The organism is Parendozoicomonas sp. 209JJ7-1 (assembly GCF_058147085.1).
The window spans coordinates 1-56,830 of record NZ_JBYVJU010000004.1 but is presented as its reverse complement, the minus strand read 5'-3'; the positions used below and the strand labels follow the sequence as shown (position 1 = coordinate 56,830).

General features: G+C 49.8%; 56 protein-coding genes (1 of these 56 cut by a window edge). 35 read left to right on the top strand and 21 right to left on the bottom strand.

From position 1 onward, the window contains the following. A protein-coding gene (gene ppa / locus ACY2RQ_RS05335; protein WP_490111923.1) for an inorganic diphosphatase crosses the window boundary here: on the bottom strand, positions 1-357 show its 5' portion. 168 nt of this gene lie to the left of the window's left edge; the window shows 357 of its 525 coding nt (coding positions 1-357); the start codon lies at positions 355-357; its stop codon lies beyond the left edge, outside the window. 158 nt (positions 358-515) lie between these two features. Here ppa and ACY2RQ_RS05330 point away from each other — a divergent pair, with 158 nt between their 5' ends. The 6 genes from ACY2RQ_RS05330 to sctB all read left to right on the top strand — a co-directional run bounded on the left by ACY2RQ_RS05330 (position 516) and on the right by sctB (position 6,548). Next, on the top strand, positions 516-959 hold the full coding sequence (locus ACY2RQ_RS05330; RefSeq protein ID WP_490111922.1) for a CBS domain-containing protein: 444 nt from the start codon (positions 516-518) through the stop codon (positions 957-959). 123 nt (positions 960-1,082) lie between these two features. Beyond that, positions 1,083-2,501 carry a hypothetical protein gene (locus ACY2RQ_RS05325; protein WP_490111921.1) on the top strand — a complete coding sequence of 473 codons (1,419 nt, stop codon included), beginning with the start codon at positions 1,083-1,085 and terminating at the stop codon, positions 2,499-2,501. 77 nt (positions 2,502-2,578) lie between these two features. Further along, positions 2,579-3,127, top strand: a complete 549-nt coding sequence (locus ACY2RQ_RS05320) for a hypothetical protein (RefSeq protein ID WP_490111920.1) — start codon at positions 2,579-2,581, stop codon at positions 3,125-3,127. A gap of 27 nt (positions 3,128-3,154) precedes the next feature. Continuing rightward, on the top strand, positions 3,155-3,649 hold the full coding sequence (locus ACY2RQ_RS05315) for a SycD/LcrH family type III secretion system chaperone (RefSeq protein WP_490111919.1): 495 nt from the start codon (positions 3,155-3,157) through the stop codon (positions 3,647-3,649). A 5-nt stretch (positions 3,650-3,654) separates the two neighbouring features. Beyond that, a complete protein-coding gene (gene sctE / locus ACY2RQ_RS05310) occupies positions 3,655-5,412 on the top strand; it encodes a type III secretion system translocon subunit SseC family protein (RefSeq protein ID WP_490111918.1) in 1,758 nt (585 codons plus the stop codon). Between the two features lie 38 nt (positions 5,413-5,450). Continuing rightward, positions 5,451-6,548, top strand: coding sequence for a type III secretion system translocon subunit SctB (gene sctB / locus ACY2RQ_RS05305; protein WP_490111917.1), 1,098 nt, complete (start codon positions 5,451-5,453; stop codon positions 6,546-6,548). A 9-nt stretch (positions 6,549-6,557) separates the two neighbouring features. On the opposite strand, the gene ACY2RQ_RS05300 is transcribed toward sctB, so the two are convergent. After that, a complete protein-coding gene (locus ACY2RQ_RS05300; protein ID WP_490111916.1) occupies positions 6,558-6,698 on the bottom strand; it encodes a hypothetical protein in 141 nt (46 codons plus the stop codon). A gap of 18 nt (positions 6,699-6,716) precedes the next feature. On the opposite strand from ACY2RQ_RS05300, the gene ACY2RQ_RS05295 reads away from it, so the two are divergent. The 7 genes from ACY2RQ_RS05295 to ACY2RQ_RS05265 all read left to right on the top strand — a co-directional run bounded on the left by ACY2RQ_RS05295 (position 6,717) and on the right by ACY2RQ_RS05265 (position 11,032). Beyond that, entirely contained in the window at positions 6,717-7,445 is a 729-nt protein-coding gene (locus ACY2RQ_RS05295; RefSeq protein WP_490111915.1) for an HrpJ domain-containing protein, read from the top strand. Next, positions 7,438-7,764, top strand: a complete 327-nt coding sequence (locus ACY2RQ_RS05290; protein WP_490111914.1) for a TyeA family type III secretion system gatekeeper subunit — start codon at positions 7,438-7,440, stop codon at positions 7,762-7,764. Before ACY2RQ_RS05295 ends, ACY2RQ_RS05290 begins: the two co-directional genes overlap by 8 nt. A gap of 9 nt (positions 7,765-7,773) precedes the next feature. After that, positions 7,774-8,151, top strand: a complete 378-nt coding sequence (locus tag ACY2RQ_RS05285; RefSeq protein ID WP_490111913.1) for a hypothetical protein — start codon at positions 7,774-7,776, stop codon at positions 8,149-8,151. A 131-nt stretch (positions 8,152-8,282) separates the two neighbouring features. After that, positions 8,283-8,711, top strand: coding sequence for an EscF/YscF/HrpA family type III secretion system needle major subunit (locus ACY2RQ_RS05280; protein WP_490111912.1), 429 nt, complete (start codon positions 8,283-8,285; stop codon positions 8,709-8,711). An 85-nt stretch (positions 8,712-8,796) separates the two neighbouring features. Continuing rightward, positions 8,797-9,627 carry a type III secretion system inner membrane ring lipoprotein SctJ gene (gene sctJ / locus ACY2RQ_RS05275; protein ID WP_490111911.1) on the top strand — a complete coding sequence of 277 codons (831 nt, stop codon included), beginning with the start codon at positions 8,797-8,799 and terminating at the stop codon, positions 9,625-9,627. Beyond that, positions 9,627-10,283, top strand: coding sequence for a SctK family type III secretion system sorting platform protein (locus ACY2RQ_RS05270; RefSeq protein WP_490111910.1), 657 nt, complete (start codon positions 9,627-9,629; stop codon positions 10,281-10,283). Before sctJ ends, ACY2RQ_RS05270 begins: the two co-directional genes overlap by 1 nt. Then, on the top strand, positions 10,280-11,032 hold the full coding sequence (locus ACY2RQ_RS05265) for an HrpE/YscL family type III secretion apparatus protein (protein ID WP_490111909.1): 753 nt from the start codon (positions 10,280-10,282) through the stop codon (positions 11,030-11,032). Before ACY2RQ_RS05270 ends, ACY2RQ_RS05265 begins: the two co-directional genes overlap by 4 nt. Here ACY2RQ_RS05265 and sctC read toward each other — a convergent pair. Beyond that, complete coding sequence (sctC, locus tag ACY2RQ_RS05260) at positions 11,025-12,980, bottom strand: type III secretion system outer membrane ring subunit SctC (protein ID WP_490111908.1); 1,956 nt, start codon at positions 12,978-12,980, stop codon at positions 11,025-11,027. The two genes, ACY2RQ_RS05265 and sctC, sit on opposite strands and share 8 nt — an antisense overlap. Positions 12,981-13,116: 136 nt before the next feature. Here sctC and sctX point away from each other — a divergent pair, with 136 nt between their 5' ends. From sctX to sctV, 3 genes are read left to right on the top strand one after another with little or no spacing between them, the layout of a single operon-like run. Continuing rightward, positions 13,117-13,509, top strand: coding sequence for a type III secretion apparatus assembly protein SctX (gene sctX / locus ACY2RQ_RS05255; RefSeq protein WP_490111907.1), 393 nt, complete (start codon positions 13,117-13,119; stop codon positions 13,507-13,509). A gap of 3 nt (positions 13,510-13,512) precedes the next feature. Beyond that, entirely contained in the window at positions 13,513-13,866 is a 354-nt protein-coding gene (locus tag ACY2RQ_RS05250; RefSeq protein WP_490111906.1) for a tetratricopeptide repeat protein, read from the top strand. Between the two features lie 38 nt (positions 13,867-13,904). Next, a complete protein-coding gene (gene sctV, locus ACY2RQ_RS05245; protein WP_490111905.1) occupies positions 13,905-16,004 on the top strand; it encodes a type III secretion system export apparatus subunit SctV in 2,100 nt (699 codons plus the stop codon). A gap of 54 nt (positions 16,005-16,058) precedes the next feature. Here the strand turns inward: sctV and ACY2RQ_RS05240 are convergent, their stop codons facing one another. The 3 genes from ACY2RQ_RS05240 to ACY2RQ_RS05230 all read right to left on the bottom strand — a co-directional run bounded on the left by ACY2RQ_RS05240 (position 16,059) and on the right by ACY2RQ_RS05230 (position 18,906). Continuing rightward, positions 16,059-16,595 (bottom strand): GNAT family N-acetyltransferase, encoded by a 537-nt coding sequence (locus ACY2RQ_RS05240; RefSeq protein WP_490111904.1) that lies wholly within the window; start codon positions 16,593-16,595, stop codon positions 16,059-16,061. Positions 16,596-16,912: 317 nt separating this feature from the next. Continuing rightward, positions 16,913-17,248 carry a hypothetical protein gene (locus ACY2RQ_RS05235; protein WP_490111903.1) on the bottom strand — a complete coding sequence of 112 codons (336 nt, stop codon included), beginning with the start codon at positions 17,246-17,248 and terminating at the stop codon, positions 16,913-16,915. Between the two features lie 65 nt (positions 17,249-17,313). After that, positions 17,314-18,906 (bottom strand): peptide ABC transporter substrate-binding protein, encoded by a 1,593-nt coding sequence (locus ACY2RQ_RS05230; protein ID WP_490111902.1) that lies wholly within the window; start codon positions 18,904-18,906, stop codon positions 17,314-17,316. A 140-nt stretch (positions 18,907-19,046) separates the two neighbouring features. On the opposite strand from ACY2RQ_RS05230, the gene ACY2RQ_RS05225 reads away from it, so the two are divergent. The 6 genes from ACY2RQ_RS05225 to ACY2RQ_RS05200 all read left to right on the top strand — a co-directional run bounded on the left by ACY2RQ_RS05225 (position 19,047) and on the right by ACY2RQ_RS05200 (position 24,594). Continuing rightward, a complete protein-coding gene (locus tag ACY2RQ_RS05225; protein WP_490111901.1) occupies positions 19,047-19,328 on the top strand; it encodes a hypothetical protein in 282 nt (93 codons plus the stop codon). Positions 19,329-19,807: 479 nt separating this feature from the next. After that, on the top strand, positions 19,808-22,243 hold the full coding sequence (locus tag ACY2RQ_RS05220; RefSeq protein WP_490111900.1) for a DUF1631 family protein: 2,436 nt from the start codon (positions 19,808-19,810) through the stop codon (positions 22,241-22,243). Positions 22,244-22,331: 88 nt separating this feature from the next. Further along, the gene (gene ampD, locus ACY2RQ_RS05215; RefSeq protein ID WP_490111899.1) at positions 22,332-22,889 is read left to right on the top strand and encodes a 1,6-anhydro-N-acetylmuramyl-L-alanine amidase AmpD; all 558 of its coding nucleotides are present in this window, start codon (positions 22,332-22,334) and stop codon (positions 22,887-22,889) included. A 51-nt stretch (positions 22,890-22,940) separates the two neighbouring features. Next, positions 22,941-23,264 carry an Hpt domain-containing protein gene (locus ACY2RQ_RS05210; protein WP_490111898.1) on the top strand — a complete coding sequence of 108 codons (324 nt, stop codon included), beginning with the start codon at positions 22,941-22,943 and terminating at the stop codon, positions 23,262-23,264. An 83-nt stretch (positions 23,265-23,347) separates the two neighbouring features. Then, complete coding sequence (locus ACY2RQ_RS05205) at positions 23,348-23,908, top strand: sigma-70 family RNA polymerase sigma factor (protein WP_490111897.1); 561 nt, start codon at positions 23,348-23,350, stop codon at positions 23,906-23,908. Then, complete coding sequence (locus tag ACY2RQ_RS05200; protein ID WP_490111896.1) at positions 23,890-24,594, top strand: anti-sigma factor; 705 nt, start codon at positions 23,890-23,892, stop codon at positions 24,592-24,594. Before ACY2RQ_RS05205 ends, ACY2RQ_RS05200 begins: the two co-directional genes overlap by 19 nt. Before the next feature lie 7 nt (positions 24,595-24,601). Here ACY2RQ_RS05200 and amrA read toward each other — a convergent pair whose 3' ends face one another. Continuing rightward, positions 24,602-25,189 carry an AmmeMemoRadiSam system protein A gene (amrA, locus tag ACY2RQ_RS05195; RefSeq protein WP_490111895.1) on the bottom strand — a complete coding sequence of 196 codons (588 nt, stop codon included), beginning with the start codon at positions 25,187-25,189 and terminating at the stop codon, positions 24,602-24,604. Between the two features lie 2 nt (positions 25,190-25,191). Beyond that, a complete protein-coding gene (amrB, locus tag ACY2RQ_RS05190) occupies positions 25,192-25,983 on the bottom strand; it encodes an AmmeMemoRadiSam system protein B (protein ID WP_490111894.1) in 792 nt (263 codons plus the stop codon). Between the two features lie 82 nt (positions 25,984-26,065). Between amrB and amrS the strand changes: the two genes are divergently transcribed. After that, positions 26,066-27,178, top strand: coding sequence for an AmmeMemoRadiSam system radical SAM enzyme (gene amrS, locus ACY2RQ_RS05185; RefSeq protein ID WP_490111893.1), 1,113 nt, complete (start codon positions 26,066-26,068; stop codon positions 27,176-27,178). Positions 27,179-27,418: 240 nt separating this feature from the next. Here the strand turns inward: amrS and ACY2RQ_RS05180 are convergent, their stop codons facing one another. After that, positions 27,419-29,809, bottom strand: coding sequence for a Lon protease family protein (locus ACY2RQ_RS05180; RefSeq protein WP_490111892.1), 2,391 nt, complete (start codon positions 29,807-29,809; stop codon positions 27,419-27,421). A gap of 420 nt (positions 29,810-30,229) precedes the next feature. Here ACY2RQ_RS05180 and ACY2RQ_RS05175 point away from each other — a divergent pair, with 420 nt between their 5' ends. From ACY2RQ_RS05175 to ACY2RQ_RS05160, 4 genes are all read left to right on the top strand, one after another. Next, positions 30,230-31,189, top strand: a complete 960-nt coding sequence (locus tag ACY2RQ_RS05175; RefSeq protein ID WP_490111891.1) for an ABC transporter ATP-binding protein — start codon at positions 30,230-30,232, stop codon at positions 31,187-31,189. Continuing rightward, on the top strand, positions 31,189-31,923 hold the full coding sequence (locus tag ACY2RQ_RS05170) for an ABC transporter permease subunit (protein WP_490111890.1): 735 nt from the start codon (positions 31,189-31,191) through the stop codon (positions 31,921-31,923). The genes ACY2RQ_RS05175 and ACY2RQ_RS05170 overlap by 1 nt, the downstream gene beginning before the upstream one ends. A gap of 16 nt (positions 31,924-31,939) precedes the next feature. Continuing rightward, positions 31,940-33,958, top strand: coding sequence for a Gldg family protein (locus ACY2RQ_RS05165; RefSeq protein ID WP_490111889.1), 2,019 nt, complete (start codon positions 31,940-31,942; stop codon positions 33,956-33,958). 84 nt (positions 33,959-34,042) lie between these two features. Then, on the top strand, positions 34,043-35,347 hold the full coding sequence (locus ACY2RQ_RS05160; RefSeq protein WP_490111888.1) for a hypothetical protein: 1,305 nt from the start codon (positions 34,043-34,045) through the stop codon (positions 35,345-35,347). 42 nt (positions 35,348-35,389) lie between these two features. Here the strand turns inward: ACY2RQ_RS05160 and corA are convergent, their stop codons facing one another. Continuing rightward, the gene (corA, locus tag ACY2RQ_RS05155) at positions 35,390-36,349 is read right to left on the bottom strand and encodes a magnesium/cobalt transporter CorA (RefSeq protein ID WP_490111887.1); all 960 of its coding nucleotides are present in this window, start codon (positions 36,347-36,349) and stop codon (positions 35,390-35,392) included. 169 nt (positions 36,350-36,518) lie between these two features. After that, positions 36,519-38,360: a riboflavin biosynthesis intermediates N-glycosidase gene (gene ybiA / locus ACY2RQ_RS05150; RefSeq protein ID WP_490111886.1), complete on the bottom strand. Its 1,842-nt coding sequence runs from the start codon at positions 38,358-38,360 to the stop codon at positions 36,519-36,521. 146 nt (positions 38,361-38,506) lie between these two features. Here ybiA and ACY2RQ_RS05145 point away from each other — a divergent pair, with 146 nt between their 5' ends. Then, positions 38,507-39,208, top strand: a complete 702-nt coding sequence (locus ACY2RQ_RS05145; RefSeq protein WP_490111885.1) for an SET domain-containing protein-lysine N-methyltransferase — start codon at positions 38,507-38,509, stop codon at positions 39,206-39,208. 190 nt (positions 39,209-39,398) lie between these two features. Here the strand turns inward: ACY2RQ_RS05145 and ACY2RQ_RS05140 are convergent, their stop codons facing one another. The 5 genes from ACY2RQ_RS05140 to crp all read right to left on the bottom strand — a co-directional run bounded on the left by ACY2RQ_RS05140 (position 39,399) and on the right by crp (position 44,568). Next, positions 39,399-40,568, bottom strand: a complete 1,170-nt coding sequence (locus ACY2RQ_RS05140) for an aromatic amino acid transport family protein (RefSeq protein WP_490111884.1) — start codon at positions 40,566-40,568, stop codon at positions 39,399-39,401. Positions 40,569-40,589: 21 nt separating this feature from the next. Beyond that, positions 40,590-41,258 (bottom strand): SanA/YdcF family protein, encoded by a 669-nt coding sequence (locus ACY2RQ_RS05135; protein WP_490111883.1) that lies wholly within the window; start codon positions 41,256-41,258, stop codon positions 40,590-40,592. A 92-nt stretch (positions 41,259-41,350) separates the two neighbouring features. After that, the gene (locus ACY2RQ_RS05130) at positions 41,351-42,577 is read right to left on the bottom strand and encodes a hypothetical protein (RefSeq protein ID WP_490111882.1); all 1,227 of its coding nucleotides are present in this window, start codon (positions 42,575-42,577) and stop codon (positions 41,351-41,353) included. Positions 42,578-42,731: 154 nt separating this feature from the next. After that, positions 42,732-43,817, bottom strand: a complete 1,086-nt coding sequence (gene trmA, locus ACY2RQ_RS05125; protein ID WP_490111881.1) for a tRNA (uridine(54)-C5)-methyltransferase TrmA — start codon at positions 43,815-43,817, stop codon at positions 42,732-42,734. 100 nt (positions 43,818-43,917) lie between these two features. Continuing rightward, positions 43,918-44,568 (bottom strand): cAMP-activated global transcriptional regulator CRP, encoded by a 651-nt coding sequence (gene crp, locus ACY2RQ_RS05120; protein ID WP_490111880.1) that lies wholly within the window; start codon positions 44,566-44,568, stop codon positions 43,918-43,920. Positions 44,569-44,931: 363 nt separating this feature from the next. Here crp and ACY2RQ_RS05115 point away from each other — a divergent pair, with 363 nt between their 5' ends. Further along, the gene (locus ACY2RQ_RS05115) at positions 44,932-45,360 is read left to right on the top strand and encodes an OsmC family protein (protein ID WP_490111879.1); all 429 of its coding nucleotides are present in this window, start codon (positions 44,932-44,934) and stop codon (positions 45,358-45,360) included. 71 nt (positions 45,361-45,431) lie between these two features. On the opposite strand, the gene ACY2RQ_RS05110 is transcribed toward ACY2RQ_RS05115, so the two are convergent. Continuing rightward, a complete protein-coding gene (locus tag ACY2RQ_RS05110) occupies positions 45,432-45,779 on the bottom strand; it encodes a histidine triad nucleotide-binding protein (protein ID WP_490111878.1) in 348 nt (115 codons plus the stop codon). A 362-nt stretch (positions 45,780-46,141) separates the two neighbouring features. Between ACY2RQ_RS05110 and ACY2RQ_RS05105 the strand changes: the two genes are divergently transcribed. Further along, a complete protein-coding gene (locus ACY2RQ_RS05105) occupies positions 46,142-46,861 on the top strand; it encodes an isochorismatase family protein (RefSeq protein ID WP_490111877.1) in 720 nt (239 codons plus the stop codon). A gap of 112 nt (positions 46,862-46,973) precedes the next feature. Here ACY2RQ_RS05105 and hemJ read toward each other — a convergent pair whose 3' ends face one another. Together hemJ and ACY2RQ_RS05095 are read right to left on the bottom strand one after the other, a co-directional pair. After that, complete coding sequence (gene hemJ, locus ACY2RQ_RS05100) at positions 46,974-47,396, bottom strand: protoporphyrinogen oxidase HemJ (RefSeq protein ID WP_490111876.1); 423 nt, start codon at positions 47,394-47,396, stop codon at positions 46,974-46,976. 58 nt (positions 47,397-47,454) lie between these two features. After that, positions 47,455-49,206, bottom strand: coding sequence for a chloride channel protein (locus tag ACY2RQ_RS05095; protein ID WP_490111875.1), 1,752 nt, complete (start codon positions 49,204-49,206; stop codon positions 47,455-47,457). Positions 49,207-49,490: 284 nt separating this feature from the next. Between ACY2RQ_RS05095 and argC the strand changes: the two genes are divergently transcribed. From argC to erpA, 4 genes are all read left to right on the top strand, one after another. Continuing rightward, positions 49,491-50,537 (top strand): N-acetyl-gamma-glutamyl-phosphate reductase, encoded by a 1,047-nt coding sequence (gene argC / locus ACY2RQ_RS05090; protein WP_490111874.1) that lies wholly within the window; start codon positions 49,491-49,493, stop codon positions 50,535-50,537. A 46-nt stretch (positions 50,538-50,583) separates the two neighbouring features. Further along, positions 50,584-51,372: a DUF6776 family protein gene (locus ACY2RQ_RS05085; RefSeq protein WP_490111873.1), complete on the top strand. Its 789-nt coding sequence runs from the start codon at positions 50,584-50,586 to the stop codon at positions 51,370-51,372. 1 nt (position 51,373) lies between these two features. Beyond that, on the top strand, positions 51,374-51,820 hold the full coding sequence (locus ACY2RQ_RS05080) for a bactofilin family protein (RefSeq protein WP_490111872.1): 447 nt from the start codon (positions 51,374-51,376) through the stop codon (positions 51,818-51,820). Between the two features lie 119 nt (positions 51,821-51,939). Beyond that, on the top strand, positions 51,940-52,293 hold the full coding sequence (gene erpA, locus ACY2RQ_RS05075; protein WP_490112090.1) for an iron-sulfur cluster insertion protein ErpA: 354 nt from the start codon (positions 51,940-51,942) through the stop codon (positions 52,291-52,293). A 124-nt stretch (positions 52,294-52,417) separates the two neighbouring features. Here the strand turns inward: erpA and ACY2RQ_RS05070 are convergent, their stop codons facing one another. Beyond that, positions 52,418-53,548 carry an anhydro-N-acetylmuramic acid kinase gene (locus tag ACY2RQ_RS05070; RefSeq protein WP_490111871.1) on the bottom strand — a complete coding sequence of 377 codons (1,131 nt, stop codon included), beginning with the start codon at positions 53,546-53,548 and terminating at the stop codon, positions 52,418-52,420. After that, entirely contained in the window at positions 53,535-54,935 is a 1,401-nt protein-coding gene (locus ACY2RQ_RS05065; RefSeq protein WP_490111870.1) for an OapA family protein, read from the bottom strand. Before ACY2RQ_RS05065 ends, ACY2RQ_RS05070 begins: the two co-directional genes overlap by 14 nt. 250 nt (positions 54,936-55,185) lie before the next feature. On the opposite strand from ACY2RQ_RS05065, the gene tyrS reads away from it, so the two are divergent. Continuing rightward, on the top strand, positions 55,186-56,490 hold the full coding sequence (gene tyrS, locus ACY2RQ_RS05060) for a tyrosine--tRNA ligase (RefSeq protein ID WP_490111869.1): 1,305 nt from the start codon (positions 55,186-55,188) through the stop codon (positions 56,488-56,490). The last annotated feature ends 340 nt before the right edge of the window (positions 56,491-56,830 follow it).

The following is a 56,830-nucleotide window of genomic DNA, read 5'->3' as shown; positions in this document are numbered from 1 at the left end:
ACTGTAAATCTTGGTCAGCTTGTCATGGGGAACGGCGATAACCTTTTCGTCCTGGCCGCTTTCGTCGGACATGTTCAGCATGCCAACAGGACGGCAGCGGATTACAGAACCAGGAGCAACCGGATAAGGGGTGACTACCAGCACGTCCAGAGGGTCGCCATCATCAGCCAGGGTCTGGGGAACATAGCCGTAGTTGGCGGGGTAGAACATGGGTGTGGACATGAAACGGTCTACAAACAGGGAGTTGGTGTCTTTGTCGATCTCATACTTGATGGGATCACTGTTGGCCGGAATCTCGATAACAACGTACAAATCGTTGGGTATATCCTTGCCGGGAGCGATACTGTCGAAACTCATCAGGTGAAAACCCCTGTTTTTGTGTATAAAGGTCGCGGGATTATAAGGCCAGTTGCCGGGGGGCGGCCAGCCAATTTTTCTTGCCAGTCCTGTTTCGGGAAGCTATAGCAGTAAGAGGGATGGCAGCCGGGCTACCGGCGTTTCAGGAGAGTAAAACTATGCGTTCGATTCTCGTTGACGAATGTATGACTCATTCAATAATCACTCTTTCTCCGGATATTGATATTGTCGAAGCGATTCGGGTCTTGCTGAAAAACAATATTACCGCCGCTCCGGTTGTCAGTGAGGAAGGGAAGCTGGTGGGCATTCTGTCGGAAACCGATTGTCTGTCGGGTACCCTGACCGGCAGTTATTACTCTCAGGGCAGCGGGCTGGTTTCCGAGTTTATGGAGACACATGTTGTTACCACCACGGCCTCTGACAGTATTATTGATGCTTACGAACGCTGTATGACTGAGAAGGCCCTGCGTATTCCTGTTCTCCAGGAGGATGGTTCACTGGTCGGGATGCTCAGTCCCAAAGACCTGATGGCCGCCGTTCTGGAATATTACGAGAAGCCGGTGGAGCTTTCGGGCCAGAAGAATATTTCCGGAGAAACCTGACGAAAAACCGACGTTTTCAGACTGTTATAGAGAGTCCTCTCTTATTCTTCATCATCTAAGCTAAACAAAATACATGGGCAGGGATATTGTACCTGCCCTTGATGAAGACAGGGAGAATTTTATATGGCTGGTGGTGCTGGAGGGAGTCCTCCCATTCGCAGACCAGATTCTGCATCTCCGATACCGGAGCCTTCCAGGGAAAATTCTAATCCTCCCGCAGGCTTTGGACGTCGTACTGTTTCAACCACTGAGGTGACTCCTCGTATTCCTCCGGGAAACACTTCTGAATCATCAGAGTCAGAGTCTGACTCTGATTCCTCTATGGGTACGCCTGTAAGAGAGCGAAATGTTCAGCCTCATAACTCAGGTCGTCCTTTAAATAACGGAAACCCTGCTAATTCTCCATTGCCAGTACTCCCCCCTAATGGAGTAATTCCGTTAGAGGGAGGAAAAATTATTTTTGAAGGCCCTAATGATGGTAAAGGGCCTATGTCACTGGAAGATGCCCAGAAAAAAGTGCTTGAGTGGGAGAAGAACGGAACGTTAGATCCTAAAACCAGTAAAACCAAGAAATTCCTGCAGGGGCTTAAATTCCTGATGAATAACCGGGAGCTTCAGGTGGCAGTGGGGCTGGTCGGTATTGGTGTCTGTATTGGCGTAGGGTGCGTTTTCCCGGTAGCTCTTATAGGTGCCGGGCCATTTATGATTATTTTTGCCAACGGGTTTATTGATAACCCCATGCTGACAGAAGCTCCTGAGAAGAAAACACCTGCGCCTGAGAAAAAGCCTGAGCTTCCAAAAAATGAAGATAATGATAAGCCTCCCCCTGGGGGAGGCAAACCACCTGAGGGAGGTGGCAAGGACGGCCCTCCGGGTAATGGAGGGACTAAGCCTTCTGATGAGAAAGAAAGGCAACGCCTGCATGAGCAGCAGATGGCGCAAAAACAGGCCGATGAGCTGAATCGGAGACTGCGTGAAAATCAGATACCGGGAGAAGTGAGGCCTCTGCCCCGTACACCGGCTTTAGCGGATTCTACAGTTAAAGATGCCCGCAGCCGAACAGACTTAATAAAGTTTGATGAAGATCGCCATATTCGTGATTTGCAGTTGAGTCATCAAGACAGCAAAACGCCAGAGGATACAAAACTGGGGTTGCGAACGCGTTTATCAGCCATGAAGTTTGCTTATATCCATGATAACGACAAATTTGCGCAGGCTGATAGAACGCACTGTTTGCATCCGGAAGATATTGCTGTTGTCAGGAACGCGATAACCAGGGCGGCGATTGATGAACTGGCGGATATCATCAACCGTGATGGCAGATTAGCGACTTCACAGCAAGGTATTGAGAACCAGGGAACATCTGCAGCGCAATTGTTCCAGAGAGCTGCTGAGAGAGTTGGCCTTCCCGTTACTGATGCAGACGGTTTGATGGCACAGGTTATGGCTAAGGAAACCCATGGGGTCCTGGAACGCTGGTATGAATCGCATCATCTTCCACCTGCCAGAACGCAGGTAGGCAGCAGAAATGGGGGTGACTAGGTATGGGGACTGTTCAAGGTTCAAATTCAGTCCAGCCAATGCCGCAGGACGACATCAGAAAAGGGGCTGGCGAGCCAATGACTGGCGAGCAAATGATGCAGAAAACGGTCAAGCTGATTAATTCAGCGGCCGGGGCTCCCATTAACCAGAGCTTTATTGATAAGGCCAATCTGGATTCACTGATGCTGGCCATTATGAGTGAACGTGCCGAGCTGCTGGAAGAAACTTTGCGAGAGCAGGTCCAGGAGGTTCGCGGTAAAAACGAGAAGCTCAAGGAAGCCAACGGCATTATGGCGAAAGCAAGGGCGGCGAAGAAAGGCTCCAAGGAAGAAGAGAAAACCACAATGCCCCAGGAAGTGAAAGACTTTTTCGCGAAGAACAGTATTCCCTGGGGAGAAGGGGGCAAACAGATCAATCCTGAAGAGAAGTATGAGCTGAATGCCGGGGAATGGGATCTGGCCATAGAAAATATGAAAGGTTGGACAGAAAGCTTAACCAGCTCATCCCAGCTGGATATGACCAAACTTCAGTCCACTTCAGGAAAGTTCAACCAAACGTTCGAAATGATGTCGCAGTTTATATCCAAGTACTACAGAAGCGGCGACAACATTATCAAAAATATCTGACGCTGGAATAGCAAAGGAGGGCAGCCAGTGGATACGAATGATATAGATTGGTCCCAGGACAAAGTGGATGGTCTTCTGGCGGATTATTTCAGCCGGGGCGGGACGTTTAAAGAGCTGAAAAACCTCAGTGATGAGTCAATGGAAGCTATTTACAGCGTGGCTTTCAATCTCTACGAGGGAGGCCGTTACGACGAAGCTAAGAAAGTTTTCCAGTTCCTCTGTTTTTATGATCATTACAACAAGAAATATTTTCTTGGTCTGGGTGCCTGCCAGATGATGCAGCAGGACTTTGAAACAGCCATTGAACTGTTCAGTTTTGCCAGCGCCCTGGATACCGATGACCCACGGGCCATGCTGTATATAGGTGACTGTCACATGGCTATGGGCAAAGCCAGCGCGGCCAAGGTTGCCTATGAAACCGCTTCAGAGTGGGCAGGGAGTCAGGAAGAGTTTTCCGACGAAAAAATTCGGGCCACCAATATGGCCGAGAGCGCCCGCATGGTTATGGAAGAGGATGACTAAAGCTTATGAGTGGTAGCGGTGGCATCAGGACTGACCAGGGAGCGACTCCCCAGAGCTGGCCAGTGTCCAGCCAGGGAAAGGCCGGTCAGCAAAAAGCCAGTCGGGCAGAGTCTGCACATCAGGTAGGCAGAGGTTTTTCCGGTAAGAACTCTGTTTCCCACAAAGATGCCGGACGCGCGCCGCTGGCAGGGGGAAGGGAGCGAAACATTCGTTTGCCCAAGCCAAGTGTCGATTATGGTCAGGCTGTCACTCCGGCCATGCAGGCCCAGGTCGGTCAGGCTATGAATTCCACGGAAATGATGTCCACTTTCGATGAACTTATGAGTCAGCTGTCAGCAGAAGAAGATGGTGGTCTTGATACCGAGGGGCAGGAGAGCGGCAGCTCAACAGTTTATGGCGCTGGCAGAAAGAAAAGAGCCGGAGGTCAGAGCCGGCAGGGTGGCGATGGCATGGGTCGTAATCCTGAAGGTACACAGCAAACGGCTGATTGGGCTGAAGGGGTAAACAGCCTGGTACAGAATGCAGATGCCAAGACCCTCGCTTCCATGCAGGACCAGACTCTGGAAATTTTCGGCAAAATTGAAGCAATAAAAGATGCGCCTCCAGAAGTTATGGCGGAATTAAAAGGCGCTACCGATAAACTCGCCAAAGCCATGCTCAGTGGCAATGTTGAAGATATGGCCCGTATGCTGATGGAAGTGCAGACCAAACTTCAGGATACCCGCATTAAATTTGATGAACAGGCCATTCGTACAGGTCGGTTGAAGCGTTCACAGCTTCATGAAACCCGTATCGGGAAGCTGAAAGAAGCCATGGAAAAAATGCGGGAAGCCAAGACATCGGGAATTATTGGAAAAGTTTTTGGGGCAATTGCAACGGCTCTTGCGGTTGTGGTTGCCGCAGTCACTATTGCCACAGGCGTCGGTGCCAAAGCCGGTGTGATGTTGATTATGGCCTGTGTTGTCATGGTGGCCCTTACGGTTTCCCAGCATACGGGAAACTGGATGACAAACCTGGGCGGGTTGATCAAAGACGATAAAGTAGAACTGGTGCTTGGCCTGGCCTGGGCGATTCTTGCAGCTGCCCTTTCCCTGGGCGGTGGATTGGCCGGGGGAGCCAGTAAGGCCTCTACGGATGCAGTAACCACGACTGTTCAGCAAACCGCTAACGTTTCCGGTCAGGTTGCCCAGCAGACGGCTAATACCGCTAGTCAGGCTGTTCAGCAGGGAGCCACTGCCGCCGCCCAGACTGCCCAGCAGGCGGCCAATCAGACTGCGAATGTTGCACAGGAAACCGCCAAAGCCACAGCGAAAGTCGCGACTGACGCAGCGGATGACGCTGCAGTTCAGGCCACAAAAGTTGCAGTAAAAAGTGCCAAAGAGGCTGCAAAAGAAGCTGCTAAATCCACAGCGGATGTTGCCAAGGATACCGCCAAGGAAACCACCAAACAGATGACGGAAATTTCCAAGAAAACCATGTATTTCCGTCGCGCCAGGCATATCGCCAACTTTATGCAGGGGGCTTCCATGGCTACGGATGGTGCGGCAACAACCAGCGCTGCTGTTCAGCGGTATGAGGGTGAGATGTATCAGGCCTCTGCAACGGATGACCTGGCGGAAATGACCAAGATGCAGCTGCAGATGGAAGACTGGATGGAAGCTATCCAACGCGTTATTCAGGAAATCGGTGAAGGGCAGCAGGTAGCATCAGATATGCTGTCACAGGCGCTGACCAATAAATTTACGATTGCCAGAAATATCTGACATCATCGGAAGTTGATGGGTATCAGGGAGTAGAAATCATGAGCATGGAAATTTCAAAAGGGCAGGGGGCCATTCCTCCTGAGCGTCCTCGGCTGGGGGATGTTGCTCCTCAGTCCAAGGTAGAATCTCCAAAGGCTGGTCATCTGGCGGGAGATAACCTCCAGGTTGGTCAGCACCAGGGGCGACAGTCAGCCATGGAAGGAGTTACCCAGGGTATCCCTAAACCCGTATTGAATGCTCCTGCATCGGACCCAACGGTTGTCAGTTATCAGGCTGCTATGGGAAGTCTGGATCAGCTGGTTGCCCAGTCACCAAAAGGTTCTTTACAGAGTCAGCTGCAAAATGCAGGAAAGCCTGTGCACTCCAAGCCTGCGGGAGCGGATGTTAACAACATCAGTTTTTCCCAAGATAAAACCGGCTTTTCCGGCCAAGTTGATGGCAAGAGTTTTCATGCAGACTTTGAGAAAGGCAACATGATATTTAATGTCGGGGAAGACAACCTTGAGTTGGCCTTCAATAAGGATGGTGGTGTAGAAGCATCAGTTAACGGCCTGCCTTTTGAAGTGGGGCAGGATGAGGTCGGCACCATGAATCATTTTTTCATGCTTATGGCTCTGTTCCATGAAATGGGCGTGGATCAGAGAAAAATGTCCCGACAGGGCCGAAACATGGCGAATCAGGGCGTGGTGGAAAAAATCAAGGCCCAGGCTCAGGAGCAGCGCAGCGCAGCTACGGCGAAACTTGTGGCTGGTTGTGTCAGTGGCGCGGTAAAAATTGCTTCTGCTTCATTGTCGATGGCTGGTTCCATGAAAGGTCTGAAGGCAGACCAGGCGGCTGCTCAGGCCGGTTCAACGGCACACCCCGGTGAGATGATTGCCCAGCAGTGGAGTGCAATGGGCCGTATGGTTGAGGGTCTGGGGGAAGCTGGTGCTTCCACGCTGCACTATAAAGCTGGTCTGCACGAAGCTCAGTCAACGGAGTTAAGGGCTCAGGAAGAACAGGCTCGCTTTATTAAGCAGACTGAGCAGGATCAGATGCAGATGGCCCAGGAGCTGAGTTCCAAGGCCAGGGATACCTTTTCTCAAACATGGAATCAGTATCTGCAAACCCAGCAGAATATTACCCGCAATATCTGATTAAGGTTTTTAACCCAGGAAAGAGTCATGGATGCTGGTGGTGTAAGAGGGCCGGTGAGTGCTGGAGCGGTCCAGCATCAGGGCTCGGGCGAAAGTGCTGCCAAAACAGCTCAGGGCTCCCATAACCAGTTTGGCTCTGTTTCTGTTCAACAGTCCGCGCAATCCTTTTTGGAAGAATCATCTATGGTGATGTCTTCCAAGCTCAAGTTTGAAAATAAAGACGACAAGAAAGATAAAAAACTTCAGGAAGAGCTGCAGAAAAAACAGCAGACGGTGCCTGACCTTCCCGGTGCAGAAAAAGCTGAGAAGTTTCTGGAACAGTTGCAGAATGCCAAGCGAAACGGTCAGCTTACCGAACAGCAGATCAGAGAGTTCTCTCAGGAATATTCAGGGGATGTTTCCCATCAGCACCTTCTTCTAGAACTTGCCATGGAGATGATTGATGATGAAGAGCTTGTCAATCAGCTCAACGAATATGCTTCAGGGTTTTATGATGCAAATAAACGGGATATTCAGCTTGGCTTAAATGTTTCTGCCAGTGCTGAGAACTTCGCCAAAGAGGATGACTATGGTTCTGTTGGGGATTTAAGGGATTTATCGAGGGTTGCATTTAGTGACCTGTCTGCGGAATCTCCGGAGGTTCCTGAGCTGGAAAGCCCGTTTCACGCATTTAACTATGCCCGCGATAAATTTGGTTACGAGAATATTGATAAAGCGACATCATGGCTGATGGAGACCTTGTCGATTGAGATGTCTGCCCTTACGCCATCGGTTGATTCTGCCCACCTTCTACATGTCAGAAACCAACTGGAAATTGTTTTTGGAACCCGCACCTTTATTGAGTTGGCCAAACAGAATGAGGCCTCGACAAGAAAGCTGGTAGCCGAAGATGAATGATTACGGCATTAAGGACGGTGTGTTGATAGAAGAAGTTTTGCGACTTCTGAATCAACGCTGGATATCCGCTGGTGACATCGACGCTATTCCGGGAAAGATGGGGGTGCCTGATGACAGGCTGGGGGTGAAAATCTTTGTGGTAAACCAGATTCTGGAAACCTACAGAAAGTTTCCGGAACAGTATTTTAAAGAAGCCGATCATCGGGAAAATATTCTGGAAGCTGCTCAGGAAGCCCTTGATGACCTGATTGAGCAGGAGGAAGAGGAAGAAGCGCAGGATGATGACGATGATGGCTTTGATATGGATTTCGATATCTGAGGCGGTGGCATGAGAGAGTTGCTGGAATCGGCTGTTAAAGACTTTAACCGGACTCTGGGGATCGACAATATGCCCTTTCCGGAGAGTGGAGCCATGCAGTTCTCCTTTGAACAGGGTGGGGATTTTTTTATAGATCCTGATGAGAGTGGCGTGCTTTTTTATCTGATGCGGGAAGTTCCGGACTTCGCTCTCGATACAATACCGGGAAAAGCGCTGGAATTATGTCACTGGCACCAGAGTCGTAAATACGACACTCAGTGTACTTTAAAGGATGTGAATCAATTGATATTCCTTGTTCATCTGTCAGTTGAAGAACTAAATGCCCCCAAAATCGAAGATGTTCTCCAGCATTTGATGAAAATGCATGACACTCTGTCCCCTTCATAACCAATACGAACTGAGTTATCAGTTTTCATTTCGTAATGTTCCATTCCTTTACTTCTCTTCTAAGCAAACCCGTTGACTAGACTTTTTGGTAAGCACACTAAGCTGCAGTTGCAGTGCCAGGAGAGGCAGTTATGCCAGGTCCAGGAATCAACAACATCGGTTCTGTTACAGAAAAAGCGTTAACGAAACAGGATCAGAAGCAGTTTGAGAAGCTCGCGGAGAAACCCGACGAGAAGGATGCCCAGGCGTTTAACTCCCAGCTTGAAGATGGCTTCAAGAATGAAAGCCAGACCAACATTCAGGGCAACCCGGTAGAACTGAAAGACGCTCCGGATAATCTGGGTGACAAAATCCTGAATGCCTTTCAGGGTATGAAAGAAAACATAGACAACCGCAGTCAAAAGATAGACACCATGCTGGACTCCGATGAAATTATGTCGATGAAAGAAATGTTCAGTACACAAAAAGCCATGACCAATCTGATGATGACCCAGGACCTGATTGGTAAGGTGGTTGGTAAGGCGACCCAGACCGTAGAAACCATGATGAAGCAGCAGTAATCGCAGCAATACAGAAGGTAGTCGTTTCCTATCACGGTTTTTCTTATGCCATCGGGGATGGCCTGTTTACGCAAAGGAATGCGTTGTGCAGAGAATCAGAATTATTGCCCTTAGTCTGTGCCTGCTACTGCTGGCAGGTTGTAAGGTTCAGCTTTATACCGGCCTGACAGAGAGGGAAGGCAATGATATGCTGGCCATCCTTCTGGATAATAATATTCCCGCAGATAAAGCCATTGATAAGGACGGTATTGTTACCCTCACCATCGGTTCTGATGATGTTTCCCGTGCTATTCGTTTGCTGCGCAGTCATGGGCTGCCCAAAGACCGCTTTTCCTCGGTCAGTGATATTTTCCCCAAAGACAGCCTGATTTCCTCTCCTGTTGAGGAAAAGGCCCGTTATACCTATTCAATGTCCCAGGAGCTGTCCGCGACCCTCTCCATGATTGACGGTGTCCTTACCTCCAGGGTTCATGTGGTGCTGCCCCAGGAGCAGGGTACGGGCAGTGAAGACAGTTTCCCTTCCTCGGCTTCCGTCTTTATCAAGTACACGCCGGAGCTGGAACTGGCCGGATTTGTGCCCAAGGTGAAAACCCTGGTAGCCAACAGTATTGAAGGCCTGTCCCTGGATAAGATAACTGTCTCTCTGTTCCCCTCGGCTCAGGTGGCCACTGAGCGTGGTGGATTACTGCCCCAGGAGCTGGAAACTGTGATGTCTATTGATGTGACACCAGAATCTTCATCACGTCTGGTTTTGCTGTTTACTACCCTTCTGGTGCTTTTCCTCCTTTCGCTGGCGGGTGCTGGTGTGCTGTTCTGGCTCTGGTGGACAGCCCGTAAGAAATTGCGGGAGCCCGCTGAGGATTTTGATGACGAAGTTGAGGCTGATTCCGTCGAGGTGGATAGTGTTGAGGCCTGATGATGGATACCAATCAGCTTATCCCTGTTCTTGAGTTTAATTTTTCACCGGCCGGGTATATTGATAATACCTGGCTGGACAGTCTTCCCCACCACAGTGTTATTCAGTTCCTGCAGGAGAATGAAAAGTCTTCCAGCTGGGCATCAAAGCATATTCTGAAAAGCTACGATCTGCGGGATAAAATAGATATGGACTTTTCCCGTGGAGAAAAGCAGCTGGCTCTGGCCAGCAGGCGTTTTTTAACCCCCATTGTTTTCCATGCCGGTTTAGCCTTGAACGGTCCGCTTTTAAAAGCAGTGGTCAAGCGTCAGGAGCGTCTGGCTGTTGAAGCGTGTATTGGCAAGAACAGCTATCACTATGCCATTAAAAAAGGCCCATTTATCGCGGGTAATTTGCCTGAGAGCTTCAATGCCGGTTTTACTATTGACTGGAATAATCCGGATGAATTGAAGAAACATATTTTTCGCACGGGTGTCAGGTTGCTGGGAGCTGTCTTTGGGCAGGAAACCGATGCCTTCCAGAAGCGTCTGTTATTTAAATTTCCCATGGCCAGTAAGGATTATTTCTATGCTGGCAGTGCTGCAGGTTATTCACCGGATGTCGTGAGACTGGGGGGAATTATGCTGAAAAAACTAATGAAAGAGTTTATCCAATGAGCCTGAATATTTTTACTATTCAAAAACAGGATTTCAGTCTGATTCCGGGCCAAAAAGTGATTCGTGCGGCCGATTATGGTGTTGTGGAAAAGTCCACCCATCTTATTGATAAGGCTCGGGAGCAGGCTGCGGAGATAGTCGAGCAGGCACAGCAGGCTTATCAGGAAGAGAAAGAGCGGGGCTATCAGGATGGGCTGATGCAAAGCCGGATGGAGCAATCTGAACAGATGATGAAAATGGTTGATCAGTCCATCAGCTATCTAGCGGATGTTGAAGCGTCCCTGGCAGATATTCTTATGACGGCCGTCAGTAAAATTATTGATGGTTTTGATGACCGTGCCCTTACTGTGGGGCTGATCAAAAGCGGATTGCAGCATGTTCGTAATGAGCGGCAGGTTTCAGTCAGGGTTCCTCCTGCCCATTTCAGCTATGTAAAAGAGCAGATTGCGGAGATTCTGTCCGGTTACAAAGGTGTTGGTATTTTAAATCCGGTTTCAGATCCGCGGTTAAAATCCGGCAGCTGCATTATCGAGAGCAAAATTGGTGTTGTTGACGCAAGTATTGATATTCAACTTCAGGCTTTAAGAAACAGCTTTGGCCAGCTGTCTGCCCAGACCATGGATGCGGTGAAAGAGAGTGATAAACCGTGGGCAGAGGGGCACCATACAGAAGAAAGCGATTCCACAGGGGAATCGCTTTCTGAGACTGAGAATAAAAAACAGGAAGATGATACAACCTGGTTTACATAAGGTTGACGATTCTCGGTGTTATCAGGAACAACCTGACATTTTTCTTCTTATCCGCGGTTTTATTCCTAAAGGCATGGCCAATAAAAGGCATATCTCCAAGCAGGGGGATTTTGCTGTTTTTCTTGGTATCTGATTCGTAGTAGTAACCGCCAACCAGCAGACTTTCATTCTCATCTATCACCGCCTGTGTACTAATCGAGCTGTTTTTCACCACTGGAATATTATCAACCTGGGTTGTGTTCTCTGTGGCCTGCCCGCCATCTTGAATATTGACGCTTAAGTGCAATTTACGGCCGGTTACTTCATTTACGATTCTAGGGGTGACTTTCAACACTGAACCGTAAGTAACTGGGAACAGCTCTGCGGCATCTTTTCCGGCGACTTTTACATAGAAGGTCTGACTGTTATCAAGAACAGCTTCCATATTATCCAGGGTTAGTACGGAAGGCCGGGCCAGTACCTTGGCGTCATCACTCTCTGACAGCAGGTTGATTGTGGCGAGCAGCTTGCCAGACGCAATATTAATAATGGTACTGAAAGTGTTGCTGGGAACGCTGTTGTCATCGGTCTTAAAGGGATTAAAGCGAACAAAATCTTTGGATTCTTTACCAAGTCGCCAGTTAACACCCAGCTGGTCAAGGTTCTTGGTATTGATATCAATGATGGAAACATTAATCTCCACCTGGGCCAGGGGCTTGTCGAGAGTATTGATAAGGCTCTCGTACATGGTCATCTTGGATTCAAGATCGCGGATAATCACTGCGTTCAGGCGGCGATCAGCATTGATAAACACACTCTCTGGTGGAGCTTGTGCAGCCGTTCCAGCCTGGGCAGGTGTTGCCCCTGCTGGCGTGGCTCCGGGAAGGCCAGGCACTGAGCGAGACGTCGGTGAAGCCGGGGCGCCGGGAGTTATTCCAAGCCCACCACCCTGAACAATCTGACGCAATATAGTGGCTACACCGGGAATGACCACTTCCTGACTACGGAAATTGAAGTTCCGATCGTCAGCCCAGGCATAACGCAGGGGGAAGACTTTTACTGTTTGTCGGCTTCTTTGCCGGGCTCCGGCTTTAGAATCCAGCAGACTAGCGGTTTCAGTGACCAGTTCCATATACCGGGGAGGCCCAGAGAGATAGATAATTCCCTCTTCCGGTCTGGCCCGCCAGTAGAAACGGTTATCCCAGATACCGATTTCTATCAGGGTATTTTTGAACTCTTCAGAACCCATATATTGCAGGTTAAGGATCTGCTTCTCTATCTCATTACTGTTATATACATAGAGCGTGTTGCCATCGAAATACCAGATCAGGCCATTAAGCTGGGCTACCTTATTCAGGAAATCAACGGGAGAGAGGGGGCCGATACGGCCGTTTACAACGCCACTTACAGCGTTACTGATAATCACAGGAATACTGTAATTGGCGGCAAAGTTACGAAGTACGTCCGCTGCCGGCTCGCTATTGCCGTAATAGGCGTAGGGGCGGGTATCAAAACCTCCCTGGGCGCTGTTTTCAGCGGATTTGTTTTCCGGCTCCGGTGCTGCTGCTATCTCTTCGCCGGCTGCAGGCGCTTCTTCCGGCAGTAACAGCTCTTCAGGGTATTCATCCCCTGGAAGATAAATAACCTGACCCACCAGAATATCTTCTGGATCTGGAATACCGTTGTGATGGGCCAGCAAAGCAGTCGGAATGCCATACATTTCCGCAATACGGGAGAGACTTTCGCCGGGCTGAACAATATGTTTCTGACGCTGGTCTTCCTGGATAAAGCCGGAATCCTGCGAAGATTCATCCCCCCAGGGACTGAAAGGAACAGTTTGCTCATTGCCTATAGAAAGTGGCGCGATGCCCAGAATGGCCAGAAACAGGAGGGGAAGAATCCTTGTCTTCCTCCCACAGGCCCCGGTAATAAGCTGTTTATTGAGTATTAACAAGAAGCGTGCGTCCATGCCTGCATCCGGGCGGGAATTGCCCTTTATGAAAAATTGCTGTCAATACAGCAAGTCTATACAACCATCTGGAATTCTGCATGGAAGTGATTTTCAAGCTTCAATAAAGAAAAGAATCTTTATCAGGAAGGGAAGTATGGCTGGGGCTATCGGAGATATCAGTAGCGGACTGGTGGGTGTCAGTCATACTACGGGCACTGAGTATGCGGCCATGCCGTCCAAATCAGCTATCAAGCCGGCGGGCAGTACTATTGTTGCCCATACGGAAAAGGCCCTGGCGGCCAATGACTCCACTGATCAGCTGATGAAGTTTGTTCGTGGAGATCGTCTTCACTCTTACACCCCCCAAGACAACAGAGAGATACGCAGTTCTTTAAGCGATCTGGTTAGCAGCAGGCTTGCTGATGGTGCAGATGGTCTGAGTGATGGTGACAAAGCTCTTCTGAATGAGATGAAGAACCTGCTTACTCAGGATGCTGACCTTGATGCTATGGCCACCATGGCCCGTAATATCCTGATTCCCGCCTGAGCCATGACAGAATCCACTCCTGAAACCCCGGAAGATGATAACAACCTGTCCCAGACTCAAAAGGATTGGGTTCTGACCCAGGCTTATACCCGTCTGCAGCAGCGCCAGTTTGGCGATGCTCTCAAGCTGCTTCATGGGCTGCGAATTCTGGCCCCTGAAGACGCTGAAGTTTACCGTATGCTCAGTTACGCTCTTTTAGTGGCTGACCAGCCTGAAGAGTGTATTTCCATGGCCGATAAATACATGCAATGTGTACCGCCGGATGCTGATACCAGGGAGATATCCTGGATTCAGGGGCGGGCCAGGGTGCGCCTGGATAAGGCGCAAGAGCAACCCGGAGATACGGCCGAAGAGTAAAGGGTCAGTTCTCCCCATCGGGCTCCAAAACGGATTCTATGAGCACCCTCAGTATCAAGAACATTCTGATCGGCATAGGTAAGCGTAATGACCTGATGCTCGCCCTCCTGCTGGTGGCGATTATTGTTCTGATCATCATGCCCATGCCTACGGTACTGGTGGATGTACTGATCGCCCTGAATATGGGGTTGTCCACCATCCTGCTGATGACGGCCATCTATTTAAAGGGGCCGTTGGAGTTTTCCACCTTTCCGTCTGTTCTGCTGATTACAACCCTGTTCCGGCTGGCTCTCTCGATAACCACCACCCGATTGATTCTGCTGCAGGGGGATGCCGGACAGATTGTTTATACCTTCGGAAACTTTGTGGTTGGCGGTAACCTGACGGTTGGTATCGTAATCTTCCTTATCATCACGATTGTGCAGTTCCTGGTAATAACCAAGGGTTCTGAACGGGTAGCGGAAGTGTCAGCACGTTTCTCCCTGGATGGTATGCCCGGTAAACAGATGAGTATCGACGCGGATATGCGTGGCGGTGCCATTGATATGGAAGAGGCCCAGAAGCGTCGCGGGCTGGTTGAGAAAGAATCCCAGCTTTATGGTTCCATGGACGGCGCCATGAAGTTCGTAAAAGGGGATGCCATTGCCGGCCTGATAATTATTTTTGTAAATATCGCTGCGGGCGTAAGTATTGGTGTATTTAATAAAGGCCTTCCTGCTGGTGAAGCCCTGCAGCTTTATTCGATTCTGACTGTTGGTGACGGGTTGATTTCACAGATTCCGGCACTGCTGATCTCCATCACCGCCGGTATTATTGTAACCCGGGTATCCAACGAGGAGGCCTCAGACCTGGGTAGTGAAATCGGCGGTCAGCTGATGGATAAACCCAAGGCGCTGATGGTGGGTGGAGGCTTGCTGCTTGGGTTTGGCCTGGTTCCCGGATTTCCTACATTAACGTTCCTGTTCCTTGCCGCGATTATTGGTGGTGGCGGGTTTCTGAAATTAAGAAAACTGGCTAAAGGAGAAGCAGAAGCAGATTCCGCTGGTGGCATTCCAGCCATGCAGGCCGCGGCTTCCGGTAAGCCGGACAAGAACCAGCGACTGGATCAGCAGGAAGAATTTACCCAGACACTGCCGTTGATTATTGATGTGCCCACATCCCTTCAGCAGAGGCTGGATACCACCGAGCTGAATAATGAACTGCTGAAAGTCAGAAAGGCGCTCTATATGGATTTGGGGGTGCCTTTCCCTGGTATTCATCTGCGCTTTAACGATTCCCTGGAAGATGATCATTACAGCGTTATGCTCAACGAAGTGCCTGTGGCCCATGGTCATTTTCGGGAAGGTTATGTCTTTGCCAGGGAGCAGTCCGAGCATCTGGATATGTTGAAGATTCCCTATGAGGGCGGTGATCAGTTTATTCCCAATCTGGATACCCTCTGGGTTAAGGAAAAGAACAAAGATGCGTTAGAAAAGGCCGGTGTGAGTTATATGAGTGATTCACAGGTGCTGACCAATCACCTGGCCTTTGTGCTGAAAAAATACGCGGAAGACTTTATCGGTATCCAGGAAACCCGCTTCCTGCTGGAAAAAATGGAAGACACTTTTGGTGAGTTGATTAAAGAGGTCCAGCGTCTGATACCGGTTAATAAGATCGCTGAAATTTTCCAAAGATTGGTCTCAGAAGATATTTCTATAAGAAACCTCAGAACTATTTTGCAATCCCTGGTGATCTGGGGCCATAAAGAGAAAGAAGTGGTGCAGTTAACGGAATATGTGCGCGGTAGCCTTAAGCGTTATATCAGTTACAAGTACAGTAATGGCCAGAATATTCTGCCGGTGTACCTGCTGGATCAGGATATTGAAGACACTATCCGCAGTGGTATTCGGCAAACGTCCGCAGGTGCCTATCTTGCCCTTGACCCGACAGTGACCGCTAAATTTGTGGATAAGGTAAAAACAACGGTGGGTAAAATCGGTCACCTTGACCACAAACCGGTGATGATTACCTCTATGGATATTCGCCGGTATGTCCGTAAACTGCTGGAGGCGGAAGTCTATGAACTGGCGGTTCTCTCCCACCAGGAGCTGACAGAGGAAATTACTGTACAGCCCCTTGGTCGTATAACCCTGAATTAACCCTATTTAAGCTTTGTTTCGGTTGGCTGCGATATATGGCGTTGCTGATACAGCCTAATTTTGTGGCGGGTTACTTTCGTTCAGGCGGGCATAAACAAACTGATCATAGAAATTATCATTCTTGAAGATGTTCTTACGGAATACGCCTTCCAGTTCAAAGCCACATTTTTGAAGAACCTTTTGTGAGGGAATATTGTATTCCATCACATCAGCAAATATCCGCTTAAGAGCCAGCTCTTCAAAGCAGTGCCCAATCATCCAGGTCACGGCTTTGGTCATCAGGCCCTGTCCCCAGTAAGTTTCCCCTATCCAAAAGCCGATCTCAGCGCTGTAACGGTGTACATCCGGCTGAATCACTATGCCTATTTCACCAATGGCTTCTTTATCGGTGGCTATCACAAAGCGGGTATCCGCCTCGTTGTCCCGAACGTACTGAATCCAGTTTCGGGCCATCTCGATGGTGTAGGGGCTGGGAAAACATTCACGCTGGTTTATGGCGATGTTTGGGTTATCACCATTGCGGGACAGCCCCGAAGCATCGCCATAAAGGAAGTTTCTGATGATAAATCCATCGCCGAGAGGCTGTTCCATAGCCTTTGAATCCTGCAGTTTTCACAGGGTATATATCGGCGCTTTTTGGTGTGTAGTTAGGCTGATTGCAGGTTATTGTTTGCTGCTATCCAGCCTGTGATAAACAGAGCCAGGGATAACCCTCTTCCTCTTAACCCATTCGGGGGCGAGCAGGTACAGGTGAACACCTGATAGTTTGTCAGCAGGGCCAGTAACGGATCTGGCACACAGTCAGGACGGGTGCCTGTGCACTGGCCGATAACATCAGGTGCTGCCAAGGCTGAGAGAGTGGGGGAAATATAGCCAGCCCTGAAGCTGGCTCACGATTGTGCGGGGTGTCAGGGCTGTTTGCGAATTTTATCCAGCATGTCTTTAACGATTTTTCTCGCGTCCTTTTCACAGGCTTTTTTGGCTTTAGGGGTCATCAGAGTCGGCTGGCCTTTCTGATCGATAATCCTGCGGGCCAGTTTGCGGGCGACTATCGCTACAACTTCATCTCTGAAGGAATCATCAAAAACATTAGGGTCAACAAAATGGAGCTGGAGCAGCATTTTCTCACGGCGCTTGCCCTGCTCGTTGAAATGAATGGCAAAATCGCCACTGTCGGACGTACTCTGGCTGATTGTAAGGGTGAAGTTATCGCTGCCCATGGCCATTTGCCTCTGTAATCTCATACCCAGATTTGTCGGCACAGAGGCATGGCACTTTATGGGAAATCCGGAAGAATCTCCGGCTCCTTTTATGGTGACTTTCGCTCTTCCTTGATGGACAGGTAGCGGGTCATCACAAGGTCTCTGGGGTTATCGTACCATCCCTGAATCCGAGGGCTGACCAGACTGGGAGTCACGTAGTGGTAGAGGGGAGCGATAGGAGCATCCTGGGCAAGAATATTCTCCAGTTTAATAAACAACGGCCCCTGCCCGTTTTCCGTTTTATTGAGCTGCTTCAGAAGGCCATCGTAATGTGGGTTCTGGTAACCGGGTTTATTGCTGCTGTTATGACTGTCAAAAACAGTCAGCATACTGACAGGGCTGTTAAAGTCCGCCACCCATGAAGCCCGGGCTACCTGAAAATCTTTTTGGCGAATACGACTGACAACGGTTTTCCATTCGGCATTTTCCAGGATGACCTTTGCACCCAGGTTTTTCTTCCACATACTGGCTGCCGCTATGGCTGTTTTTTGTCGAGTTTCGCTGGTGTTGTACAGCAGTGAGAATTGCAGAGGCCTGTCAGCGCTGTACCCGGCTTCCCGGTAGAGCCTGCGGGCTTCTTCAATTCTCTCTTTTTTAGTCATGGATGCAGCAGGAGACCGATAGGCAGGCATTCCATTCATATAGGCCGGGGTAAAACTGTAAGCAGGAATCTGTCCTTCCCCTAAAATCTGTTCGGTAATTAATTCCCTTTCCAGGGCGAGAGAAAGAGCTTTTCGTACTCGCCAGTCATTAAAAGGTTTTTGACGTGTATTAAACGCATAGTATTCCGTGCCCAGCATATGGGTTGTGCGAATCTCATCCGGACGTTCTTTTTTTAATCGAGAGTAGTAATTAAGAGGTACGCCCAGCGTGATATCCAGATCTCCTGAACGATAGCGGTTAAACGCGGCGGCTTCTGAGGTTAGTGAGTGGAAAGTAACACTCCCAATGTCCAGCTTGTGGATATCAGGGTGCTTAGGGTTGGCTTTCAATGTGATCTTCTCATTTACAATCCATTCGTTCAGCTGATAGGGGCCATTGCTGAGCATATGGCCGGGAGTTGTCCACTTCTCACCATATTTTTCAATAATGCCCGGAGGAATCGGGTAAAGAACGGGCATCACCAGCATTTGCAGCAGCCAGGGAACAGGGTGTTTGAGACTGATCTTTAGAGTGTGCGGTGTTGGTGCTGAAACCCCCAGAGCTGTTGCTGCTTTCTTCCCCTGAATAATATCTGCAGCATGGGTGATAGCCATCATCTCCAGGTACCAGGCGTAGGGTGATGCTGTTGCAGGATTTACGGCCCTTTGCCATGCCTGTACAAAGTCATGGGCTGTGACCGGCTGCCCGTCAGACCATTGACTCTTACGCAGGGTAAATGTCCATATCAGGCCATCGTCTGACGTTGTCCAGGAAAGAGCCTGTCCGGGAACAATTTCTCCTTTCGGGTTGCGGTGAATCAGACCATCGAACAGGTCATCCACAATCCGCATGCCTGGTAGGGTATGCACTAGCTGAGGGTCCAGGGATTCAGGCTCTGAACTGTTGGCCCTGTTCAGGTGATGCGGCGGGAAGTCGCTGAAACCAATGGCCGGAATCAACATTATGAGAGCAAATAGCAGGGTTTGCGCTGTTTTCATTAGGATTCTCTGTACCGGCAGCTAACCTGATTAAACATACTTGTCATTTCCTCTATAGCCAAATGGAATTGAAGCTGACTTGGAAATGTCCGGTATATGATGGTGCGCCAGTGAAGAGTCCTGTGACAGAGGAGAGGAATATGAGCACAGTGAATCCGGGTATTCAGCCAGGTGCAGGTGGCAAGACAGGAGCCATTCCAGACCAGCAGCCACTGGCTCCAAAAGGTAAAGTCGCAGAATCTGATACGGATGTTTTTGAAAACGCCCTCGATAAAAAGAACAAGGTTGACGCTGAGAAAGATGAGAAAACTCTTACCGGTGAAGAGCAGTTAAGAAAAATAATGGCCGAACAGTCTGTAAAGCAGTTTATGGAACGCTCCAAAGAGTTCACTCAGGAAATAAAGAAGAATCTGGAAGGCTAAATTACCGGTCTACTCATAAAGGCTTTCCGGCTTCATCAATAGCAATATTGGTGAAAATACCTTCTGTCCCTTTGATACGCTCTTTGCTGTAAGAGCCAGTGCACAATTTTATCATGGGCTGAAAATGTCGAATAAAAGTTCTGTTTCTCCGCTTTTCCTTGTTACGTAGCTCTACTATGCGCCTCGAAAAGCCAAAGGAACAGAAGCTGTTATCGACCTTTTCGCTTTCCACGAAAGATCATGAACAGGCTCTAGCCCGGGTTTTTATGAAACATCCGGGCTGAGGCTGATGATGTGAATTCTTCTCAATAAGGGCCATAATTCTGATTTATTACTCCCCTTTGATCTTTCCTGCTTCTTCTTGCTCCCCTCTGTTATAAAAACCAAGCCTAAGACCGGCCTGGAACATTTATAATTAATTATGCCGGGTTCCCTCTGCCGAGAGTGTCCGGAGAAGTCACCAGAAACCATGGGAAGGGATGTACATGGCTGGTAGGAACTCAAAGCTTGTCAAGCTTGACACAGGTTTCGAGCCGTCGCCTCCGGCGGCGGTTCCAGGAGCGGTTGTGCCTGTGCGTGCCCAGGCAATTGATTACTATCGGAAATTCCTTCCTCCCCTCTTTGATCAGGTAGACGATACACTCTTTACTATGTCCGGCCATGCCACTCTTCATGGGGAACAAAGTCTGCTGTTTGATGGAATGCGTGCGATTCGTATGCAGAAACAAAGTATCAGCGAGAGATTTCTGGAAACCATTGCCAACGGTTTTGAACCTGGTGAGCATTTGCACAATCCGGAACAAAATAAAGAGTTTTCATTAATGGTTGTACAGGCCGATAATTTATCTCTTGTCGGTGATGAAGACCTTGAAGAGCGCCTTGCTATCGCTGGCTTGTTGGAACGTGTTCAGCAGGGAGAGTGCGGTAAACAGCTGGAAGTTTTGGATTGTCGTCTCGCATCACTTTATTCCCTGGAATTTGTATCTGTGATCAATACTCCGATCGGACCTGTAGCCGCGGGTCGGGCATTTCTGATAACAGTGGAACCGCTGAACCTGCCTTTGAAAGTGCGTTTGGTGGTACTGAAGATTTTTGAGCAGATATTTCTGGATAGTGCAGAAGCGTTTTATCGTCGTGTAAATAATGGCTTAAGGGAGGACGGCGTTCTTCCTGAACTGGAGAAGGACAGGCGCAAGAATCGGGCACAGGCGGCCAGGAAGACCAATGCTTGTGGTTTTGAAAAAGATGCATCAGTGGATGAAAAGAGGAGTGAGCCAGACAACATTCCTGAACCCTCTGCTCAACAGCCAAAACCATCGGAACAAGTCACTCATTCAGCAACGTCTGAACCCCAGGTGATGGGACGACAGGAATTAATGGGGCTGCTGTCATTAATCCAGGCCCGTCAGCCGGAAATAGAACCCGGGGGTATCGCAGTATCTGGACCAGGCTTGCGAGAGACAATGGATATCGCCCTTGCAGGTTCCCAGGGGGAGAAAGTCCTGAATCAGCAGGATAACGAACTGATTGATGTTGTTTCCATGCTGTTTGAATTTATTCTTGATGACCATGAGCTGGAGGGAATAGTTAAAGCACTTATCGGACGGCTTCAGGTGCCGGTTCTTAAACTCGCGATTTTAGATCGTACATTCCTTAACAAGCGTTCCCATCCCGCCCGACGGCTGCTTAATGGACTGGCCAGTGCCGGAGTTCAATCCAAAACTCAGGGAGAAGCCCAGACCAGACGGTTGACGCGTGAAGTTGAGAAAATTGTTATCGCCATTCTTCAGGAATTCTCCACAGATATCTCCCTGTTTGAGCGAGCCCTGAAAAGCTTCAGTGAATTTCTGGAAGAGGAGAAAACCCGGCTTGGCCGCTTTGAAGAACGAGCCCGTGAAGTTGAACAGGCAAGAGTCCGCTCTGAACAGGCCCGGCTGGAGGTTCAGGATATTATTGACCAGAAAATTGGTGGCAGAGCTATCCCTGAATCTATTGACCCTTTACTCCATGAAGCCTGGAGCAGTTATCTGTTTATCCTCTATTTAAAACAGGGGCGCGAGGGTGCAGGCTGGAAGAGGGCTGTGCATGTTGTTGACCATGTGGTGTCCAGTATTCAGCTCTGTCAGTCCCGGGAAGAAATGGAGCAACGTAGTCTACTGTTGCCCAAACTCTATGAAGCTTTGGAACTGGGTCTGCAAAGCATTTCCTATGATCCCTGCCTGGCTGAGTTGTATATAAAAAATCTTAAATCTTTCCATGATGAACAATCCAGAGAATATGCAACCTTTGAAGATCCTGTATCCCAGGTTATATCGGCTATGGAGGAGCTGGACAAACTGGCCAGTCAACCGTCCCCTTCTCCCAGCAAACAGTCTGCAGAGGTATCCTCAAAGAAACCGCAGGCCATACCAGAGAGCCGTGACCCTAAGCCTGTTGATGAACAGTTAGAGCCAGAGTCGGTGAGGCCAGTCAAACAGGACTTTAATGACAAACTTCAAAAGTGGGAAACCAATGAGAGTGAAGACAATTTTTTCCCTGAGTATGATGAGGATATTGAGGAGGAAATTGTACTGGAATCCAGTATGGCCGATGATTCTTTCGAGGAAGAATCCCCCGAGGGTGAAGCAAAAACTGTTGATACAGAGGCTTTGCAGGATTTTGTTGTTGGCTGTGAAGTGGAGTTTACCGGAATTGCTGGTGCTGTACGCTGTCGTTTAACTGAGGTGACAGGTAACGGGCATTATATTTTTGTAAATTCCCACGGGGTGAAAGTTAGTGAGAAAACTGCCAAGAATCTTCAGGACGAACTGGAAGCCGGTTCCCTAATACTGGTTGAAGAAGGAAAACGGGAAGAGGCTGTTTTTGATCGAGCCCTGCAGTCTGTTATTGGCAACTTCCGTTTGTTTAAGAAATAACTGTCAGAGCGCCTTATTGCCAACGCTGCCTTCTCCTGAGATATTCCTTTTGTACTTTTCGCTGCTCTGATAAAGGATTTTCTTTTCCATGCAGACAATGCAGATAAAAAATGGCTGGCTTGACAGAGCAGAAGCCTGTCCATCCCCCAACTATAATACCTGCCCTGTGGATAGTGAGATTGAACTGCTGGTTATTCATAATATCAGCCTGCCGGCGGGGCGATTTGGAGGTCCTTATATAAGGCATCTGTTTACTAATTGCCTTGATTGTGGGGCACATGAATCGTTTGCTGATCTTGAAGGACTGAAAGTTTCAGCTCATCTGCTGATTGCCCGTGATGGCAGTATGATCCAGTTTGTCTCTTTTGATGAACGCGCCTGGCATGCCGGTGTATCCAGCTGGAAGGGGCGTGAAAGATGTAATGACTTCTCTATTGGTATTGAGCTGGAGGGCACTGATAATGTGCCCTACGAGGATTGCCAGTATCAGATGCTGAAAGAGGTGACCCAGGTTCTTATGAAGCACTATCCAAAGTTGACGGTTGATAATATTTGCGGGCATTCGGATATTGCTCCCGGACGTAAAACCGACCCCGGACCAGCATTTGAATGGCACCGTTACCATACCTCGCTGGGAGAGCTATAGTTTCTTAATAGCTTTAAGGCAGTGGTGTAAAACGGTGTACAGGGAGGTACCGTGCTGAATCTTGATGTACTGAAAGATATTGTCGGTGATGATGCTGACCTGATGAAAGATATGCTGGCGCAGTTTCTGGAAACCACGCAAACCGATCTGCAAAATCTCAAAGATGCTGTTGCTGCTGGTAATGCCATGGATGTTGGGGGGCTTGCCCACCGTATTAAAGGTTCCTGTTTTGTGATCGGCGCTGCTGAACTGGCAGAGCTTGCAAATGAACTTGAGCAGGCCGGCCGCAAAGATAGAAACGGTGAATTCCCGGAACTTTCCCGCAATCTTGAGCATGGGTTTATCCGGGTCAGGGATGCGATAGATAATTTGTGATTTTTGTTCTTTATTCATCCATGTTCATTTATCCCTGCCGTGATATGATTCCTGCAGTTTTAGCATAACTCAGACAACAACAAATGACGGCGGATACCGGGCGGGATCATACCCTGCAACACTATCTTCAGGACTGTGCCCACGAAAAGCACAGTGCCCTGAAAAAACTCTATCAAAGCACTTCCGCGAATCTGTTTGCTGTTTCCCTGCGTATCCTTAAAGACAGGGGACAGGCAGAGGATTGTGTACAGAATGCGTATATCAAGATTTGGCAGAACGCCGGCAGTTACGATGGCAGCAAAGCCAGACCCATGACCTGGATGAATACGATAGTACGAAACCAGGCCCTGGATATGCTAAGGCGCAAGAGGGTGCAGGAAGTCAGCGATGATGACCAGCTTTACCAGATAGCAGACGAGTCCCCCGGGCAGGAGCAGCAACTGTTGCTATCCCGCAGTACCGGACATGTTCACAAATGTCTGGCCGGGTTGTCTGAACAGCAGCGGGTTTGTATTGAGCTGGCTTATTTTGATGGTCTGACCCACCAGGAGCTGTCTGAGCAGCTGGAATCACCCCTGGGAAGTGTAAAAACCTGGGTAAGACGGGGACTTGCGAGGTTGCGGGAATGTCTGAATGGAATCTGAGTGATCCTGAGCAGAGAAGTCAGGCGGCTGCGGACTATGTACTCGGATTGCTGGAGAGTACCAGGCGTAAGCGGTTTGAGGCGTTATTAAAAGTCAGCCATGAGGCCCAGACTGATGTTCTGCATTGGCAGGAGCATCTTAATGTGCTCAACGAAGGGCTGGAGCCAGAGCAGCCTTCGGCGCAGGTTTGGAAGAATATTGCTGCGGTAACCAGGCCGGAAAAAGAGAGTTTCTGGAGCAGTCTGCGGTTCTGGCAAGGGGCCAGTGTCAGTCTGACATCTGTGCTGTTTATGGCAGTATTCCTCTGGTTCAAGGGGCCGGGGCCTTCCGGAAGTATGGATTATGTTTACATCGTACACGGTAAGAACAGCCAGCCGGAATGGATTGTAAATGCTTCGATGAGCCAGGATATGGTTTATGTTGAAGCGGTACAGCCCGACGAGCTTCCTTCTGGGCAGGTGTGCGAACTCTGGCTGATGTTGGATGGTCGTGAACCTGTGTCTCTCGGGATCTTGCCGAAATCCGGGGTGAACAAGGTGCCGATTAAGCCGGAGTGGCAGGCTGATCTGAAGAATTCTCCATTGGTGATTTCTCTCGAAAAGAGTATGAGCGGCGCTCCCAGCGGTTATGAAATGGGTCCTGTGATTACCAAAGGTCAGTGGACGCCTTTGAATAAAAGTATCTGAAGAGTTTCTATGGTTCTAACCGGAAAGCCTCACAGTGGTAGCGAAAACACTGGAGACTTTCCGGCCATTCATTCATTCCTAAACCCGCCTTTATTTTTAAGTGATTCAGGAAATCTTCCGGTTTCCGTAACTGTTCCCATATCTGTGGCAGGAATGTCGCCCTGTGACCTCGTTTATCATCAATAACTAATCCATCGGTACCTGGAACCAGTTGAGCCAGCAATTCTTGCTCAGTGTTTACGGGAAAAGGTTGCACAGGGCTGAGTATGGATATCTCAATGGAGAGCATCGGGATTTCCGGCTCTGTGACAGGGGGAAATCTTGGGTCCTGAAAAGCAGCCGCCCAGGCATTGGCAATAATATCCGCAGAAAGAGGCCGGTAGGCTTCAAGGGAGCCTATGCAGCCTCTTAAACTCTGTGTGTTGTGCAGGCTTACGAAACAGGCTCGTACATCTTCTGCACCCGGGAAAGCAGGACGCTCAACCTGTTGCTGTATATCATCGAAGGGAATGTTCTGGCAACCGAGGGTAATTGTTTGTTTTGCCAGTGATAAAAGAGCGGGTTGCTGACTCGGCGGGTACATGGTCTGGGTCATAATTAATGGGTTCCTTCACAAAGGGCGAGTGCTCCATACCCAACCACACGGCTATAGTCCCCGGCTGTATCTCCGGAATTACGCACATCAAGGGTTAAAACATCCATCTTTTTCCGGCGGGCAATATCCAGCAAACCATTTAATGGACGACAACCGCATGCCTGGTCACCGGTAAGTATTGGATGTAGCTTCTCTATTGTGTGAATCGTCTCGGCATCATGTTTCCGGGCTTCCTGATAGGAAAGATAATGGCTGAGGTCGGAGCTGATCACGATAAGGGTTTCTGAGCCTCCCCAAAGAACATCCAGAACTTCAGCCACGGCTTTAGGGGAACACTCGCCAACAACAAAGGGAACCAAAGTAAAACTGTCCAGGCAAATCTGTAAAAAGGGCAGTTGCACTTCCAGGGCGTGTTCCCGTACATGAGCGGCATCCAGAATATTCACCTGGCTGTAGGATTGCAGCTTTTCTATAGCCGTTTGGTCAATAGAAACCGAACCAAGGGGGGTGTCAAAAGCTGAACTGGAAGGGAGCGCCAATCCTTTAAAATAATGCTGGTGGGACGGGCCGAGCAGGATAACTCTGGTAATGGTATTTCGGCGGCTGGAAAGCAGCCCGTATGCGCTGGCGGCAATTTCACCGGAATAGATATAGCCCGCATGGGGAACAATAAGAGCTTTGGCACTAATATCCTTTCCAGGAACTGAAGATAAAAAAGCCTGCAGGATATTGGTGAGGGTGGTGCTGTTGGCGGGATAAAACATACCGGCGACAGCAGGCTGGCGCACAGACATAGGAGGACTCTCTTTTATCCAGGCTGTATAATTATAGTGGAGTGCGAGACTTCCCTGCCAGCAGGTTATTTCTGGGGGATATATGGCTACACAGAAACCTCAAACACCGGCGCTGAAGACACCACCAAAGTACTGGTCCACACAGTACTGGCACAAGCTGGATGATGGCCGTATACAGTGCGATGTCTGCCCCCGGGCCTGCAAACTGCGGGAAGGTCAGCAGGGACTTTGCTTTGTTCGAGCCAGGCACAATAATGAAATTGCACTGACCAGCTATGGCCGTTCCAGCGGCTTTTGCATTGACCCTATTGAAAAGAAACCCCTGAATCATTTTTATCCAGGTACTCCGGTGCTGTCGTTTGGTACCGCTGGCTGTAATCTGGCCTGCAAGTTTTGCCAGAACTGGGATATGAGCAAATCACGGGAGATGGATACACTGGCGGATCAGGCCATGCCGGAACAGCTGGCCCGGAGAGCCCATGAGCTGGGTTGTCGAAGCCTGGCTTTTACCTACAACGATCCGGTGGTTTTTCTGGAGTATGCCGAAGATGTGGCCGTTGCCGGCCATGAACGGGGAATAAAGTCAGTTGCGGTTACTGCTGGTTATATCTGTCCGGAACCTCGCCGGGAGTTTTACCTGTTTATGGATGCCGCCAATATTGATCTGAAAGCATTTACCGAGAATTTCTACAAAAAAATCTGTGGCGGTTCACTGGCTCCTGTATTGGAAACCCTGAAATACCTGAAAGAAGAAACTAGCGTCTGGTTTGAAATCACTACCTTGTTGATTCCCGATGAAAACGACAGTGACAAAGAATTGGATCAGATGACCAGATGGATTTACGACAACCTCGGCCCGGATATTCCGCTGCATTTCACTGCCTTTCACCCCGACTGGAAAATGATGAGCCACCCGCCAACACCGGCTTCAACCTTGAGCAGAGCAAGGAATATTGGTTTAAAGAATGGCCTGCACTATGTGTACACAGGAAATGTCCATGACAGCAAGGGTGGCAGCACCTGGTGTCCGAAATGTGGAGAGTTGTTGATTGAACGGGACTGGTATCGGTTGGGTGTCTGGAATCTGGATAAAGGGGGATGTTGTCATCAATGTGGTGAAAAAATTCCCGGTCGTTTTGAGTTGACCCCCGGAGTCTGGGGCGCTCGTCGGATACCTGTTCGAATGTCTTCTTAAAGTAATAGTTTATGGTTTTTTTCAGACTATGAAAAAAATCGAGATTTTTTCATTTTTTTGGAACTTTTTCGGAAACCCGTTGTCAGAGTATACGAGAGGGCGGAAAAGCGACTTCTCATTCTCCTTGTGTGTGTTTGGTGTTTTGGCTTTGTTAGTGTGTGATGAAGCCAATTATTTGAGTCCCGGTTCTTCCCCCAGAGCCGGGATTTTTTCTTTCCAGAAGGTGAAAATCTTTAAAGATTAGTTGTTGTCCTTGGATAGCTCGGCAATTTCCATCAGGCGCTTTAATACTCTTTCATTCAGGCTGTTTTTTGGATATTTTCCGCGACTGTTCAGTGTTCCTGGCTTAATGCCTGTCAGAATTTCCAGGGCTTCCTCAACATGGGTAACCGCATGTACAGCAAACTGGCCGTTACGAACAGCTGTCAGTACCCGTTTACTCAGCATCAGGTTACGCACATTGGCAGCGGGAATAATGGTTCCCTGGTTTCCGGTTAATCCGCGGGCGGTACAGAGATCAAAGAAACCTTCAATTTTTTCGTTAACTCCACCAATGGCCTGAACCTCACCATGCTGGTTCATTGAACCGGTCACTGCCCAGGACTGTTTGATTGGTGCTCCCACCAAGGCAGATAACAGGCAGCAGAGCTCTGCCAGTGAGGCACTGTCCCCGTCGATATAACCGTAGGATTGCTCCATGGCCAGACTGGCGGAGATAGCCAGAGGAAATTTCTGGGCATACTTGGCACCCAGATACCCGGTCAGAATCATTACTCCTTTTGAGTGAATCGCCTGTCCCAGCTGAACTTCCCGTTCGATATCGACAATGCCCTGGGAGCCGGGATAGACGGCAGCGGTTATTCTGGCTGGAGAGCCGAAACTGGTATCACCAATAGACAACACTGTCAGGCCATTAATCTTGCCAACAGCATACCCTTCCGTATCAATGAGGATGCTGCCTTCCAGCATCTCCTTAAGGATTTCCCGACTCACCCGGCTGGTACGCACAGCTTTGGCTTCCAATGCCTGGTCCACATGGGTGTGGGTAATCTTGCGGCCTTTGGTGGAACGACGGATGTAGTCCGCTTCCGCCAGCAGGTCAAAGAGGTCGCCGATATGGGCAGAGAGATGTTGCTTGTGCTCCGCCAGTCGAGAGCTGTGCTCCACCATACGGGCTACAGCCTGGGCTGTGAGCGGCGGGTAACCCTCATCTTTTGCCCGTGTGTGCAGAAGGCGGGCAAATGAGCTGGTGGTGTCAGGGGTACGCTCAAGGTGAGCGTCGAAATCCACCAGAACCCGAAACATTTCATGGAAGTCCGCATCCAGATCCTGAAGAAGATAATAAATCTGTCGGGAGCCCACCAGGATCACTTTCACATCCAGGGGAAGAATTTCCGGGTTCAGGGTGATAGTGCTGACCAGGCCCATTTCATTGGCCGGGGATTCAATCTTGAGCTGACGTTCTTTCAGGGCTCGCTTCAGGGCTTCCCAGACAAACGGTTCTTCCAGGAGCTTTGCGGCTTCCAGCACCAGAAAACCGCCGTTGGCCTGGTGCAGACTACCGGGGCAGATCTGCCGATAGTTGGTCAGAAGGGCACCCATTTCCGTGGTGTACTCAATACGGCCAAACAGGTTGCGATAGCTGGGGTGGGTTTCGAAAATGACCGGAGCGTGGGCGTCTTCCTTGTGGCCCACAATAATATTGGGCACATACATATCCCGCAGCAGGTTACGTTTTCCAGCATCTTCCTTGAATTCAATACCCCGCTCATCCGCCAGGTGTTCAACCACTGTCTTATGCAGGTCTTCCTTAATCGCTTCCAGATATTCAGTGACTCCGGTATAGCGACCAAACTTTTTCTGCAAAGGTTTTAACAGCGGTTCCAGGGCCTTGTCGATGGTTTCATGGTTCAGGCGACGCAGTTCTTCGCTGGATTCCCGTTTCCACTGGGGGAGTTCCGCCAGCTCTTCATTGAGAAGGGTTTCCAGTTCAGAAATATCTTTGTTAAATTTGTTACGCTTGCGATCCGGCAGCTGGGCGAACTCGGTTTCGTCCATGGGCTTGCCTTCGTGCATGGGGGCGAAAGTCAGGGAACCCTGTTCCCTGAACAGGCAGATATTCCGGCGCAGACCTTCCTGCTCAACAGTCTCGATGGCTTTGTCGTAACTCTTGTTGAATTTTTGCTCAATCAGACTCTTTTTCTGCTGGTAAGATGGACTCTCAAAGGCTGCTGGAAAGGTATCCATCAGCTCATCAACAAGATGTGTAAAGCTGGTCTGAAGCTCGGCACCAGTGCCAGCGGGCAGTCTCAGGACCGCAGGCTCCCGGGCATTGTCGAAGTTATTGACATAGGCCCAGTCATCGGGAGTGTCCATGGCTTCGGCTTCGCCGGTGAGAAAGTGTTTTATGTAGGACGTTCGTCCCGTTCCGGACTCCCCCATCACATAAATATTGTAACCGGGTCGCTGCATGGCCACGCCAAAGCGAATGGCACTTACAGCCTGTGTCTGGCCAAGAATGCCGGCAAAAGATTCCAGTTCGTCCGTGTTTTTGAAACCGAGTTCTGCCACAGATTGACGAGAAGTCAACTGATAAACGGGTACTTTGGTTTTGGTGACTGCTGTAGACATTAACGCCTTTCTTCCCTTGTCCGTGTCAGTACTTATCATACCCCAACAGAAGGGGAAGAGGGGACTCCACGTTGGACGGGAAAAGATAACAGAAATCCTATAATCCGCTGTCATCATTTGCCAGCTTTGTCCTGTGGAGTTTTGCCGGGTTTGTTAGGGGGTGCAGACTCCGGTTAGAGGCATTCGGTTGATAGAGATATGAGGTTCAAATCCAACCCCGATTATTTAAAAAATGATAGACCCCATAGCTCAGGGCATTCCAGGTTCGGGCTCAGGGCCATTTGAATTATTTGATCTGGCTGTTGTCGGAAAGCCTGTCGGGCATCTGTTTGTTGCTCCGCCGACCTTGCGAGTCAGGGAATAGGCGCTAATGTTTGTCAGCTAACAGGGTCGCTTATCAATCACCGGATCTTATCAAAGATGATAACAATTGATAATCTGAAGAAAGCCTTTGGGGGCTTTCAGGCTGTTAACGGTATATCGTTTACTGTTTCACCAGGAGACGTTCTTGGGTTCCTTGGCCCGAACGGGGCCGGCAAATCAACCACAATGAAAATGCTGACCGGGTTTATTAAGCCTTCGAATGGTCATGTGAGTGTGTTCGGCCACGATGTTCTGACGGACCCGGTCGCGGCCAAGCAGCTGGTGGGTTACCTTCCGGAAGGGGCACCGGCCTATGGGGATATGACGCCGGTGCAGTTCCTCCATTTTATCGGTGATATCAGGGGGCTTTCCGGGAACGAGAAAACCCGGCGGATGGCGGAAGTGATGGACTTGCTGGAGTTGGAAACCGTAGCTGACCGGGCTATCGATAACCTCTCCAAAGGTTACAAACGGCGAGTTGGCATCGCCCAGGCCATTCTCCATAACCCTAAAGTGCTGATCCTTGATGAACCCACCGACGGTCTTGATCCCAACCAGAAGCATCAGGTTCGTGAACTGATTCGCGGCCTGGCCAAAGACAAGATCGTTATTGTCTCTACCCATATTCTTGAGGAAGTTACCGCCGTCTGTACCCGGGCGATTGTGATTGCCGAAGGTCGCATTCTGGCAGACGCCACACCTTCTGAACTGGAAACCCGCTCCCGTTATCACAGGGCTATTACCCTGAACCTGCCGGAAACTGATGAAGCTACTATCCGCCAGGCTCTCTCTGGTTTGAGTGGTGTCGCTGGCGTAGAGACCAGTCCAGATCATACCGGGCGTTATACCGTTCTGCCGGAAGAGGGCGCTGAACTCTTCCACCCGGTGAACGAGCTGGTGAAAAGCAGTGGCTGGGCGGTTGAAGAGATATTTATGGAGCGTGGGCGGCTGGATGATGTTTTCCGGCACCTGACAGGCTCAGTTACAGATATAAACACAAGCCGGGAGGTGGCCTGATGAACCATATTGCTGTCATTTTCCGGCGGGATCTGGGGAGTTATTTCTCAACGCCCCTGGCTTATGTGTTTATTGTTATCTTCCTGATGCTGAATGGGGTTTTCACATTTTATCTTGGTGGGTTCTATGAACGACGGCAGGCTGACCTGATGCCATTTTTTATGTTCCAACCCTGGCTCTATCTTTTTCTTATTCCTGCCGTAAGCATGCGCTTATGGGCGGAAGAACGGAAAACAGGAACCCTGGAATTGCTGCTGACTCTTCCCGTCACCCTGAGAAGTGCTGTGCTGGGCAAGTTCCTGGCGGCATGGGTGTTTACCGGAATAGCTTTGGCCCTGACATTTCCCACCTGGATAACGGTGAATTACCTGGGCAGCCCGGATAACGGGGTGATCCTCGCCGGGTATATCGGCAGCTGGTTGATGGCGGGGGGCTTTTTGGCAATTGGCTCCTGTATGTCTGCGGCTACCAATAACCAAGTGATCGCCTTTATTCTTACGGTTGTTCTCTGTTTTCTGTTTGTGGTGGCAGGTTTCCCCCTTGTACTGGAAGCTTTCCAGGCCTGGGCACCGGCCATGCTGGTGGACGCTGTCGCCGGTCTGAGTTTCCTGACTCATTTTGAAGCTATCAGCCGTGGCGTTCTGGATATTCGTGATCTGTTGTATTTCCTGATCATGATAGGGGCCTGGTTGCTGGCGACAGCAGTGGTTATCGATATGAAGAAAGCGGACTAAAAGGGAGGCCGGAAGAATGAACAATAAACTGTTTTCCAAAGCTGGCCTGGTGATAATTGCCCTGGCAGTACTGGTGGTGGCCATTGCTGTTAATGCGCTGTTCCGAGGCGTACGGGTGGATTTATCAGAAGACAGTCTTTATACCCTGTCACAGGGAACAGAGAACCTGGTACGCAACCTTCCAGAACAGGTCACCCTGAAATTCTATTTCTCCCGGGGACAGACAGAAGGTGTTCCCCAGATTCGCAATTATGCCAGGCGGATTCAGGAAGTGTTGCAGGAGTATGTGCAGATTTCCGATGGGCGTGTAAAGCTGGAAGTGATTGACCCTGAACCTTTCTCTGAGCAGGAGGACCAGGCTTCGGGTTATGGCTTGCAGGCAGTCCCCCTCGCTATGGGCAGAGGCCAGACTGTGTATATGGGGCTGGTGGCTATAGGGGCCCCGGATAAGCCTGAAAAGGAGAAGGCGGACTCTGGAACAGGTGCTGATCAAACTACGGAGCCTGTCAGGAACACAGAAATCATCAGCTTTATTTCCCCAGATAAAGAACGTTTTCTGGAATACGATATCAGTAACCTGATATACAGCGTTAGCCGTGTAATCAAACCCAAACTGGGTGTTATCAGCAGTATTATTGCTTTGAATGGTGGTGGTTTTGATATGGCTACCCGCCAGCCAAAGCAACCCTGGATCAGTATGTCGCAGCTGGATAAGCTCTATGACGTTCAGTATCTGGATAAATCTGTAACTACTATTCCTGACGACATAAGTCTTCTGGTGCTGGTGTTGCCGGAGCTTTCCCCGGCCACGCAATACGCCGTTGACCAGTATGTGCTGAAAGGCGGCCATACCCTGATTTTTCTTGACCCTTATGCAGAAGCTGCCGGAGGCGATGGAGGCATGTATGGCATGGGCGGCGGCCCCCAGTCAGCTTATCTTGAGCAGCTGCTCGGAGCCTGGGGGCTGGAAATGGTCAAAGACCGTTTTGTGGCCGATGAGCAGTATGCTCTTTCCGTAGGAGGCAGTATGGGACGTCCTGTTCGCCATCTGGGAATTCTTGGTTACGGCTCTGCCAATTTTAACAGTAAGGACGTTGTCACCGGCAGCCTGAAAACCGTGAACTTTGCCAGTGCCGGTGCCTTGCAGTTGAAAGAGGGCGCTGAGATTGGTTTTGAGCCTTTGATTCAATCCAGCGAGAGTTCCGCATTGCTGGATTCTGGCCAGCTGGCGATGATGTTTGACCCTAAAGTGCTGTTTAAGGAATTTAAGCCAACCGGCGAACGTTACACTCTAGCTGCCCGAATTACCGGACAGGTCAAAACCGCTTTCCCCGATGGTCGCCCCAAGCAGGAAGATAAAAGTACGGCTTCTCAGGTTGGAGGGAAAGATCAAACCCCAGCCCTTGAGGAGCAGGAAGAAGAGCAAAAACAGGAAGGAAAGAGTGATGTGAAAGCTGAGGAATATGCTCCCCAGTTAATGACGTCCCAACAGCCAGCCAACATTATTGTTGTCACAGATACTGATGCGCTTTCCAATCGGTTGTGGGTGCAGATTACACAATTCTTTGGCCAACAGATGGTGAACCCTTTCGCCAACAATGGTGACATGGTCGTCAATATGGTAGATAACCTGGCGGGTAACGCGGACCTGATCAGCATCCGCAGCCGTGGACAGTTTTCACGACCATTTACCAGGGTTGATGAGCTGGAGCGCAATGCCCAGGCCCGCTTCCTGAAAACAGAAGAGGAACTCAGCAATCAGCTGCAGGACACGGAAAAACGCCTGATGGAACTGCAGATGCAGAAGTCTGGTAAAGAGGCCATGGTACTGAGCGATGAACAGCTCCAGGAGCTGGACAAATTCAAGCAGGAGAAACTGAAAATCCGTAAGCAGCTCAGGGATGTTCAGCACCAGCTCAATAAGGAAATTGATCAATTGGGCAGTACCCTTAAGCTGATCAATATCCTGCTGGTGCCGGTAATTTTGACGTTATTGGCCCTGTTCTGGCAAATGAGGCGGCGGAAAGTCGTCTGAGCCGGAGGTTATTAAAGAAAGGCTGCCCCTGTGGCAACCTTTTTTATACTGAAAACAGTGAGTTGGACAAAGGAAGGCACTGTTATGGCTGGTGGCGTAGATATTCAGCGGGTCTCCCCCCATTTTCCACCCATTGGGACTGGGGGCGGGGCGGAAAAACCTGTTTCCTCCGGAACTGGCCAGGTTCAGGTTGTACCGGGAACAGCTTACCATGGAGTCCAGAATGAGAAGGCTGGAGCCGTCGTTTCCTTTGCTGAGGTTCCCCAAACTTCCCTCGCTCAACGTACGGTTTCCAGCCATCAGCCGGTTATCAGGCAAATCTATGACGGGGACTCTGTTCCGGACATTATTGTTGGCAATCTTCAGGAAATCAGTCGTTGCGGGAACCTAAACCAGGCTCAAGGGGTACTGAAGTCGGTCAATACCATGAAGCAACTGGAAATTGTCTGTGATCAGCTGTCCCATAGAGAATTCGCGTTTTGCCAGAAGGCCATACTTGGTCGTCTGAAAGAGCTGGAAGCTGATATCCACGTTAACCTGTTTTTGGCTACAAGTCGTGGTCAGGAGCAGATCGCCAGCTCCCTGTGCCAGCACCGAAACTTTATGGAAGCAGCATCCGCCCATGTGTTTTTTTCTGATAGTGCCAGTTACGTGAAATCCCATATGCAATCAACGGATGGGCAGGGCGCGATTAAAATCCTTGCCCGTGCAGAAGGATGTGGTGTTGATGATTTTCGTTTGCAACAACATGAACTGGATGAAAGTGGTGTCAACGTCAATCTCAAAGCGGCGGAAAAACAGGGGGCTGATGCTCTGTTCCAGGCCCGGACCGATGCCGAACTGGTGGTACAGAGTTATCTGGAACAACACTCTCCGGGTAAAGCTCAGCATATTGCTTTTCTGGCCAGTATGGCTGATGACGTCAATCGTCTGGTGGAAACCAGGTTACTGGCCAGGCTGGAACCAGCCGATCATGACAGTGTATTACTGGAAATGACACAGTTGAGAGTAAAGAACTGTGCACGGAAAATTATAGGGAAGAGCAAGAGCCAACCTGAGCTGTTGAACAAGATTAATGATTATCGCAGCCAGAGGATTCCCGGGAAGGCGGGTGCACGGGAGTTCCTGTTGGGAGTGTTTGGCGAAAAGGCGTTGAAATCGGATGCCATGATGCTTGCACGGCTGGTGACTGGCAGCCAGAATCCATCTTCGAAGGTGTTGAAAATGACAGAAGCGGAGGTTATGAAACAATGCGCCCAACAGCTTGCCGGCACACTTGAAAAGAAGGTTGCTGAACTCTCCGATAATCCCCGTTCAAAAGCTGTGGGTAAGTCAGCTTTTGCTGATAAACTCCGGGCCTGTGTGCGCGAACTTAAAATGACAGGATGAGTGCTGGCGAACTATTTATATTTAACAGAGCTTGGGGCAGAACTACAGCCAGCCTTTCAGTTTAAACACCCAGTAAGTGCTTAATCCGCTGACCACCATAAATGCCAGGGCCATTGGGTAACCAAACTCCCATCCCAGTTCCGGCATATCTGAAAAGTTCATTCCGTAACTGCTGGCAATCAGTGTTGGCGGCATAAAGACAGTGGCCATTACCGAAAAAATCTTGATGATTTTGTTCTGTTCCAGGTTGATAAAACCCATCACCGCTTCCTGGAGGAAGTTGATTTTGTCGAACAGAAAGGCAGTATGGGGCAGCAACGAGTCGATATCCCGCAACATCTCCATAATCTCCTGCTGGTGAATATCCGCCAGGCGAATACGGCGGTTACGAACCAGATAACGCAGGGAGCGCTGGCTGTCCAGCAGGCTAAGGCGGATTTTTCCGTTCAGGTCTTCCTGCATGGCAATATCTTTCAGGGCCTGGTCGCGGGTTTCGTCGTTGGTATCTTCCCGCAGGGTGGTTTCACTCACGGCATCCAGGCTTTCATAAACCTCTTCCAGAAGGTCGGCGAGGTAATCCACTTTCGCGGTAAACAGGGCGGTTAACACCACCATGGGGGAATCCAGTTCAAACTGCTGGCGCTTAAGGTAGTTACGCACCAGGCGAAACAGGCCGACTTCTTCATCCCGCAGAGTCACCAGCAGGTGGGGGCGAAGGTTGAAAGATACGCTGGTGTTACGCACTTCCTTACCGGAACGGTGAGGGAAAAAACTGGTGATATGCAGGCCGTCTTTATCCTGGTAAAAACGAGAGGTGGCCTCAATCTCGTTCAGGTCTTCGCTGTCCGGAACCTCTTCAACATAATACCTGTCCAGCCAGTCCCTCTCGTCATCCGACGGTTCCACCACATCCAGCCAGACTGTTTCGCCAGGTAGACTGTCATTCAGACCCAGCTGGTTGATAATGATGCTATTGTCCTGGATCTGGTAAGCCGTAATCATCTAAGAGGCAGCCCCCGAAGTAAGGTGAAAAGAGGGTAGTGGCCGATTCTAACATACGACTGGGTAAAAACCGTTTCCAATCGTTATTGTTATTTTCTACAGTCTGTATGTTTACCACAGGTTTATATCAGAAGTATTATCCCGATTTTACATGTGGGAAATTTCAGTTTTATGTTCCCCGTTGCAGTCTTTCCCGAATGGCTGCGAGTATCTGCCCGGTATTGTTTGCTCCGGAGTTTCTATGGTCGCCATGAGCCCATGTTTTGCAGCCGGAGACTTCCACCAGAAGCTTCTGTTTGGTCTGTAATAACTGGTTTCTCAGTACCTGATGCTGGCTGAATTTAGCGTATATGCCGTCGTACATCACGTCATACTTGATGCGATCCCAGTGCTGCCAGTTCACAAGGTTTCCGTAGTATTGGTTTTTGCCGATAGTGGCAGCGGCTCCTCCACTGGGAGCATTGTAGATAAGATTTATGACCTTTTGTCGTTGCTTTGGATCGCTGCCTTGCGCTGGAGCCAGCATAAATTTCTGGCACTGGAAATAGTGCTCAACGCTTTTGTAGTGGAATCCATTGATTCGAATAGGCTGTTCAATATTGCCGACAGAATGAATATAGGTGTTTGAAAGGAAATAAGTATCCTCGTCAAAATTTCTGTCAAAGAAAGTCACGGATTGTGTACCGCCTTCTGCTGTTCTGCTTTCCCGGTCGGCTGATCGCATATTGCGTACACGACCGTAGTTGTCTGGGCTGACTTCTACATTCTGCACCTCTCCCCTTAGGTTCTGAGCTTGAATGGTATAGAAATTGAGGGGGTGCCCTTGTCGGGTCCATCGCTTCTGTTTAGTGGCTTCAGGTGCAGCTGCTCTTTCTGCAACGGGTATTCTGGCTGGTGCCGGTCTATGCTCTTCCGGTGGTTGTTTCTGGGTTTGAACCTGGCCTATGGCCCGGGACCAGTAACTGTTTTGTGGCAGTTTATTTAGTGTGCGTTTGTGCTGAATAAAATCGTGCAGGTGTTTGGCGAAGGGGCCAAAGCCAACTTCATGGAGGAAATTCAGCATACGGCTGATCCGCAGCCGGTTATGGTCTGTATCACTCATGCCTGGAGGGGGTAGCCAGCGGTAGAACCGGCGGTAATTCTTCATGTCCAGTTTAAGGCTGATACCTTCACGAATAATGCCCCAATGATTCAGCATCAGATCCATCGACTGAATAATTTTTCTCTTGATTTCATCATCCCCGTGAACCGCCGCGATTATATCATTGGTTAACAGGGGGGCATTAGGGTTGTGGTCGCTGACTGTCCGAATAGGAAACAATAACTGAATATGGTTATGGATATTTTCCAGTGCGGATTCTCCCATGGAATGGATTGCCGCCAGGTTCCAGGTATGGCCGGGAATGCAGTATGTCGGATCTTTATAAAATCTTATCCAGTGAGGGCTGAGACCATGCTCGGAAGTCTGTTGCCTTCCGGCCCTGTGACTACGCGTGCGTCGGACTTGTCTCCGATGGATAGGGAGCGGGTTTACAGAAGGTGATTCTCTTTCTTTGTTAGACGATGAAACATGTTCTGATACCGAATCTGATGCCGAATCTGATGTAGAAGTGGAATGTGCACTGGAAGATGAAGTGGGTAGAGCCTCCGCGGGGGCAGACGTTCTACTTGAAAGGGAACCGGACACAACTGGCCGGGCATTATGCTTCAGCCCACAGGCTGTACGTTGACTACCGGGCAGAACACGACCTAACACGTTGCGTTCATGCAGGGTTTTTATCATTAATTGGTCATCAAATATGCCCCGGTTACACTGGCAATAGAATTTGGCCATACTGCAAGTGCGAATAACACCGGTGCTTCGGCATTGCCAGATTACATAGCCGGAACGGTGGTGGAGGTGTTCACGGTCATCCATATCGCGCATAACTTGATAGTTTTGAGGAGATCTTTTGATGTCTTCAACCAGGGTGTGCAGGGGTTGTCCGTTGATTATGTTTACACTACTCATATCCAGTCCGTTAGATACTAACCATAATTTCCAGAAACATAACAAGCCGGGCCTTTTAATCACCTAACAAGCTGATAAGCTGAACTAACAACCACAGGGAGTAGGTGGTGGACACAGACCAGAATATGAAGGGATGCATAACCTCCATGAATGATACTGATCTTAATGCCAGCCAGGCAGCCATATCTCTGGAAGAGCGGCTGGCCAGCCTTCAAGGTGAAATTGCGGAATTGAAGGCACGGCTGGCAAATTACGAGTTCCATTTGCAGGACGGTCAGAGTCAGGTTCCGGGTGCCGGTACCGGTTTATTTACCAAAGACTTTATTCCTGCCGGGCGGGTCGTTGGCGAGTACACTGGCGTTAAATCATTCCGTCTGCTGGTACCGGCAACGGGCCGCTATGTTATGTGGCAGCGCAATGAACAGGGCTTGCCCCAGTTCCTGAACCAGGACACCTACATTCTCTGGCTGGTGGATGAAGAGGAAGATAACCAGCCCTGGCGGGGGGAGTATCCGTCACTGGAAACAGGTATTGATGGCGCGACCGGTTCAAACCTTATGCGTTATGCCAACAGCCATGATGAACCCAATATGGAAATGTTTGTAACTGAAGATCAGCATGTTGTGGCTATGTCGTTGAGGGATATTGAACCGGGCGAAGAGCTGTACTGGGATTATCACCCAGGCCGTGACAAAGACTTTGAAGTGCATCCGGACCATATTGAAACCGATCTTGAGCGGTTTGTTTCCGTAAACGACAAAGGATGGGTACGGTTAACTGAACAGGCGCTGCAGATTCCCCAGAAACGGCAAGGGCATCGCAGAAAGAAGAAGCGCAAGAAGAAATAGCGCTGCCTAAAACCTCAACAGGGGCTAACCCGGATATTTCATAAACATGCTCCCGATCTCGCTTGTTCCCTGCCGCTCTAAGGAGATTTGACTCAGTCGACCGTACACCCCGGTACGGTGCTTCTTCGCCAAACACCTTAGAGCAACAAGGCCCGGCGCGATCTTCGGGGCAATTTATGAAATATCCGGGCTAAGCACCTCTCAGGCTGAGTACACAGATCATCAATCCGAAAATAACCATTGGCCAGAAGAGAATACCTCCTGGCCAATGGCTTATCACAGATTGTTGTTTCAGTTTGCCTGCCATCATCGCTGGTAAAAGAATTGCCAATACCGCAAGTCCCAGTGCCGCATAGCTCAAGGCAATAACAAAAGCGCCGGGAAGGAAGAGGGCAATAGTCAGGGGAGGAATATAAACAATCAGGGCTGTTTTTATTCGGGAGCGAGAATTTATTGCTGAGTGAATAAAATCAAACAATCCCAGGGCGACCCCCAGAAATGAAGTGACCAGAGCCAGGTTGGTAAATATATGAAGGCTTAAGGAGAGCTGTTGGCTGCTTTGGTTTGAGAGTGCATTGACCAGAGCGCTTACGTTTCCCTTTCCGGAGAGGTTTGCCAAGGTTTGATTATCCAGCTGCCCAAGGGTTGTAGCCAGCCAAAGAAGGTAAACCAGCAGGGGCAGAAAACTTCCCCAGATAAACACCCTTTTCAATGTTTTACGATTGGAGCCGGCATAGGCGATCAGGCTTGGAATGCTGCCATGGAAGCCAAACGAGGTGAATATCACCGGAAGTATCAGTAGTCCCCGCAGGGGAGTATCCGGGACAACCTGCAGTTTCTCCATATCAGCGGTTGGGGCCAGAAGGCCAAGTGACAGGGCAAAGGTACACAGCATCAGCAGGAACAACAGCCGGTTGCAGATATCAACACTCCTGACCCCGGCCGAAGAGATAAAGCCAAAGATTACGGTAAATAGAATCAGGCCCCAGAAGGAAGAAGGTAGCGGAGAGTTTTCCGCTGTTTGAAGATAAGTCGACAGTTGGCTTCCTCCGCCAGCAATATAGGCGGACAACAGGGCGTAATAGAGAAACAGCATGGAACCGACGGAGAGTATCCGGCCTCTTCCCTTAAGGGTTTCCTTTGCCATTACAAACAGACTGCAGCCCGGTTTGACCGCCAGATTGACTTCCATGGTCACCAGAGCCGCGACCACCATCAGCCCCCAGACAATCAGCATTAAGCCGGCCATGGCAGGAAACCCCAGCCCATAGGAGATCATGGGCAGGGCAAGCATGCCGGCACCAATGCTTGTGCCGGCAACAATCAGAGTGGCACCCACAACGGGAGAGGAACTGAACATATCCTACAGAATAGGAAATATTCAGGTAGGAGGAGTAGTTCCTATGTTAACCGCCGGGCCAAGAACGGCAGGGCCGGTATCAAGAAGATGGATTTCCAGTACAGCCAGCACTCGGGCAAGTATTTCCCGAATGCGGTTGTTGTAGTCTGAGGAAATCAAAACTCCCCGGGCATTAAATGCAATAGCGTTGATGTTATTGGCCCGGGCAATATAGAGAGCACGTTCGTTCTGGAATTGCTGGGAGATAATCGTAAAAGATTCCAGGTTAAAAACATCCCGTGCCCGCATAATGGAGTCCAGAGTGCGGAACCCGGCATAGTCCCGATAAATAATATTGGCAGGTACGCCCAGGCGAATCAGATCCTGCTTCATGCGGGTGGGCTCATCGTACCAGCGAGTGCCGTTGTCCCCGCTTACCAGTACGTAACGGATACGCTGCTTTTTCACCAGCAGGGCGACAGCTTCAAGACGGCGATAGTAGTGACCATTTGGTTTGCCATCGGAGGTGTAGCGGCTGGTACCCAGCACTACGCCTACATCATTGACCGGAAGCTGCTGAAAATTACTGTACAGAAAAGGTGCGGCAGAACGCCGGACAGAAATATTGCAAAGGGAGATAACAAGAACCACGCCGGTGGTAAATAACACCATAAATAACAGGAATGCTTTGCGGGTGAACCACTTTGGCATGGGCGCTTCCGGATACCTCAGGATAAAAACGTGAATTCGCCTTAGCGTAACGTTGGAGACCAGCCAGAGTAAAGCTGCAAAATTCCACGGCTTTAAGGGGAAAGGTCACCGCTGACGGACTCAACTTTCAGGCTTGTCGCAGGAACTTCCCGGAGTTTTTTCTCCAGAACATCAACAATAGAGGGATACTTCTCCGCTGAGTGTTTGGTTGTGCCAGTGAATAGCGGAGCGTCCAGCTGCCGGTGAATGGCATTCAACAGAGAGGTTTCACTGTTCACCACGCGGATATTGCCTTGGTCCAGAGTGTTGGTGCTCTCTTCCTGGCGCACAAAAATAACCGGGACTCCCATTTGTGCAGCCATCCAGCCAACGGTTGAGCGGTGGGTTATTACCAGCTTTGCCAGACTGGCCAGACGTACGGTGGGAATATCGGTAATAACTTTGAGATTGTTCTCTCCAACCTTCCGGGCAAGATTATTCTCAACGGCTGCATTGGTGCGGGGATGGGGTGTTATCAACCACTGAAGGTCCGGACGCAGCTCTATGGCGAAGGCCATCAGGGAGAGATTATTTTCATAATCATTGCCATAGCCACCGGCAATCAGGGCTATGGGTCGGGTATCAAGTTCCAGGGGTTGCCTCAGGGTTTCAGGTTCTTCCCGGGTAAAGGTTTCCCGCCACTCCTGCAGAGCCGGGTGGCGAACGGTTACCGGACTTCCTGAGCGGACAATGGCCTGGGAAAAACTGTTGGCAAGGTACTGTGATGGAACCAGAAGCTGTTCAAGTGGAGGTGTCTGGGCCAGCCAGGAAGCGACCCACTGCTGGCCCGCAGGCGGCTCCATATTGTCGTAGAAGGCCACAGTCCAGGCTCCCTGCTGCCACCAGTCATTAGTCAGCCGGGCCTGCGCTGCGTGGGCCATGCCCGTCAGAACAATAGTGGGCGCAAACTGTTTCGTAAGGGTTGAAATGATTTCCGGTGGCAGCTCAGCATTGCGATCAGTGAGCCATTGGCTCGCCCGTTCAGGAGAAACCTGGTCATTGAGCCGGGTAATATTGTCTCCATCGGGAAACAGCGCAGTGGCAGGGCCAAAGGCAATGATATGCCAGCGAATATCCCTTTTATCCAGCTCTGGACGCAGGGTACGGAAGGCCCGGCCATCGCCGTTATCGTAGGCCAGCATTAATACATCAACAGGCTTTGGGGGCTTGGCTGGGCGCGCCGTATGCTTGCTGGCTGCGCAACCTGCCAGAAACAGGAAAAGACCGGCAATCACCAGATAATGAAGTGGCAGCTCTGACGGGGGCATGGACTGGGACATGGTGAAAGATACTTATTAGTGTTTTTGCCCCAGTCTAGGAGCCTGTCGGACTTAACGCCAACCTATTGCGAAAAAGTCGGGCGTTGACGTTAAATCCGGCAGGCTTCTATCAACTGTATGGCCGGGCAACTGTATGGCCGGACTGAGTTAAGAGTTACCGGCGACTCAGTAGCACTCCACTCTCGATATGATCGGTATAGGGGAACTGATCGAATAGAGCCAGCTTTTCGATAGTGTGGGTTTTGGTCAGGTTGGAGAGATTGTCTTTTAGAGTGTTTGGGTTACAGGACACATAGACAATATGGTCAAAACGCTGAACCAGGGCTTCGGTATCAGGGTCGAGACCGGCCCGGGGAGGATCGACAAAGATGGTAGTGAAATTGTAACTGTCCAGATCCACATGGCTGAGGCGGCGGAAAGGCCGTTCCCGGTTAAGGGCCTGGGTAAACTCTTCGCTGGACATACGGGCAATGATGACGTTATCCACGGCGTTCATTTCGAAATTTTTGCTGGCGGAATTCACTGATGATTTGGAAATTTCCGTGGCCAGAACCTGGTTAAAATTGCGGGCCAGAATACAGGTAAAGTTACCGTTTCCGCAGTAGAGTTCGACGAGATCGCCGGTGCTGTCGTTGGTGGCCTCTTCTGCCCAGCCCAGCATCTTTTCATTAATACCGGCATTTGGCTGGATGAAACTGTTCTCTACCTGATTGTAACGGAAGAGTCGTCCGTTGACGTTGAGCTCTTCGGTGACCCAGTCCCGGTCCAGAACAATTTTCTGTTTGCGGGCCCGGCCGATAATCTCAATGCCAAACTGTTCCCGCAGAGGCCGCGCGGCGGCAATCCATTCATCATCCAGTTTCTTGTGGTAGATCAGGGAAACAACTGCATCGCCGGTCTGGGTGGTGAGAAATTCCACCTGAAATAGCTTTTTTCTGAGGGTTTCCTGTGTACACAGGGCATCCATCAGAGGTTCCATCAGTTCATTAATACGCGTGGAACCAATGGGAAATTCGGTAATGGAAACACGCTGCCGTGTTTTCTGGTCAAACATCACGTAGTGGGTGTGTTCGCCCTCATGCCATACCCGGAACTCGGCACGCATACGGAAGTTTTCCGGGGCAGAGCTGAAAATGTCCGGCTTCGGAGGCTGGAATTCACCTAACAGCTGCTGCAGGCGCTCAACTTTGGCCTGCAGCAATGCCTGGTAGCGGTCGGGGGAGGTAATGCCAGTGGACATCCGGTTTTGTCACCTGTTCAGCATCTGGAAAAGGCGACGGATAATACGATTAACCGACCGGTTTCACAAACCCGCCGGTTACAATGGTTTTTTGGGGAAATCAGCGGGCATCAAAGACAACCATGGTTTTGCCTTTCACCGAAACTATGCCTTCATCTTCAAGGTTTTTCAGAACCCGGCCAACCATTTCCCGGGAGCATCCCACAATACGGCCTATCTCCTGGCGGGTGATGCGAATCTGCATACCGTCCGGATGGGTCATGGCATCAGGTTGTTTGCACAGATCCAGCAAGGTTCTGGCAACCCGGCCAGTTACATCTAAAAATGCCAGATCACTGACCTTGCGGGTGGTGATTTTCAGGCGTTGGGCCAGCTGTTTGCTGATATCGAACAGAATATCGGGCATTTCCCGCGCCAGTTCCCTGGCCCGCTCGTAACTGATTTCCGCGATTTCACAGTGGTTACGTGCACGGACCCAGGCGGAACGTTCGCTGTTGTCGGAGTTGAGGAACAGGCCTAGTTCACCAAAAAAATCCCCACGATTCAGGTAGGTAATAATGATCTCACGACCTTCGTCGCCTTCAATAAAAACAGTGACGGAGCCATCCACGACATAGTACAGCGTGTCGGATTTATCCCCTGCACTGATAATGTTTGTGCGGGAACGGTAATGATGTATATGGCAATGCTTCAGAAAGTGCTCAATACGCCCTTTCTTTTCCAGAGGGATATGACGGGTTCGTACTACCATTTGTAACTTCCGTTATTGTCGGGAGTTCTGCGGTAAAGGACAAACCCCGGCATTGTTATTATCTTGATCTGGCTACACACTTTATCGATTCTGCAAGCAAATAGTGTCGAGTTATGCGGCTTGACCTGTACTTTAAATGAGAGGCAGGTCTCATCAGAGGCAAATCTTCTAACTTGCATCATAAACGAGTTTTGCTCAGGAGCGAACAATTAAAAATGTAGAAGATGCTCATGGGGAATTGCTGTATGGTGACGACACTCCCCCCGGCCCCGGTTTTACACTGTTCTGCGTCGGTGCTGTTTATATAATATTAATACGTTGCTTATACATATAAATTGTCAGAGAGATAATCAGAGAGAGTGTATGAAAGCTCAGGTTAAGTGGATTGACGGAATGCGTTTCGCCGGACGTTCCGGCAGCGGACATAGCATCATGATGGATACCTCTGCCAGGCATGGAGGTACAGAGTCAGCCCCCAGCCCCATGGAAATGATTTTGATGTCTGTTGGTGGCTGTTCTTCCGTTGATGTCGTGAACACCCTGAAAAAATCCCGCCAGCAGGTGATTGACTGCGAAGTGCGGCTGGACAGTGAGCGGGCCGATGCGGTTCCGGCGGTATTTACCAAAATTCATCTGCACTTTGTTATAACTGGCCATAACCTGAAAGAGAATCTGGTGCGCAGGGCGGTTGAACTGTCTGCGGATAAATATTGTTCAGCTTCTATTATGCTGGGCAAAGCTGGCGTGGACATTTCCCACGACTTTGAAATTAAAGAGCTGGATGGTCAGTAAAAAGAGATTTTATAAAAATCATGATAGAAAAGGGAAAAACTTCAAGCTTTTCCCTTTTTCTTTTCCGGAGATTAACCTGGAGGCCAGCCCATGGCCCGTTCTCCGAGCAGATGCAGATGAATATGGTAAACAGTCTGTCCGCCCTGCTTGTTGCAGTTCATCACAACACGGTAGCCGTCTTCCGCAAAGCCTTCCTCTTTCGCCAGTTTGCTGGCTGTCAGTATCATATGCCCAAGCAGCCCGGCATGTTCCTGTCGGGCATCATTCAGTGTGGTGATATGTTCTTTGGGAATCACCAGCATATGATTAGGGGCAGCGGGATAAATATCCCGAAAAGCCAGCACCTTGTCGTCTTCATAGACTTTAGTGGCAGGCATGTCGTCACTGATAATTTTACAAAACAGACAGTCTGAACTCATGGAGTGCTCCTTGCTTTTTGTATTCAACGGATAATCTTCTGGTTACTGACGGCGCAGAACAGATTAATACTTTACCGCTTCTGTTTCTTCCGAAGCGCCCGCATACATTTGCGTATGTAGGGAAAAGAGTGATATCCAGCTTTTTCTTATCGTTATAGCGCGTCAGGTATTTCAGGTTGCAGGGTTTGTTATTCTAGCAAATGAAACCTAATCTCCTCAAAAGGTTGTCGCAATCAGCAATCAGATGCAGTGGTTGTCAGTGTGTCATGAAAGGTGAAAAAACAGTTCTGTCTCGTTGCTGTCAGTCGATGCTGTCAGTTGGTGAAGGGATAAACGAGATGGTTTGTTGCTGGGGGTGCCATATGCGGACAGGAAGGAATAATCTGTTCCGCTACAGCTTCTGGCTGCTGTTGATATCGTTTATCCCAAAGGGAGAAGCGGGCCTGGATGAGACTATCGCCCATATCCGGCAGCTTCTGGGTAGAGGGGAGAAAGTCGCCATTCTGGTAATAGATATGCAGAAAGAATACGTAAGAACTTATGATTTTCAGGAGATTACCCGAACTCTTCAGGATCAGGCTGAACTGCTGTACTACTTTGCCCACACAAAGGATGTTGTTTTTGTTGATGTGAACTATGAGGGACAAGGCCGGACGTTACCCGATCTTGTGACAGCCCTGACCTTCGCGAAAGAGAGACAATACAGACTTTTTGTGAAAAATGTCAGTAATGCCTTTTATACCTACAGTCGGCTCGATAAGGAAAGCCTGGATGTCGCTATCTCCGGGAAGCTGGGGGATGCTCTTCGTAACATGGGGGCCACGACTGTTATGCCCATGGGGTGTTTTGACGCAGACTGTGTTGTTAATACAGCCTGGGGGGCAAAACAAGCTGGCTTTCAGGTCTTTGTGGATCGGGATTTGAATATAAAATACTACAACACCATCTACATGGCAAAATGTGGGGTGACGCCGGAAGAACATATGCGCAGTGTAGAGTTGAGCTGGGAGATGTTCAGGAAAGAGTATCCTGATGTTCTTATTATTCCAGAGTCTTCCGGGGGCATATGCAGTGATCAATAACGGTGTTGACACGCCCTCTTCGCGTTCAGGCTGGCGGCGAGCGGAAGGGTCGCCAGCAATGATGTGATTACGCGCGCAGACTTCCCTTATCATTCTTATATTTTTGGCCTTCTTAAAAAGGCTTAACAACAACCAGCAGAACAATAGCGATCAACAACAGTACAGGAATTTCGTTGAATACCCGATAAAAAGTATGGCTACGGGTGTTGGCATCTGCGGCAAAGGTTTTTACATACCTCCCGCAGATATGGTGATAGGCAATCAGCAGGATGACAAGAGCCAGCTTTGCATGCATCCAGCCCTGTTGCATATAGGATGGCACCAGATATACAAGCCATATACCAAAGGCCAGAGTCATGATCATGGCGGGGGTCATGATTCCGCGGTAGAGTTTGCGCTCCATAATCTTGAAGCGTTCGTTGCCGGCAGAATCGGTTGTGTCGGCATGGTAAACAAACAGGCGAGGCAGGTAAAAAATAGCCGCAAACCAGCATACGACACTGATAATATGGAACGCTTTAATCCACAGATACATAACACACCCCATTCATGCCGCAGTTCTTGTTAGCCGCTGCTATCGGTATTTTCCAGGATTATACCTGAGAATAACGTTCCAGGTCTTCCCGGGTGATAACGCCGACGATGCTTTGGACTCCCTGGCGATTCTGGCTGTAGATATAAAGACTGTCTACCTGCTTTGCACCCATAAGCTCCCAGGCATCAAAGACTGACGACTGTTGACTGATAGCACAGGTTCCATAACGCAAAGACGGAATTTCAAGAAGGTCGATAATAGAATTACCGGACAAATCAATATCACTGTCTTCATTGTGGAGGTAAAGGGTCAGGTTTTTTGCAGGCATCAGGGCTTTGTTTTTTTCATCGTCTGAAATCATTATCCAGTCAGGTTCTGACTCCAGCAGTTTTATAAGCTCTTGAGCAGGCATAAGCCGTTCAATCCGGGCGTAACTTCTGTTCATCAGGCTGGTGAGACCAATCCGGGCAAAGGCTTTGTGGACAGGATTATTAATCCGGTTAAATCCCCACAGGCTGAGTACCTGTTCAAAGATGCCGGGTTGCCTTAATAGCAGGCGGGCGATGAGAGAGGCAACAACAATAGCCAGCATGGCAGGAAACAGCAGGCTTGGATTGCGGGTCATTTCTACAACGGTTACCAGCGCCGTAAGTGGGGCTTGCAGCACAGCGCCTAGCATGGCACTCATACCTATCATGGCATGAAAACCATTGCTGCTGGTATCCAGACCGGGAATAAAGCTGATTAGGGTAACGCTGAGAATCCCGCCACTGGCTCCCAAAAACAGGGTGGGGCCGATCAGGCCGCCTGGAACCCCAAGGCCGATACTGGCTGAACTGGCCAGCAACTTACAAACAAGGATGGTGGCTAGAAACAGCGGAGCATGGCTGTCGATCATTAATGAAGTTACCGTGCCATAACCTACCCCCATAATTGAAGGAGCAGCTGTGGCCAGCAGGCCGGTTATGACTGCGGCAAGAAACAGTTTTACTGTCGGGGAGATATTCACCGTGCACTGGTTGGTCAATACGATCAGCTTACAGAACAGAATGCCCAATATTCCCATGGTTATCCCAATCAATATCACCATGGGCAGTTCCCTGAGCAGGTCAATATCAATAACCGGCACCAGAAAAGCCGGGTCGACTCCATACATCCACTGAGTGATGCTGGCGGCACTGACAGATGCCAGCATAACAGGCAGAAACCCTGCGAAGGTGTACTCGATTAACAGCACTTCCAGGGCGAATATAACGCCTGCGACGGGAGTATTAAAGGCGGCTGAAATAGCTGCGCTGGTACCGCAGGCCACCAGAATTCTCAGGCTGTTATTGGGCAGTTTCATGGATTGTCCAAGCAGACTGCCTGCAGCAGCCCCCAGGTGAACAGCAGGCCCTTCCCGTCCAATAGAGTGCCCGCTGGCAATAGCGATAGCGCCAGCGAAAAACTGATGAAGCAGGTTGCCAGCGTGAAGACGACCCTGGTGCCAGTCCAGACGTTCAATGACATGGACAATACCCACCCGGACATATTTCTTGCTTATAAAAAACAGGGGAATGACAAGGAGACAGGAGCCAGCGACAGGAAGCAGGGTTCGCCATTCCCAGGGCAGCTGCTGGTAAGCGCCTTCCGGTGCGCCCACCATAAAAAGGAACGATAAAAAGGTAATTGTTTCCCGGAACAGCATAATCACTATGGCTGTGATTACACCGGATATTAACCCCAGTAATGAAAGTTGTGGCAGGGCATCAATATCTGCCAGTTTATGGCGGAACCTGTCCATGTTCGGTGATGAATGTTTGATGTTCACAGGTCGCTATCCCCTGACTCAACAGCCTGTTGAGTAAGAAATCTCAGAATGATCCGGTGATAAGCTGAACACATAATTTACTGGGACAATTGTTTCTCCCACAAAATGGCAGCTACGGGTAAACTCTTGCGCCTTGGTGTTGCTATGCGCCAGATGGGTCGGGAATACCTGGATATAATCTATTGTTCCTGCAGAATTGCCCAGTCGTATTGTCAGGGTATTGATTTGTTGGAGATCATTTTATAATGACCGGACAAATTTAACAGCAATAACGGGTGAGGAATGTGATCAAGGCAGGCGTAGTTGGTGGTACCGGGTATACAGGTGTTGAATTGCTGAGGCTGCTGGCACGGCATCCGTCTGTGCAGTTGGCAGCGGTAACATCCCGGGCTGAAGCCGGTCGACGGGTTGATGATCTCTATCCTAATCTGCGTGGGCATATTGACCAGTGTTTCACCGAGCCGGATACCGAAACCCTGGCGGCCTGCGATGTAGTCTTTTTTGCCACCCCCAACGGCGTTGCCATGAAGCAGGTGCCCGAGCTGCTGGAGCGTGGCGTGCGGGTGATTGATCTGGCGGCAGATTTTCGTATTAAAGATGTTGTCACCTGGGAGAAATGGTACGACATGATTCACGCCTGCCCTGAGCTGGTGGCGGAAGCGGTTTACGGCTTGCCGGAAGTGAATCGCGAAGCCGTAGCCAAGGCTCGCCTGGTGGCCAATCCCGGATGTTATCCAACGGCTGTACAGCTGGGATACAAGCCGTTGCTGGATGCAGGGTTGATTTCCCATGAAGGGTTGGTGGCCGATTGTAAATCCGGAGTCAGTGGTGCCGGGCGCCAGGCCAGTATTGGCACTTTGCTGTGTGAAGCGGGTGACTCTTTCCATGCCTATGGCGTGGCTGGGCACAGGCATTTGCCGGAAATTGCCCAGGGCCTGTCGGTTATGAGTGGTGGTGGCGTGGAGAACCTGACCTTTGTTCCCCATCTTTTACCGATGATTCGCGGAATTCATGCCACCTTGTATGCTCGCCTGCTGGATAGGCCCGGTACCCGTCTGGAAGAACTGCAGACTCTGTATGAGAAAACCTACAGGGATGAGCCGTTTGTGGATGTTATGCCTTTGGGCAGCCTGCCGGAAACCCGGAGCGTGCGGGGAGCCAACCAGTGCCGTATCGCGCTTTATCGCCCGGAAGGTGGAGATACCGTGGTAGTTCTGTCGGTGATTGATAACCTGGTGAAAGGGGCTTCCGGACAGGCTGTTCAGAATATGAATGTGATGTTTGGACTTCCCGAGAAGGAAGGGCTGGAAATTGTCGGCCTGTTACCCTGAGTCCGATATTGTGTTGTTCGTCGGCCTGTTGGCTTAGGAGGTTTCATTGAAGGATTTTCCCCGTTTCTGGACATCTCGCCACGATGGGGCGGGCGGACGGGAAAAGCGCATGGTTGTTGTGGCCGATGATCCGGCTCAGCGTGCCAGAATGTCTTTTATCTTCCTGTTGTTGCTGGGGGGGATGACTGCGGCAGGTTTCTATCTTGGCGTCAGTATCGCCTCCCGGGAGCTTGGCATCCTGCGGGCTGAGCTTTCCATAACCAAGACCGATTACGGGGAACAGACAGAAGAGCTGGATACCCTTCGACGTCGGGTTGCTATTCTCGAGCGTAGTGCCTGGATCAGCAAAGAGGCGGCTGAAGAGGTCCGTCTTGAATTGGTGCGCCTGAGGGAGGAGAAAAGTGCCCTCAACCGGGACCTCAGTTTTTACCGGGGAATCATGGACCCGGACAGAGCCGACCTAGGGGTGACAGTACAAAATTTTGAACTGGTGCCCACATCTGCCCCCCGTCGCTTTCAATGGCGTATGGTTATTGTCCAGAATGCCCGACAGCATCAGTTTCAGCGGGGGACCCTGAAGGTTCGCCTTGAAGGGCATACCGGAGATAAAAAAAGCTCTTATGAGTTGTCCCAGCTTTCCAGTCAGTTTTCCAAGGGCGGAGAAAGCCTGGGCTTTCGTTATTTTCAGAGCTTCCCCGGCGATGGTGCCTGGGGTGTTCTGGTGTTGCCCGAAGGGTTTAACCCGGACAGCGCTGAAATATCCATTCAGCTGACAAGTCCGACTAAGAAGTTGAATAGCAAATCGTTTGAATGGTTAATTGAGGAGTCTAACTGATATGTTTGGGAAAAAGGCTCAGGGCGAAGCCATGAAAGTCTCAGGGCGTGAGGGAACAACACTGATTGCCGAAGGAACTGAGATTCACGGCAATGTCCGTTTTCGTGGTGTTATGCATGTGGAAGGCTGCCTTCATGGAGATGTGCAGGCCTATGAAGGAACTTTACGTTTAATTGAAAGTGGTACTATTGAAGGTGATATTCGCGCACCTCATATAGTGATTAATGGCACAGTCAAAGGGAATGTCCACGCTTCGGACAAACTTGAGCTGGCCAGCAATGCCAATATCAGTGGTAACGTGTATTACAAATTGATTGAAATGGTGATGGGTGCCCAGGTGAATGGAAGCCTGGAACGGGTTGATGCTATGGAAGAAGAGCCCATGCTGATTGCTTCCGAGGCTGGCTCCTGGAAAGAACAGCCGGTTGAAGCGGTTCTGGCTGACTGAGTTGTTGGTCACACTGTCTGTCGAAGGGGTTCCTTTGACAGGCAGACCCTTTACTATAGTTGACTGTATTACTCGGAATTGGGGATAATGCCCCGATATGCTGTATGCTTGGAGGTCGAATGTCTGCCGCCGAAACCTTTGTTCCGGAGCCGGTTATTTTCAGTGAGAGCGCCGCTGTCAAAGTGAAATCTTTGGTGGAGGAAGAAGGTAATGAAAAGCTGATGCTTCGTGTTTATGTTACCGGTGGAGGCTGTTCCGGCTTTCAGTATGGTTTCACTTTTGATGATGATCTGGCGGAAGACGACACTGTTGTTGAGAAGATGGGCGTCAAGATGGTTATTGATTCAATGAGTTTTCAATACCTTATTGGTTCCATGATTGATTATACCGAAGGTCTTGAAGGTTCCCGCTTTACAGTAAATAACCCAAATGCTGCGACTACCTGCGGATGCGGAATGAGCTTTACTGTTTGATGTTTTGATTTGTCTGTGGTCACTGATCTGGTGACCACAACCTCTTTTGATATGTTTCTCTTAAATGTTGCTGATTCTTCTTATTGTTTCTGTTTTCAGAAGGGAAGTCGTATTTGAAAGGAATTTATGCTGGGTAAATTCCTCCCAGAATACGTTCGCCTGAAGCGTTGGTGGCAGCGGGAAGGTTGCCGGTCAGACCGTGTAGGGTTTGCCGGGCAAGCCAGGCGAAAGCGGTGGCTTCAACCCACTGGGGTTCCAGGCCAATGTCCTCGGTGGTTTGAAGATTAATGCCGGAAAGATTGTCCTGCAGCCTGTTCATCAGGTGGGTGTTCCGGGCTCCGCCGCCACAGACAAACACATCCTGACAGTCTGTCGTGTAAGTCTGAATAGCGTCGCTCAGTGTGCGGGCTGTTAGCTCCACAAGTGTCGCCTGAACATCCTGCCCTGAGAGTTGCTGTCCAAGATAGGACAAATTGCTCCAAAGCCAGGAGTGATGGAAATCTTCTCTACCGGTGCTTTTCGGGGGGGGGCGGGAAAAGAAACTGTCCGCCAGCAGCAGTTCGAGCAGTTCCTGGGAGATATTTCCTGATGAGGCCCAGCGTCCGCCTTTATCATAGCGTCTGCCGCTGTGGCGGTAACACCAGTCATCCAGCAGAACATTGCCCGGACCAGTATCAAAACCAGTAACGGTATCGCTGGTTTTCGCTGGCAGGATGGTGATATTTGCCATACCGCCAATATTGGCCACTACTCTTGTGCGGGTGGGGTGACGGAAAATAGCTTCATGGAATGCTGGAACCAGTGGCGCGCCTTCTCCGCCGGCAGCCATATCCCTGCGGCGGAAATCTGCGATGGTGGTAATGCCGGTCTGTTCGGCAATCAAGCTGGGGTTACCAATCTGCACAGTGTTACCAATGGAGGGCAGATGTCGGATAGTTTGGCCATGACTGCCAATAGCACGAATCTGGCAGGCATCAATATCAGCGTTCTGCAGCAGTTTATTTACTGTTTCTGCAGAAAGAATGGCCACAGCCTGGTCGGCCTGGCACATGACTTCCAGCTCATTATCACTGGGTTGACAGAGGGTGGATAACTGGCTGCGCAGGCCGGAAGGCAGGGGTGTGGATATCTGCTCTACCAGAACCGGAAAGTCCGGAGCCAGATCCACTAACACGGCGTCCATTGCGTCCATGCTGGTGCCTGACATCAGGCCAATATAAAGCTCAACTTCCGGAGCAGACTTAGTGGACGACATTTCCGCTCTCGGTAGAAGCCAGTAACCTTCCGGAGTAATTGTCCAGTTCTGCGAGCATAACTCTGGAAACCTGTTGGAATTTGGCCATTTCCTTCAGGGGCAGTGGCTTTGCGTCTGGCAGTTTTACTGTCAGAGGGTTGCGGTGGACGCCATTCACACGGAACTCATAATGCAGGTGCGGTCCCGTTGCCCAGCCGGTCTGGCCAACATAACCAATAATCTGCCCCTGTTTTACCCGCTGGCCCCGTTTGAGTCCTCTGGCGATTCGGTTCTGGTGGGCGTAAACAGTTACAACGTTATTTGGGTGCTTGATAAATACAACGTTACCATAGCCTTTTTGTCGGCCAGCTGTTTTCACAATACCATCACCAGCTGCCTTTATTGGTGTCCCTGTAGGGGCCGCGTAATCAACAGCACGATGGGGGCGTTTGGTCTTAAAAATAGGATGCAGGCGATTCGGATTAAATTTTGAGCTTATGCGAGTGAAGTCTACCGGAGTGCGGATAAATGATTTGCGCATACTTTTGCCGTCGGGAGTGTAGTAATCGCTGTAACCTTTGGAATCTGTGTAGTACACAGCTTTATATACTTTGTCCCTGTTGGTGAAGGTGGCAGCAAGAATTTTTCCGTAGCCGATTCTTTCGCCATCCAGAAATTTCTCTTCATAAATCAGGTTAAAGCTGTCGCCTTCCCGAATATCCATCACAAAATCGATATCCCAGCCAAAGATGCCGGCCAGCTTCATGGTCATATTGTCTGGCAGTCCGGCAGCACTTGCAGCAAGAAACAGAGAGTTCTTTATGGTTGCATTGGCATATGTGCGACGGATCTCCGGTTCTCTGATAACTTCCCTGGAGGTGAAACCCTTATCAGATTTGGTGTACTCGATACTCTCCAGTTTGTTGCGAATATAGTGCAGGGAGTGAAGTGCACCATTTATCAGGCCAAAGCGAATAGTCTGACCGGGGCGAATGCTTGCAAGTACTTTTCCATGGTCACTGGTACGCAGAATGCGCTGAAGCGTGCCGGCGCTTAAGGATTGTCTGGAGAAAATATCCGACAGAGTATCGCCTGGGCGCACAGTGGTTTTCTGCCAGGTAATAACAGCTTCAGGTACCTCTTCCACATGCTTTTCGCGATTGGTTTCTGGTTCTGCCTGTGTTTGCTGGGCTTTCGTCTCAACAATATGGGGTGTTACGGGGGATGCCGGGGTGGTATTGACAGTCTTCAGGGACAGGGGGATTTCGGTACGTTCGACCTGAATATCTTTTCCTGGCGTAAACGCCAGGAAAAGGCCAATGCCGGAAGTCATGCAGGCAATGGCCAGAATATGACGCCGGGGGAAATTTTTGGCTGCAAGCCAGAGTGCGTTTTTCAATATTTTCATGCTCGAAATAACATGGCTATCTAAGCAAGCCCCAGTAAATAAGAGTACAGTATAAAGCTTTATTTATCCCCGAAACACCGGGGAATTGCCAGAAGATTGTGTAGCAGCAAAATGAGGCTGCAGGTGAATAGCGATGATGTCAGGAGGTTGTCTTTTTTCCGCCATAGGGTATGTTTGCGTTTTTAGGATTTCATCACCTGGCTTACCGGAAAATAATATAGCCTGCCAGGACAATACAGGTAGTTAAACTATGTCGGGCGGTCAAAAACCGTTATTGGAAGATCTGCAGCAGCGTGGCCTGATCAATCAGGTAACTGCAGAAGAGGAGCTGGTTTCACATATTTCTGAGGGTTCCCGCACTCTTTATTGTGGTTTTGATCCGACTGCGGACAGTCTGCACCTTGGGCATCTGGTTCCTCTGCTGGTGCTGAAGCGTTTTCAGCAGGCCGGTCACAGGCCTATTGCTCTTGTTGGTGGTGCGACAGGTCTGATTGGTGATCCGAGTTTTAAGGCGGCGGAACGTCAGCTGAATACCCCTGATGTTGTTGCCGGCTGGGTAGATAAAATCAAAGATCAGGTCAGTCAGTTTATTGATTTCGATTGCGGAAAAAATTCTGCCATTGTTGCCAATAACCTGGACTGGACTGGCGAAATGAGTGTGCTCGATTTCCTGCGGGATATCGGCAAGCATTTCTCCATTAATGCCATGGTGAATAAAGAGTCGGTTAAGCAGCGTATTAACCGTGAAGGCAGTGGTATCTCCTTTACCGAGTTCTCCTATGCGCTGCTGCAGGGCATGGACTTTTCCGAACTGAATCGTCGTCATGACTGCACACTACAGGTAGGCGGTTCTGATCAGTGGGGCAATATCGTTGGTGGTATTGATCTGACCCGTCGCCAGAACAAGGTCCAGGCTTTTGGTCTCACTGTTCCCCTGATTACTAAAGCTGATGGCACCAAGTTTGGAAAAACAGAAGGTGGAGCGGTTTGGCTGGATCCGAAGAAAACATCCCAGTATGCCTTCTATCAGTTCTGGCTGAACACCGCTGATGCAGATGTATACCGCTTCCTGAAATTCTTCACCTTCATGCCGGTGGAAGAGATTGATGCTATTGAAAAGGCTGATGCTGAGCGTCAGGGGCGTCCTGAGGCGCAATCTGTTCTGGCCCGTGAAGCAACAAAACTGGTTCACGGTGAAGAAGGTCTTGCGTCTGCTATGCGTATTACTGAAGCCCTGTTCTCCGGTGATCTTAACGCCCTCAGTGAAAGCGAGCTGGAACAGCTGAGCATGGATGGCCTGCCCTGCACCCGCTTTAACAGCAGAGATCTGGAGGGTAAATCCCTGAACCAGTTCCTGGCGGAAAGCGAACTGGCCCAGGGTAAGCAGATTAAAGACGCACTGGGTCGTAAGGGGCTGCTTATTAATGGCGAAGCCAAGTCCAAGGAAGACAATATGAAGCTGGCTGAGTCTTTTGCGAAAGAGAAAGCCATGTTTGGTCGTTTCTTCCTGGTGAAGATGGGCAGGAAAAAACACCAGCTGTTTGAGATTGTCTGATAGCCTGTTTCTTTTCAGGGTTAAGTCAAAAACACCGGCTAAAGCCGGTGTTTTTATTTTCCTGCCATGAATGCTGAATGTTATTTAGTGCTGTTGACAACGGCTTATAAATTCGTAGAATGCGCTCCTCGTTAACCGGCACACGACTGCAGGGAGGCAAATTAAAGTAACGCTCAGGCGAGCACTTTAAATTGTTTTCTAAATTATGAGTTCTGTGAAAAACACTGGTTGACACCGGCAGCTTCCACGGTAAAATGGCGGCCTCGCTGAAACGACTGCTTCGCAGTCACTTATTAAGAGATTCAGCAATCCTCATCACGAAATGAGTTGATGGGCGATA

Bases quoted from the DNA above. Each gene is read 5' to 3' on its own strand.
- ACY2RQ_RS05330 (WP_490111922.1), top strand. From the start codon at position 516: ATGCGTTCGATTCTCGTTGACGAATGTATGACTCATTCAATAATCACT.
- ACY2RQ_RS05325 (WP_490111921.1), top strand. From the start codon at position 1,083: ATGGCTGGTGGTGCTGGAGGGAGTCCTCCCATTCGCAGACCAGATTCT.
- ACY2RQ_RS05320 (WP_490111920.1), top strand. From the start codon at position 2,579: ATGACTGGCGAGCAAATGATGCAGAAAACGGTCAAGCTGATTAATTCA.
- sctE (WP_490111918.1), top strand. From the start codon at position 3,655: ATGAGTGGTAGCGGTGGCATCAGGACTGACCAGGGAGCGACTCCCCAG.
- sctB (WP_490111917.1), top strand. From the start codon at position 5,451: ATGAGCATGGAAATTTCAAAAGGGCAGGGGGCCATTCCTCCTGAGCGT.
- ACY2RQ_RS05290 (WP_490111914.1), top strand. From the start codon at position 7,438: ATGAATGATTACGGCATTAAGGACGGTGTGTTGATAGAAGAAGTTTTG.
- ACY2RQ_RS05285 (WP_490111913.1), top strand. From the start codon at position 7,774: ATGAGAGAGTTGCTGGAATCGGCTGTTAAAGACTTTAACCGGACTCTG.
- ACY2RQ_RS05280 (WP_490111912.1), top strand. From the start codon at position 8,283: ATGCCAGGTCCAGGAATCAACAACATCGGTTCTGTTACAGAAAAAGCG.
- ACY2RQ_RS05270 (WP_490111910.1), top strand. From the start codon at position 9,627: ATGATGGATACCAATCAGCTTATCCCTGTTCTTGAGTTTAATTTTTCA.
- ACY2RQ_RS05265 (WP_490111909.1), top strand. From the start codon at position 10,280: ATGAGCCTGAATATTTTTACTATTCAAAAACAGGATTTCAGTCTGATT.
- sctC (WP_490111908.1), bottom strand. From the start codon at position 12,980: ATGGACGCACGCTTCTTGTTAATACTCAATAAACAGCTTATTACCGGG.
- sctX (WP_490111907.1), top strand. From the start codon at position 13,117: ATGGCTGGGGCTATCGGAGATATCAGTAGCGGACTGGTGGGTGTCAGT.
- ACY2RQ_RS05250 (WP_490111906.1), top strand. From the start codon at position 13,513: ATGACAGAATCCACTCCTGAAACCCCGGAAGATGATAACAACCTGTCC.
- sctV (WP_490111905.1), top strand. From the start codon at position 13,905: ATGAGCACCCTCAGTATCAAGAACATTCTGATCGGCATAGGTAAGCGT.
- ACY2RQ_RS05240 (WP_490111904.1), bottom strand. From the start codon at position 16,595: ATGGAACAGCCTCTCGGCGATGGATTTATCATCAGAAACTTCCTTTAT.
- ACY2RQ_RS05235 (WP_490111903.1), bottom strand. From the start codon at position 17,248: ATGAGATTACAGAGGCAAATGGCCATGGGCAGCGATAACTTCACCCTT.
- ACY2RQ_RS05230 (WP_490111902.1), bottom strand. From the start codon at position 18,906: ATGAAAACAGCGCAAACCCTGCTATTTGCTCTCATAATGTTGATTCCG.
- ACY2RQ_RS05225 (WP_490111901.1), top strand. From the start codon at position 19,047: ATGAGCACAGTGAATCCGGGTATTCAGCCAGGTGCAGGTGGCAAGACA.
- ACY2RQ_RS05220 (WP_490111900.1), top strand. From the start codon at position 19,808: ATGTACATGGCTGGTAGGAACTCAAAGCTTGTCAAGCTTGACACAGGT.
- ampD (WP_490111899.1), top strand. From the start codon at position 22,332: ATGCAGACAATGCAGATAAAAAATGGCTGGCTTGACAGAGCAGAAGCC.
- ACY2RQ_RS05205 (WP_490111897.1), top strand. From the start codon at position 23,348: ATGACGGCGGATACCGGGCGGGATCATACCCTGCAACACTATCTTCAG.
- ACY2RQ_RS05200 (WP_490111896.1), top strand. From the start codon at position 23,890: ATGTCTGAATGGAATCTGAGTGATCCTGAGCAGAGAAGTCAGGCGGCT.
- amrA (WP_490111895.1), bottom strand. From the start codon at position 25,189: ATGACCCAGACCATGTACCCGCCGAGTCAGCAACCCGCTCTTTTATCA.
- amrB (WP_490111894.1), bottom strand. From the start codon at position 25,983: ATGTCTGTGCGCCAGCCTGCTGTCGCCGGTATGTTTTATCCCGCCAAC.
- amrS (WP_490111893.1), top strand. From the start codon at position 26,066: ATGGCTACACAGAAACCTCAAACACCGGCGCTGAAGACACCACCAAAG.
- ACY2RQ_RS05180 (WP_490111892.1), bottom strand. From the start codon at position 29,809: ATGTCTACAGCAGTCACCAAAACCAAAGTACCCGTTTATCAGTTGACT.
- ACY2RQ_RS05175 (WP_490111891.1), top strand. From the start codon at position 30,230: ATGATAACAATTGATAATCTGAAGAAAGCCTTTGGGGGCTTTCAGGCT.
- ACY2RQ_RS05170 (WP_490111890.1), top strand. From the start codon at position 31,189: ATGAACCATATTGCTGTCATTTTCCGGCGGGATCTGGGGAGTTATTTC.
- ACY2RQ_RS05165 (WP_490111889.1), top strand. From the start codon at position 31,940: ATGAACAATAAACTGTTTTCCAAAGCTGGCCTGGTGATAATTGCCCTG.
- ACY2RQ_RS05160 (WP_490111888.1), top strand. From the start codon at position 34,043: ATGGCTGGTGGCGTAGATATTCAGCGGGTCTCCCCCCATTTTCCACCC.
- corA (WP_490111887.1), bottom strand. From the start codon at position 36,349: ATGATTACGGCTTACCAGATCCAGGACAATAGCATCATTATCAACCAG.
- ybiA (WP_490111886.1), bottom strand. From the start codon at position 38,360: ATGAGTAGTGTAAACATAATCAACGGACAACCCCTGCACACCCTGGTT.
- ACY2RQ_RS05145 (WP_490111885.1), top strand. From the start codon at position 38,507: ATGAATGATACTGATCTTAATGCCAGCCAGGCAGCCATATCTCTGGAA.
- ACY2RQ_RS05140 (WP_490111884.1), bottom strand. From the start codon at position 40,568: ATGTTCAGTTCCTCTCCCGTTGTGGGTGCCACTCTGATTGTTGCCGGC.
- ACY2RQ_RS05135 (WP_490111883.1), bottom strand. From the start codon at position 41,258: ATGCCAAAGTGGTTCACCCGCAAAGCATTCCTGTTATTTATGGTGTTA.
- ACY2RQ_RS05130 (WP_490111882.1), bottom strand. From the start codon at position 42,577: ATGTCCCAGTCCATGCCCCCGTCAGAGCTGCCACTTCATTATCTGGTG.
- trmA (WP_490111881.1), bottom strand. From the start codon at position 43,817: ATGTCCACTGGCATTACCTCCCCCGACCGCTACCAGGCATTGCTGCAG.
- crp (WP_490111880.1), bottom strand. From the start codon at position 44,568: ATGGTAGTACGAACCCGTCATATCCCTCTGGAAAAGAAAGGGCGTATT.
- ACY2RQ_RS05115 (WP_490111879.1), top strand. From the start codon at position 44,932: ATGAAAGCTCAGGTTAAGTGGATTGACGGAATGCGTTTCGCCGGACGT.
- ACY2RQ_RS05110 (WP_490111878.1), bottom strand. From the start codon at position 45,779: ATGAGTTCAGACTGTCTGTTTTGTAAAATTATCAGTGACGACATGCCT.
- ACY2RQ_RS05105 (WP_490111877.1), top strand. From the start codon at position 46,142: ATGCGGACAGGAAGGAATAATCTGTTCCGCTACAGCTTCTGGCTGCTG.
- hemJ (WP_490111876.1), bottom strand. From the start codon at position 47,396: ATGTATCTGTGGATTAAAGCGTTCCATATTATCAGTGTCGTATGCTGG.
- ACY2RQ_RS05080 (WP_490111872.1), top strand. From the start codon at position 51,374: ATGTTTGGGAAAAAGGCTCAGGGCGAAGCCATGAAAGTCTCAGGGCGT.
- erpA (WP_490112090.1), top strand. From the start codon at position 51,940: ATGTCTGCCGCCGAAACCTTTGTTCCGGAGCCGGTTATTTTCAGTGAG.
- ACY2RQ_RS05070 (WP_490111871.1), bottom strand. From the start codon at position 53,548: ATGTCGTCCACTAAGTCTGCTCCGGAAGTTGAGCTTTATATTGGCCTG.
- ACY2RQ_RS05065 (WP_490111870.1), bottom strand. From the start codon at position 54,935: ATGAAAATATTGAAAAACGCACTCTGGCTTGCAGCCAAAAATTTCCCC.
- tyrS (WP_490111869.1), top strand. From the start codon at position 55,186: ATGTCGGGCGGTCAAAAACCGTTATTGGAAGATCTGCAGCAGCGTGGC.